General features: G+C 34.1%; 40 protein-coding genes and 1 tRNA gene. 20 read left to right on the top strand and 21 right to left on the bottom strand.

All coding sequences use genetic code 11. From position 1 onward, the window contains the following. Window positions 1–224 precede the first annotated feature (224 nt). Window positions 225–1,892 carry a lipopolysaccharide assembly protein LapB gene (locus B0E44_RS01690; protein WP_077370468.1) on the top strand — a complete coding sequence of 556 codons (1,668 nt, stop codon included), beginning with the start codon at window positions 225–227 and terminating at the stop codon, window positions 1,890–1,892. A gap of 126 nt (window positions 1,893–2,018) precedes the next feature. Here the strand turns inward: B0E44_RS01690 and B0E44_RS01685 are convergent, their stop codons facing one another. The 5 genes from B0E44_RS01685 to B0E44_RS01665 all read right to left on the bottom strand — a co-directional run bounded on the left by B0E44_RS01685 (window position 2,019) and on the right by B0E44_RS01665 (window position 6,309). Continuing rightward, entirely contained in the window at window positions 2,019–2,816 is a 798-nt protein-coding gene (locus tag B0E44_RS01685; RefSeq protein ID WP_077370467.1) for a hypothetical protein, read from the bottom strand. Between the two features lie 229 nt (window positions 2,817–3,045). Continuing rightward, on the bottom strand, window positions 3,046–3,798 hold the full coding sequence (gene tpiA / locus B0E44_RS01680) for a triose-phosphate isomerase (RefSeq protein WP_077370466.1): 753 nt from the start codon (window positions 3,796–3,798) through the stop codon (window positions 3,046–3,048). Window positions 3,799–3,829: 31 nt separating this feature from the next. Then, window positions 3,830–4,324 (bottom strand): TlpA disulfide reductase family protein, encoded by a 495-nt coding sequence (locus B0E44_RS01675; RefSeq protein WP_077370465.1) that lies wholly within the window; start codon window positions 4,322–4,324, stop codon window positions 3,830–3,832. A 284-nt stretch (window positions 4,325–4,608) separates the two neighbouring features. Next, the gene (locus B0E44_RS01670) at window positions 4,609–5,709 is read right to left on the bottom strand and encodes a BT_3928 family protein (RefSeq protein ID WP_077370464.1); all 1,101 of its coding nucleotides are present in this window, start codon (window positions 5,707–5,709) and stop codon (window positions 4,609–4,611) included. A gap of 60 nt (window positions 5,710–5,769) precedes the next feature. After that, window positions 5,770–6,309: a DUF1599 domain-containing protein gene (locus B0E44_RS01665; protein ID WP_077370463.1), complete on the bottom strand. Its 540-nt coding sequence runs from the start codon at window positions 6,307–6,309 to the stop codon at window positions 5,770–5,772. 158 nt (window positions 6,310–6,467) lie between these two features. On the opposite strand from B0E44_RS01665, the gene folP reads away from it, so the two are divergent. Both folP and B0E44_RS01655 read left to right on the top strand, forming a co-directional pair. Then, window positions 6,468–7,283 (top strand): dihydropteroate synthase, encoded by an 816-nt coding sequence (gene folP / locus B0E44_RS01660; protein ID WP_254423228.1) that lies wholly within the window; start codon window positions 6,468–6,470, stop codon window positions 7,281–7,283. Between the two features lie 2 nt (window positions 7,284–7,285). Beyond that, window positions 7,286–7,903: a hypothetical protein gene (locus tag B0E44_RS01655; RefSeq protein ID WP_174565120.1), complete on the top strand. Its 618-nt coding sequence runs from the start codon at window positions 7,286–7,288 to the stop codon at window positions 7,901–7,903. A gap of 15 nt (window positions 7,904–7,918) precedes the next feature. Here the strand turns inward: B0E44_RS01655 and rlmH are convergent, their stop codons facing one another. Next, a complete protein-coding gene (gene rlmH, locus B0E44_RS01650) occupies window positions 7,919–8,392 on the bottom strand; it encodes a 23S rRNA (pseudouridine(1915)-N(3))-methyltransferase RlmH (protein ID WP_077370462.1) in 474 nt (157 codons plus the stop codon). A gap of 203 nt (window positions 8,393–8,595) precedes the next feature. Between rlmH and B0E44_RS01645 the strand changes: the two genes are divergently transcribed. The 5 genes from B0E44_RS01645 (at window position 8,596) to dnaK (ending at window position 13,273) form a co-directional block, all read left to right on the top strand. Beyond that, window positions 8,596–9,375, top strand: coding sequence for a sulfite exporter TauE/SafE family protein (locus B0E44_RS01645; protein ID WP_077370461.1), 780 nt, complete (start codon window positions 8,596–8,598; stop codon window positions 9,373–9,375). Window positions 9,376–9,535: 160 nt separating this feature from the next. After that, entirely contained in the window at window positions 9,536–9,871 is a 336-nt protein-coding gene (locus tag B0E44_RS01640; protein ID WP_077370460.1) for a DUF6150 family protein, read from the top strand. 95 nt (window positions 9,872–9,966) lie between these two features. Further along, window positions 9,967–10,434: a helix-turn-helix domain-containing protein gene (locus B0E44_RS01635; RefSeq protein ID WP_077370459.1), complete on the top strand. Its 468-nt coding sequence runs from the start codon at window positions 9,967–9,969 to the stop codon at window positions 10,432–10,434. 2 nt (window positions 10,435–10,436) lie between these two features. Further along, a complete protein-coding gene (locus B0E44_RS01630; protein WP_077370458.1) occupies window positions 10,437–11,063 on the top strand; it encodes a nucleotidyl transferase AbiEii/AbiGii toxin family protein in 627 nt (208 codons plus the stop codon). A gap of 326 nt (window positions 11,064–11,389) precedes the next feature. Beyond that, on the top strand, window positions 11,390–13,273 hold the full coding sequence (gene dnaK / locus B0E44_RS01625) for a molecular chaperone DnaK (RefSeq protein WP_077370457.1): 1,884 nt from the start codon (window positions 11,390–11,392) through the stop codon (window positions 13,271–13,273). 457 nt (window positions 13,274–13,730) lie between these two features. On the opposite strand, the gene B0E44_RS01620 is transcribed toward dnaK, so the two are convergent. Genes B0E44_RS01620 through B0E44_RS01605 form a run of 4 tightly spaced genes read right to left on the bottom strand, consistent with a single transcriptional unit; the run spans window position 13,731 to window position 19,581 of the window. Further along, window positions 13,731–15,521, bottom strand: a complete 1,791-nt coding sequence (locus B0E44_RS01620; RefSeq protein WP_077370456.1) for an acyl-CoA dehydrogenase family protein — start codon at window positions 15,519–15,521, stop codon at window positions 13,731–13,733. A gap of 33 nt (window positions 15,522–15,554) precedes the next feature. Further along, the gene (locus B0E44_RS01615; protein ID WP_077370455.1) at window positions 15,555–16,736 is read right to left on the bottom strand and encodes an acetyl-CoA C-acyltransferase; all 1,182 of its coding nucleotides are present in this window, start codon (window positions 16,734–16,736) and stop codon (window positions 15,555–15,557) included. Between the two features lie 3 nt (window positions 16,737–16,739). Beyond that, the gene (locus tag B0E44_RS01610; RefSeq protein ID WP_077370454.1) at window positions 16,740–19,130 is read right to left on the bottom strand and encodes a 3-hydroxyacyl-CoA dehydrogenase/enoyl-CoA hydratase family protein; all 2,391 of its coding nucleotides are present in this window, start codon (window positions 19,128–19,130) and stop codon (window positions 16,740–16,742) included. Next, window positions 19,114–19,581 carry a MarR family winged helix-turn-helix transcriptional regulator gene (locus B0E44_RS01605; RefSeq protein ID WP_077370453.1) on the bottom strand — a complete coding sequence of 156 codons (468 nt, stop codon included), beginning with the start codon at window positions 19,579–19,581 and terminating at the stop codon, window positions 19,114–19,116. Before B0E44_RS01605 ends, B0E44_RS01610 begins: the two co-directional genes overlap by 17 nt. A gap of 592 nt (window positions 19,582–20,173) precedes the next feature. On the opposite strand from B0E44_RS01605, the gene B0E44_RS01595 reads away from it, so the two are divergent. From B0E44_RS01595 to B0E44_RS01585, 3 genes are all read left to right on the top strand, one after another. Then, window positions 20,174–20,986 carry a hypothetical protein gene (locus B0E44_RS01595; protein WP_077370451.1) on the top strand — a complete coding sequence of 271 codons (813 nt, stop codon included), beginning with the start codon at window positions 20,174–20,176 and terminating at the stop codon, window positions 20,984–20,986. Window positions 20,987–21,139: 153 nt separating this feature from the next. Continuing rightward, window positions 21,140–22,126, top strand: a complete 987-nt coding sequence (locus tag B0E44_RS01590) for an AAA family ATPase (protein WP_077370450.1) — start codon at window positions 21,140–21,142, stop codon at window positions 22,124–22,126. Then, window positions 22,116–24,572, top strand: a complete 2,457-nt coding sequence (locus B0E44_RS01585) for a S8 family peptidase (RefSeq protein ID WP_077370449.1) — start codon at window positions 22,116–22,118, stop codon at window positions 24,570–24,572. Before B0E44_RS01590 ends, B0E44_RS01585 begins: the two co-directional genes overlap by 11 nt. Before the next feature lie 128 nt (window positions 24,573–24,700). Here B0E44_RS01585 and B0E44_RS01580 read toward each other — a convergent pair whose 3' ends face one another. From B0E44_RS01580 to purL, 5 genes are all read right to left on the bottom strand, one after another. Next, window positions 24,701–25,750 (bottom strand): proline iminopeptidase-family hydrolase, encoded by a 1,050-nt coding sequence (locus tag B0E44_RS01580; protein WP_124019259.1) that lies wholly within the window; start codon window positions 25,748–25,750, stop codon window positions 24,701–24,703. A gap of 254 nt (window positions 25,751–26,004) precedes the next feature. After that, window positions 26,005–27,786, bottom strand: a complete 1,782-nt coding sequence (locus tag B0E44_RS01575; protein WP_077370448.1) for a long-chain fatty acid--CoA ligase — start codon at window positions 27,784–27,786, stop codon at window positions 26,005–26,007. Window positions 27,787–28,025: 239 nt separating this feature from the next. Continuing rightward, entirely contained in the window at window positions 28,026–28,469 is a 444-nt protein-coding gene (locus tag B0E44_RS01570) for a hypothetical protein (protein ID WP_077370447.1), read from the bottom strand. A gap of 108 nt (window positions 28,470–28,577) precedes the next feature. Next, the gene (locus tag B0E44_RS01565; protein WP_077370446.1) at window positions 28,578–29,459 is read right to left on the bottom strand and encodes a hypothetical protein; all 882 of its coding nucleotides are present in this window, start codon (window positions 29,457–29,459) and stop codon (window positions 28,578–28,580) included. 115 nt (window positions 29,460–29,574) lie between these two features. After that, window positions 29,575–33,234, bottom strand: coding sequence for a phosphoribosylformylglycinamidine synthase (gene purL, locus B0E44_RS01560; RefSeq protein WP_077370445.1), 3,660 nt, complete (start codon window positions 33,232–33,234; stop codon window positions 29,575–29,577). Between the two features lie 299 nt (window positions 33,235–33,533). On the opposite strand from purL, the gene B0E44_RS01555 reads away from it, so the two are divergent. Further along, entirely contained in the window at window positions 33,534–34,382 is an 849-nt protein-coding gene (locus tag B0E44_RS01555) for an AraC family transcriptional regulator (protein ID WP_077370444.1), read from the top strand. Window positions 34,383–34,442: 60 nt separating this feature from the next. Next, entirely contained in the window at window positions 34,443–35,057 is a 615-nt protein-coding gene (locus B0E44_RS01550) for a DUF417 family protein (RefSeq protein ID WP_077370443.1), read from the top strand. 18 nt (window positions 35,058–35,075) lie between these two features. Here B0E44_RS01550 and B0E44_RS01545 read toward each other — a convergent pair whose 3' ends face one another. Beyond that, window positions 35,076–36,587 (bottom strand): hypothetical protein, encoded by a 1,512-nt coding sequence (locus B0E44_RS01545; protein WP_077370442.1) that lies wholly within the window; start codon window positions 36,585–36,587, stop codon window positions 35,076–35,078. Window positions 36,588–36,731: 144 nt separating this feature from the next. On the opposite strand from B0E44_RS01545, the gene B0E44_RS01540 reads away from it, so the two are divergent. The 4 genes from B0E44_RS01540 (at window position 36,732) to B0E44_RS01525 (ending at window position 39,212) form a co-directional block, all read left to right on the top strand. Further along, complete coding sequence (locus tag B0E44_RS01540; RefSeq protein WP_077370441.1) at window positions 36,732–37,160, top strand: PaaI family thioesterase; 429 nt, start codon at window positions 36,732–36,734, stop codon at window positions 37,158–37,160. A 1-nt stretch (window position 37,161) separates the two neighbouring features. Next, a complete protein-coding gene (locus B0E44_RS01535; protein ID WP_077370440.1) occupies window positions 37,162–38,241 on the top strand; it encodes a chorismate-binding protein in 1,080 nt (359 codons plus the stop codon). A 103-nt stretch (window positions 38,242–38,344) separates the two neighbouring features. After that, window positions 38,345–39,061, top strand: a complete 717-nt coding sequence (gene bshB1 / locus B0E44_RS01530; RefSeq protein ID WP_077370439.1) for a bacillithiol biosynthesis deacetylase BshB1 — start codon at window positions 38,345–38,347, stop codon at window positions 39,059–39,061. Window positions 39,062–39,138: 77 nt separating this feature from the next. Then, window positions 39,139–39,212, top strand: a tRNA-His gene (locus B0E44_RS01525). 87 nt (window positions 39,213–39,299) lie between these two features. Here B0E44_RS01525 and B0E44_RS01520 read toward each other — a convergent pair. Next, a complete protein-coding gene (locus B0E44_RS01520; protein WP_077370438.1) occupies window positions 39,300–40,412 on the bottom strand; it encodes a PAS domain-containing sensor histidine kinase in 1,113 nt (370 codons plus the stop codon). A gap of 488 nt (window positions 40,413–40,900) precedes the next feature. Here B0E44_RS01520 and B0E44_RS01515 point away from each other — a divergent pair, with 488 nt between their 5' ends. From B0E44_RS01515 to B0E44_RS01505, 3 genes are all read left to right on the top strand, one after another. Next, entirely contained in the window at window positions 40,901–41,230 is a 330-nt protein-coding gene (locus tag B0E44_RS01515) for a YegP family protein (protein WP_077370437.1), read from the top strand. 308 nt (window positions 41,231–41,538) lie between these two features. Continuing rightward, complete coding sequence (locus B0E44_RS01510) at window positions 41,539–41,844, top strand: hypothetical protein (protein ID WP_077370436.1); 306 nt, start codon at window positions 41,539–41,541, stop codon at window positions 41,842–41,844. Window positions 41,845–41,939: 95 nt separating this feature from the next. Further along, entirely contained in the window at window positions 41,940–42,419 is a 480-nt protein-coding gene (locus B0E44_RS01505) for a hypothetical protein (RefSeq protein WP_077370435.1), read from the top strand. 305 nt (window positions 42,420–42,724) lie between these two features. Here B0E44_RS01505 and B0E44_RS01500 read toward each other — a convergent pair whose 3' ends face one another. The 4 genes from B0E44_RS01500 to B0E44_RS01485 all read right to left on the bottom strand — a co-directional run bounded on the left by B0E44_RS01500 (window position 42,725) and on the right by B0E44_RS01485 (window position 47,489). After that, complete coding sequence (locus B0E44_RS01500; RefSeq protein ID WP_077370434.1) at window positions 42,725–43,741, bottom strand: M28 family metallopeptidase; 1,017 nt, start codon at window positions 43,739–43,741, stop codon at window positions 42,725–42,727. Between the two features lie 25 nt (window positions 43,742–43,766). Next, a complete protein-coding gene (locus B0E44_RS01495; RefSeq protein WP_077370433.1) occupies window positions 43,767–44,540 on the bottom strand; it encodes a dienelactone hydrolase family protein in 774 nt (257 codons plus the stop codon). 211 nt (window positions 44,541–44,751) lie between these two features. Then, window positions 44,752–46,914, bottom strand: a complete 2,163-nt coding sequence (locus B0E44_RS01490; protein ID WP_124019260.1) for a penicillin acylase family protein — start codon at window positions 46,912–46,914, stop codon at window positions 44,752–44,754. A 122-nt stretch (window positions 46,915–47,036) separates the two neighbouring features. Beyond that, entirely contained in the window at window positions 47,037–47,489 is a 453-nt protein-coding gene (locus B0E44_RS01485) for an Lrp/AsnC family transcriptional regulator (RefSeq protein ID WP_077370431.1), read from the bottom strand. Between the last annotated feature and the right edge of the window lie 106 nt (window positions 47,490–47,595).

The raw sequence follows: 47,595 nt of genomic DNA, 5'->3' as shown, positions 1-47,595 counted from the left end.
CGAAGGTTTTCAATTTTTATTACTGATTTTATGTAATAGTATATTTTTTTTAAGGATATAAAAAATGATTTTTATCATGTTTATTAAAATATAACTAACTGATTTGTAGTTATTTAATGGTCAAAATGTGCTGTTTTTGTTTAATAATATTTTATATTTGTAGTGTTGTTTTATTCTAGTTTAATAGAACACTATTTTTAATCTTATAATTAATTATAACTACCATGAAAAAAGTTTTTATTTATACCGTTGCAACACTATTTTTTTGCTTTTGGGGACAGGCGCAGGATATAAAACAAGCAAAAAGTGCTATTGATGCCGAAAAATATGAAAAAGCAAAAGAAATTTTAGAAGCCATTACTGCCTCAAAGCCAACAGATGGTTATGCTAAATTTTTATTGGGTAATGTTAGTCTGTTGAAAGGGGATTACCCAGCTGCCAAAAGTCATTTTGATGCCGGTATTTTGTGTTCGACCAAAGGGAATTTTAATTATATTGGATTAGGTTATATTGCTTTGGATAAAGGAGATGTAGCTGAAGCCGAAAAATATTTTGCGTTAGCAACTCAAAATAGCAGTAAAAAAGATTTGGAAGAGATGGTATATATTGGCAAAGCCTATACATACTCAGAAAATCCGAATTACAAAAAGGCAGTTGAGATTTTGAGTAATTCTAGGTTAATTGATCCGTCGAACACAGCAGTTTTATTGGCTTTGGCAGATGCTTATAAATTCAATAAAAAACAAAATGAGTCTTATGAGTGTTACCGAACAGCTTTTAGATTAGATAACACGCTGCTGAGAGCCAAAATGGGATTGGGTTCATTAATTAAAAATGCTCATAACTTTCCTACTGCACTAATTTCTTTTAACGAAGTAATTGCCTTGGATGCCAATTATGGTCCCGTGTATCGTGAACTTGCCGAAACCCAATACCTTTGGGCATTAAATGATGCTAGGAATTACAACGATCACATTGCAAAAGGATTGGCTTATTATGAGAAATACATGTCTTTGACGGATTATTCACTGGAATCACGTATGCGTCATGCCGATTTTTTAATTCTTGCAAAAGATTACAAAGCACTTGAAGCAGAAGCTAATGAAATGAGTAAACTGGATAAAGTAAATCCAAGGATTTATCGTTATTTAGGATATTCAGCTTACCATAATGATAATTTTGAGACAGCTATAAACTCGTTAACTTCCTATGTATCGAATTCTTCGAATAGGGTGATTGGTAGGGATTATTATTATTTAGGGGCTTCAAAATTATCAAAAGCATTGACTTTGACACCTATTGATACCTTACTTATTGATAATGGAGTTTTAGATTTTAAAAAATCATTTGAATTAACTCCCGCTATTGCTGGAGAGCTTTCGGATTTGGCTAAGAAATTGTTTGAGAAAAAATTGTATTCACGAGCTGCTTCCGTTTATGAAATTGCAATTGTAAACACTGAAACTAAATCATTCTTGTTGGATAATTTCTATTTTGCGTCATCTGTGTATTGGTCTTGTAGTGGTCATGAAAATTTGAACCCACAACAAATCGAACAGTTGAAAAAAGCAGATCTCTCATTGGATACAATTATCAAAGCTTCCCCATCTACTCAGGATGCATATCTTTTTAAGGCCAGAATTCAAGTATTGCTTAAAAACGATTCTTCGGTAGCCAAAAATTATGAGGATTTCATAACAGCTGCCAATAAGAAAGATCCTGCTGAGCTTACCTCCAAAGCGATGAAATCTAAATTAGTGGAAGCTTATAACAATTTAGGGGTTATTTATGAAGTTACAGATAAGGTAAAAGCAAAAGAGGTTTTTAATAAAACATTGAGTATAGATCCTACGAATCAATATGCTATTGACCAATTAAAAGCATTGAAATGATAGTTTCATGTATTATTGGATAGTTTAAAATTGTTCTTTTTATTGAAGCTGGATCTTTGGTAAAAAAATGCTAAAAAAGCGGTACAAATGATTTTGTATCGCTTTTTTAGTGTTTTTTAATATGTGTTATAGCTTCTTGAAAACCTTTATAAGGTCGTGAATGGGTTTCAGTGAAATTTCGGTACCACTTTCTCCGTTTTCGGCATAATCAAAAGGATTATCAAGATCTTTGATTAATAAAAACATATAAGAAATCAAAAAAGTTACAAGTAGTGTGAAAAATAGGGCTACGAAAAAAGGTTCTATTTTAATGATAATCAGCGACAGCGCAATCAAAAATCCCATAGCTTCCAAAATTGCATAAGCCGAACCGATAAAGTTGGTTTCCCTAATAGTATCAATTCGCAATACCATTTTACGAATATTGTTTTGCTCATTCTTAATTCTGAGGAGATATCCCACTTGTATGCCTTCGTTGTCTAATTCGATAATGTAATCATTCATTTGGCTTATTTTTTCCACCATGAATGCGGTTGTTTCTTTTTTGTAAAACCAGTCCATCAAAAAGTTTGTGAATGTTTTTTGGAAGACTATAAATTCAAATGCTTTTTGTGAATTCTTGCCTTTGTAAATGGTATAAGCATCATCATACAATGATTTTATGGATGCCGAGAGTTCGCTTGGCAATTTTTCACTTTCCTTATAATCCGAAAGAACTCCACTAATAAGAAAACCGATAAGGAAAATGGTTCCTGCTATTAAACTGGTAAAAAGAGCGTTCAATTCGAGTACTTCCAATTCAAAATGATGGGATAAAAACTTAAGCAATGCTACAAAAAGTATTACGGGAATAATTCTAAAGGCAATAGACCATTTTTGCCATATTTTATTGGATTTTGTTTTAATTTTTTTCTTTATTTCCATTTAATTTTCTAGGTTATTGTAAGTATTTGAGGGTGGCAAATTTCGGTGATTTTTGCAAAATTTTCAAATTTTATGTTCTCTTTATTTAGAGATTTGAGACATGATTTTTAGAATCAAAATGCGTAAAAATTATAATAAAAAAAACCTGCTCGATACTTTGAACAGGTTTTTAGAATATTTAAAAAAAGTAAATTAACTTTAAGAAAGTTTAAATTCACTTATATCATTTTTAGATAGATGTCACAATGGTAATGAAATCTTTTGCATTTAATGCAGCACCACCAATAAGACCTCCATCTACATCTGGTTTAGAAAAGATTTCTTTTGCATTGTCCGGTTTTACACTTCCACCGTAAAGGATGGAAACGTCTTCAGCTACATCGCTTCCGAAAGCTTTGCGAACTGTTTCTCTAATGAATTCATGCATATCTTGTGCTTGTTCTGGAGAAGCAGTTTCACCTGTTCCAATAGCCCAAACTGGCTCATAAGCCAATACAATTTTTTCCCAATTTTTGGCTTCAATGTGGAATAAACCATCTCTCAATTGGTTTTCAACAATATTGAAGTGGTTTCCAGATTGACGATCTTTTAATTCTTCACCAAAACAGAAAATTACAGTCATATCGTGTTTTAAGGCTGTATCTACTTTGCTTGCAATTAAAGCATCAGTTTCATGAAAAATAGCTCTACGCTCTGAGTGACCTAAAATTACGGTATTCACGCCTACACTTTTTAGCATATCAGCAGATATTTCACCTGTAAAAGCACCACTTTCTGCTTGGTGTAAGTTTTGTGCGGCAACAGATATATTGGAGTGTGTTAAGTTTTCTACAGCCGAAGCCAAGTTCACAAATGTTGGGGCAACAATTACTTGTGCAGCAGTTTCAGCTGGAATTTGCGTCAATAGTTCATTCAATAATTCTTTTGTTTGTGCTGCATTTTTATGCATTTTCCAGTTTCCTGCAACAATCTTCTTTCTCATTTTTGTAGTATTTATGTTTTTTAATTAATTCTTATTGTAACTGTTTTAAAGTTGCGTTTATTTTATCAAAGTCAGTTTCTATGGCGCGATAAACAACAATTTTTCCGGTTTTGTCAATAATGATGTATCTCGGAATCCAATCCAAATCAATTGCCGTTCCAAAAACACCTTTCATACCGTCGTTTGCCATAAAATGCAATCCGTTTAGTTGGTGTTTTTCAATACCTGCTTTCCATTTTTCGGGAGTTTTGTCCATTGACATAAACACATACGATACGTTTGGATTGTTAGCTTGAAGTTCTTTTAGTTTTGGCATTGCTTTTACACAATCACCACACCAAGATGCCCAAAATTCTATTACGGTTGTTTTACCTTTTTGGTTTTTCAGGATATCTTTAAATTTAATTTGGCTTCCGTCTGTAGCTAATAAAGTTTCGGAAAGTGCTTTTTTGGAAAATTCAGTTTTCTGAGCTTGAGTGCAGGAAAAAGATGCAAAAGCAATAAGTAATAAGGCAATTTTTTTCATATGAAGTTAATACTTGTTTTTATTGGAATATGGAATCACTATTCTTCATTCCTTTTGGTATTATAGCGATTCCATTTAAATTAAGTTTTCACAAAGTTAACCAAAGAATTGTATATTAAGTAAGCTGATTTTATAATTTTATGATAAAAAACTACCAAATTATCTACAATATCGTTATAGTTGATGTTTTTTTAGTTCTTGATTTCAACTCATAACGGCAAGCAAAAAAAAACCTTGCATGAGAATGATATTCCTGCAAGGTTTATGTTATAGAAAAAAGGAAATTAGAAAACTAAATCTTCCGTATCGTTGTAATGTACTTTTTGTTTTACAGTTCCTTTTTCAAGAATCACAAAACTTGGATTGGCTCTTTCAATGGTTTTTAATGGAATGGCATCACAGAAATAAAAATCAAAAGTGATTCCATATTGTTTTTTTATTTTTTCAATTTGTTCGGGTGTCGAAGCTGTCATACCAATTACTTTATATCCTTTTGCGGAAGCTTTTTTGTTGATTTGTTCGATCTTGGCAAGACCATCGGTATTGGCAAGAGCCAAATCATAGGCAACAACCATCAATAATTTTGGTTCCTGCAATAGCTCTTCTTTATAATCGGATCCATCTTTTTCCATTACAAAATCATGAATAGGAGGAACGTAACCTTCGCTAATTATTTTGTCTTTTCTGTCGACAAAAGTGGCGCCAGCTGGAATGTTGGCCAAATCTTTCTCGGTAAATTCTTTGTCCACACCATTTACTTTGTAGATGAAAATCATTTCCACTACCGATTTTGGTGCGCCTTCTGGAATTTCCATTCCTTTCTGGATATTATTACCTACTTTGAAAGCTCGGAAATCTTTTAAAGGCAAGTGATTGATGACCCAATATCCCATAAAACAGCATAGAAGAACTGTTAATATTGAAAGACTATTCTGTGCTTTATTTGAAAAAAGAGGTTTTACCAATTTCATATTGATAAACAGAATCAAAATGAAAAATAATAAAACAACATCTTTAGTAAACGATTGCCAAGGAGTAAGATGCAAAGCATCACCAAAACATCCGCAGTCTTTTACCACATCAAAATAAGCAGAATAGAAGGTCAGGAAAGTGAATTTTACTATCAAAAGCAATAAAAGCCAAATCGTCCATTTTGATTTGTAACCAATGAGCAACATAACACCTAAAACTACTTCCAAGATTACTATAAATAGGGCTATTGCCAAGGAAAAAGGAACGAAAAACGGCATATTGAAAACCGGTTCGCTAAAATATTCCGCTAGTTTATAGGAGAAACCTACAGGATCGTTCAGCTTGATTAATCCTGAAATTATAAATAGGATTCCAACGAAAATTCGAGAGAATTGTGTGATGATGTTTTTCATTTTTGGGGATTTGTTTTTTAATAATACTCTTTTAGAAACTTTATTTGAAGCTCAGAAATTTTATTTTTTGTTCATCAAAATCAAAGCAAAAATGGAATAATTAATCATGTCCTGATAATTAGCATCAATTCCTTCAGAGACGATAGTTTTTCCTTTGTTGTCTTCAATTTGTTTTACACGAAGTAGTTTTTGCAAAATCAAATCTGTAAGTGAACTTACACGCATATCACGCCAGGCTTCTCCATAATCGTGATTTTTGTTTTCCATCAATTCCTTGGTCAAAGCTACTTTGGCATCGTATAATTGAGTTGCTCTTTCGGTTTCTAAATCGGGTTGATCAACTACACCCAATTCCAATTGAATTAAAGCCATAATCGAATAATTGATGATACCGATGAATTCTCCAGTTTCGTCTTCATCGACTTTACGGACATCATTTTCTTGCAAGCTTCTTATTCTTTGGGCTTTTATGAAAATTTGATCGGTTAGGGAAGGAAGTCTCAAAATGCGCCAGGCACTACCATAATCTTTCATTTTATTGATAAAAAGTGTGCGGCAAATGGCAATCACCTTGTCATATTCTTGTGAAGTATTCTTCATTATTGATGTATATTTGTATAAAATTGCACCAAAAATAAGAAAAATAAAGTTTAAATGTTTAAATGTTTTATAGGTTTAAGAGTTGCTGGGGAGTCTAGTTCAATTTTAAACAATTTTAAACAACTTTAAACTGTCTTAAACTTTTAAACTAAAAATAAATGAACTGTAAAGGGCAACTTATTGACTTGTCGACGCCAAAAGTGATGGGGATTTTGAATATAACTCCCAACTCTTTTTTTGACGGTGGAAAGTATAAAAATGAAAACGAACTTCTGGAAAGGGTTGAAAAAATGCTCTACGAAGGAGCTGATTTTATTGATGTTGGAGCGTATTCTAGTAAACCTAATGCTGAGTTTGTTTCTGAGGAAGAAGAGATTTCGAGGATAATTCCTGTTGTAAATTTGCTTCAAAAACAATTTCCGGAGATTATATTGTCAATTGATACTTTTCGGGCTGGAGTAGCAAAGATTTGCATTGAAAATGGCGCTGCAATCATCAATGATATTTCGGCCGGTAAATTGGATGACAAAATGCTGCAAACCATTGCTAAATTCCAAGTTCCATATATTATGATGCATATGAAGGGAACGCCACAAACAATGCAGGAACATACGCAATACGAGGATATAATTAAGGAAATGCTCTTCTATTTTTCGGAACGAATTGCTGCAGCGAGAGCACTTGGAATAAATGATTTAATCGTGGATCCCGGTTTTGGTTTTGCTAAAACATTGGAGCAAAATTATGGCGTTATGCAAAAACTGGAATTGTTTCAAATGCTGGAGTTGCCTTTGTTAGTTGGGATTTCTAGAAAATCTATGATTTATAAAACATTGGAGACAAACGCCGAAATGGCACTAAACGGCACCACGGTTTTGAATACGATTTCGTTAACCAAAGGAGCAAAAATACTTCGGGTTCATGATGTGAAAGAAGCGGTTGAATGTATTCGTTTATTTAGTAAATTGAGTTAATAATGATAAAATATTTATTTGGAATTGTACTATTGCTGTGTATTTCTTGTGGAAACAAAGAAGATATTTTGTTGCCAAAAGCAGATCGAACTGTAGTTAAAGATGTTGTGGATTTATCGCCTATTTATATTTTTTTTAGAATAAAAGGGAAAGATACTTTGGCAGAAGTGAACAGGAAAAATAGCATTGGTACAACCAATTGGGTTTTGAATATTGACAAGCGTTTACCGTTGCGGCTGGTAATTCCAGAAGTGATGAAAATGCAGGAAAAAAAACGGGGAGACAGCGCTCATAAAAATGAAACTGCCGAAAACTATTATTCGTATGCAGATTCGATTGGCAAGAATCTGGCGTTTATTCCTTTTACGAAAGTGTATTATAAAATGGAAAAGCCTAAAAATGGAGTGATTGTTTTTTTTGATAAGAACAATAAAATATTAGTTAATAGCAAAGAGATTGCTAAAAATGATTTGGAAAATCATATTAAAAATAACTCTTCAAATAATGATGTTTACTACTGCTTTGACAAAAACATGAATTTTGGCACGTATGTCAATCTGAAAATTTTTGTAAAAAGTATCGAGTGGAAATTTATCTCGAACCATGAATTTGCTTACTAACATCTGTAACTGTAACTACTGATGATGATACGGTTCGTTTCTTAAAATGGTAAATCCGCGATACAATTGCTCGATAAAAAACAAACGCACCATCTGATGTGAAAATGTCATTAGTGAAAGTGATATTTTACCATTTGCCTTGGCATAAACTGTGTCTGAAAAACCGTAAGGACCACCAATGACAAAAACCAATGTTTTTACACCCGAGTTCATCTTCTTCTGCAATTCGGTTGAAAAGTCAACACTGGAAAAAGTTTTTCCATTCTCATCCAATAAAATGAGCTGGTCAGTTGGAGTGATTTTAGATAAAATAAGTTCACCTTCCTTTTCTTTTTGCTGGCTTTCCGATAAGTTTTTTACGTTTTTGATATCTGGAATAATTTCCAAATCAAACTTGATATAAAAAGACAATCGTTTAGTATAATCGTCAATTAAGGTTTGTAATGATTTATTGTCGGTTTTGCCTATGGCGATAAGTTTGATGTTCATCTTTATTCTATTTCAAAGATGCAAAGTTACAAAAGGACTTTCTTTTTCTTGGTGTAAAATAAAGGTTTATGGTATAATTCCTGAGCAAGTTTACATCAAAGGCCTTGTTGAATCCTATGGTATTTAATTTTTTTTATTTTTTGGTTAAATGACTTGGATATCATAATGTTTTATCTATTTTTGTCAAAAATAACATAATATCTATGGATTTAGTGGGATTAATAATTGCAGGATTAGTGGTTGGTTTTATTGTTGGGATGACAGGCGTGGGAGGAGGGTCTTTAATGACTCCCATATTATTGTGGTTTGGGATACCTCCTTCGACTGCGGTTGGTACCGATTTGTTATATGCCGCTATTACAAAATCAGGTGGTGTTTTTGTTCATAACAAGAAAAAAAATATTAATTGGACAATAACAGGGTGGTTAACTTTGGGTAGTGTTCCGGCTGCTTTATTGACTTTATGGATTCTTCATAGTTTGAAAACAGATCTTGAAGTTTTGAATAAGGTTATAAAGTATAGTTTGGGATGGGCATTGCTGTTTACTTCGGTAGCGATTATATTCAAAAAGAAATTGTTGGTTTTTTCGCAAAAACATGCTGGAGATAAATTCCATAGTGAGAGTAGAACTCAAAATTTATTGACGGTTGCTATAGGTGTGATGTTGGGTGCGACAGTTACACTTACTTCTATTGGTGCTGGAGCCTTGGGGACAGTAACTTTATTTTTTCTATATCCGCTTTTGCCAACCCCAAAGTTGGTGGGAACGGAGATTGCACACGCAGTACCTCTGACGCTTGTTGCCGGATTAGGACATGCTTCGATGGGAAATTTAGATTTAAATATATTGGGATATTTATTATTGGGATCGTTGCCTGGTATATATTTAGGTAGTATGTTGAGTGGAAAACTTCCTGATTTATTGCTTAGAAATGCAATTGCTATGATGCTATTTTATGTTGGTTTTAAATTGGTTGCCTAATTACTTTTTGACTTTATCGACAACAGAAAGATTAAAACAAACATTGGTTTATAAAAATACCGCAGATATGCAGATTATAGAAAATATTGTTTTTCATAATCTGCGTATCTGCGGTTTGTTTTTTATTATTTTTAGGGTATAAAATTTAGAACTATATAAAATGAAAAAGCTATTGATTTTTACAGTGATGTTGTTAGCTTTTGGAAACAGTAAAGCTCAAAAAGTATTTTCGGTGGATTATGAAAATCAGGCCGATGTGAAAATTTATGTTGTTAAATATGAAAACCAGGCAGATCTGAAAGTATTCAAAGTAAAGTATGAAAATCAGGCAGGCGATAATGATGGAAAATGGTTTTTTACCGAATATGCCAATCAGTCAAAAAAGAAAGTGTTTTTTGTGGATTATGAAAATCAAGCTGATTTAAAAATTTTCTTTGTTGACTATGAAAATCAAGCAGGTTGGAATACAGCATCTAAGAAATGGTTGTTGTATTGATCAGCCACATTTTTTAGCACGAGTGTAAACAATTTTGTTTATATTTGTATTGTGAAATCGTAGTTTTATTTAATAGAAACAAATAGGAATTTCAGATGAAAACGCTAGATATTATAAAAGGAGTTCATCCCGGTAAAATTGTAGAAAGGGAATTGAAAAAAAGAGGCATTAACAAAAGACAATTTGCGCTTTTGGTTGATGAGCATCCTCAAACTTTGGGTGCCATTATAAAAGGGACTAGGAGAATGAATGTTGATTTGTCACTTAAAATAGAAAAGGAATTGGAAATGGAAGAGGGTTTCTTGATGACTCTTCAGGTTTTCTATGATATTAAGGAAGCGAAGAGAGACCGAAATTACAAACCTGACTTGTCAAAATTGAGAAAAGGTGTGTTTTGGGATACTACTTTTGATAAAATTGATTGGAAATTGATGAAAATCGCAGTTGTAAGAAGAGTTTTTGCATATGGCACTAAAACCGAACAGGACGAAATTATTCGGTTTTACGGAAAAGAAGAAGTTGATAGAATTAATTTGAAATATCCTGAAAAGTTAACACGTTAATTATGTATTGGAATACAGTTTCTCCATTGCTAGAAAGAGTTTTAATTGATTTGATGACAGAAGAATTATTTTCTCCTTTCCGATTAGTTGGAGGAACGGCTTTAAGTTTGCAAATTGGTCATAGAGAATCAGTAGATATTGATTTGTTTACAGATGCTGATTATGGTTCGATTGATTTTAAGGAGATAAGAAGTTTTCTTGAAAGCAAATATCCTTATTGTAGTTCTAGAAATCTTGAGAATGTTTCGTTTGGAACTTTTTTTGAAGTAGGAAATTCAAAAGATGATTTTGTAAAAGTGGATTTGTATTATACCGATGAATTTATTTTTGATGAGCTTATTGTTGGAAATATAAGAATAGCTACTGAATACGAAATTATTGCAATGAAATTGGATGTTGTTTTGAATGGCGGAAGGAAAAAAGATTTTTGGGATTTGCATTATTATTTGGAAAAAGTAAGCATTGATGAAATGATTAGTCTCTATGAAAAGCGCTATCCTTATATTGATTGTTCGAATATGAAAAGTCAGTTTGTGAATTTTGAATTGGCTGACGCTGATTTTGATCCGTTATGTTTATTGGGTAAATCTTGGGATATTATAAAATTGGATTTTCTGGAGAAAATATAATTTCTTGTCATATATTAATGATCTTAGGACTGCAAGAGGGATAGCGCCAAATTACCGAAGTAATGGCAATAGCCCGACCGCATTGGGGAAAGGGGACGAATAAGCATGTGCTGAATTTGGCCCCTTTTCCTAATGTGGTCTTGCCCACACGAGCCATAGCGAACTGACTCGATAAATGATTTTTAAAATGTCAGTTTGTCATATTCTTTTATGCCAATTGTAATGAAAACTGACAATTTACTCGGTTTTTTATATTGGCATAAAGATTGCCTTAGAGTCTTCGAGCCGTTAAAATAAGTATACAATAAAAATTAAATATATTAAAAATGGGTAAAATAATCGGAATTGATTTAGGTACAACAAACTCTTGTGTTTCTGTAATGGAAGGTAATGAAGCAGTAGTAATCCCTAATGCTGAAGGAAAAAGAACAACACCATCTATCATCGCTTTTGTTGAAGGTGGAGAAATTAAAGTGGGTGATCCTGCGAAAAGACAAGCAGTAACTAACCCAACTAAGACTATTGCTTCTATCAAACGTTTTATGGGACATTCTTTTGCTGAAATCACTGAAGAAGCAAAAAGAGTTCCTTATTCTGTAGTTAAAGGTGACAACAATACTCCACGTGTGGATATTGACGGTCGTTTGTACACTGCACAAGAATTGTCAGCTATGACACTTCAAAAAATGAAAAAAACTGCTGAAGACTATTTAGGTCAAACAGTTACTGAAGCAGTTATTACTGTTCCTGCTTACTTTAATGATGCACAACGTCAAGCTACAAAAGAAGCTGGTGAGATTGCAGGTCTTAAAGTTATGCGTATCATCAACGAACCAACTGCAGCTGCTTTGGCTTACGGTTTGGATAAAAAAGGAACTGATCAAAAAATTGCTGTTTACGATTTAGGTGGAGGTACTTTTGATATCTCTGTTCTTGAATTAGGAGACGGAGTTTTCGAAGTATTGTCTACTGATGGAGACACTCACTTAGGAGGAGATGATTTTGACCACGAAATTATTGACTGGTTAGCTGACGAATTTAAAGCTGAAGAAGGTATTGATTTGCGTTTGGATCCAATGTCATTACAACGTATCAAAGAAGCTGCTGAGAAAGCTAAAATTGAATTGTCATCTTCTGCTGAAACTGAAATTAACTTACCATACGTAACTGCTACAGCTTCAGGACCAAAACACTTAGTTAAAAAATTAACTAGAGCTCAATTTGAAAAATTGACTGACTCTTTGGTAAAACGTTCTATGGCACCAGTTGCTAAAGCGTTGAAAAATGCAAATTTAACAGTAAACGATATTGACGAAGTTATCTTGGTAGGAGGTTCTACTCGTATCCCAAGAATCGTTGAAGAGGTTGAAAAATTCTTTGGTAAAAAAGCGTCTAAAGGAGTTAACCCTGATGAAGTTGTTGCAATTGGAGCAGCTATTCAAGGTGGAGTTCTTTCTGGAGATGTAAAAGATGTATTGTTACTTGACGTTACACCTTTATCTTTAGGTATCGAAACTATGGGTGGTGTTATGACTACATTAATCGAAGCTAACACAACTATCCCAACTAAAAAATCTCAAGTATTCTCTACTGCTTCTGATTCTCAACCATCTGTTGAGCTTCACGTATTGCAAGGAGCTAGAGCAATGGCTGCTGATAACAAAACTATAGGTCGTTTCCACTTAGATGGTATTCCACCAGCACCAAGAGGAGTTCCTCAAATCGAAGTTGCTTTTGACATCGATGCTAATGGTATCATCAAAGTAACTGCTACTGACAAAGGAACAGGTAAATCTCACGACATTCGTATCGAAGCCTCTTCTGGATTGACTTCTGAAGAAATCGAAAGAATGAAACAAGATGCTGAAGCTAACGCTGAGTCTGACAAAATCGCAAGAGAAAGAGCTGAAAAATTGAACGAAGCAGACGGAATGATCTTCCAAACTGAGTCTCAATTGAAAGAACTTGGAGCTAAATTGTCTGATGATAATAAAGTAGCTATCGAGTATGCATTGACTGAATTGAGAATGGCTCACCAATCTCAAGACATTCCTGCAATTCAAACTGCTCTTGACAACATCAATGCAGCTTGGAAAACAGCTACTGAAGCAATGTACGCTCAAGGAGAACAAGGTCAAGCTGCTGCTGAGCCACAAGCTCAAGCACAAGGAGACAATGTTGAAGACGTTGAATTCGAAGAAGTAAAATAATTATTTCGTAAAGATGGACAACAGTGCATCTTTATAGTATAATAAATGAAAGAGAGGCTGTCCAGAAGGGCAGCCTTTTTTTTGTTTATAAATCAAGTGGCAATTTTGATATCAAATTGAAGAATTGAAATTATCGTTTTTAGGGATATCTCGATAATAGTAAAAAGGATATAATTATAGCTGAATTGTTGTTATAAATTGATAATTCAGAATGTAATACTGAGAAATTGTATTAAGGAGTTTTCTTCTTAGTTCGGAACAAAATATTATAGAAAATAGGATTGCAGGGATGAGATTTCTTTGCGTATTCGGATAAAATCTTCATGTCCTTGTTACATTTGAAGTACAATCAGGTTTCAATGAAAAACCAAACTATTAATACATAAAAAAGCCGCTTTGTCATTCAGGGACAATAGCGGCTTTTTAAACAAATAAAAACTAAAAAGGTTATAAATATTTAGAAGCAGTAAGCATTTTCAGCAACCAATTTTGAGGTAATTGTTTCCCTCAAACCAACCACATTTGGCATATTCGTATATTTAGTGTAACGACGTAATCCCATTAACATCATACGTTGTTCGTCACCTTCAGCGAAAGAAATAATGCTTTCTTTTCCTTTTTGGGTAATGATATCAACTGCTTGGTACAAGTACAATTGTGCCATTGCGATTTGTTCTTTGATTTTGTCAGCACCGTTTGTTTTGGCTAATTTTTCGGTTCTTAAGATCGTACTTTCAGCCATATAGATTTCGATTAAGATATCTGAGGCAGCCATCAATAATTGTTGGTGAGCATCTAAGTCTGGACCGTATTTTTGAACGGCTCCACCAGCAACCATTAAGAACGCTTTTTTCAATTTACCGATCATTTCTTTTTCCTCAGCAAACAATTCAGAATAGTCAGGAGTTTCAAAAGATGGAATTCCCATTAATTCTTCTTGTACTTTAGAAGCAGGTCCTAGTAAATCAACGTGCCCTTTCATCGCTTTTTTGATTAACATACCAACAGATAACATTCTGTTGATTTCGTTTGTTCCCTCGTAGATACGAGCAATACGAGCATCTCTCCAAGCACTTTCCATAGGAGTGTCTTCTGAGAATCCCATACCTCCAAAGATTTGAATTCCTTCGTCTGCACAGTTCTGAACGTCTTCAGAAACAGCTACTTTCAAGATAGAACACTCGATAGCATATTCTTCAACACCTTTCAATTCTGACTCTTGGTGAGAAGCACCAGCAGCTTCACGCTCGGTAATACGATCTTCAATATCTTTTGCAGCACGGTAAGAAGCACTTTCTCCAGCGTAGCAAGAAGTCGCCATTTCGGCCAATTTAGAACGGATAGCTCCAAACTGCGAAATTGCAGTGTTAAACTGGATTCTTTCATTAGAATAGTTAACCGCTCCAGTGATTACTCTACGTTGAGCGTCCAAACAAGCTGCTGCCAATTTGATACGACCTACGTTCAAGGCATTCATTGCGATTTTGAAACCATTTCCTCTTTCAGACAACATATTTTCAACAGGAACTTTAGTCTCGTTGAAGAAAACCTGACGAGTAGAAGATGCACGAATACCTAATTTATGCTCTTCTTCATTCATTGAGATTCCATTGTCAGGAGTGTTCTCTACGATAAATCCAGTGATGTTTTTGTCGTCACCAATTCTTGCGAATACGATGAAAACTGAACAGAAACCTGCATTCGAAATCCACATTTTTTGTCCAGTGATTGAATATGTTTTTCCGTCTTCTGATAAAACAGCTTTAGTTTTTCCAGAGTTAGCATCAGAACCAGCACCCGGTTCAGTTAAGCAATACGCTCCAAACCATTCTCCCGAAGCTAATTTAGGTACGTATTTTTGTTTTTGCTCCTCAGTTCCGTATAATGTGATTGGCATTGTTCCAATTCCAGTGTGCGCTCCAAAAGCAGTTGAGAATGAACCCGTTGCTCCCGAAATATAATCACATACCAAAACAGTATTTACAAATCCCATTCCCATTCCGCCATAAGCTTCAGGTACAGCTACGCTTAAGAAACCAAGATCTCCTGCTTTTTTCATACACTCTTGCGTATAGCCATAATCTTTTTTCTCAAAACGATCTTTGTGTGCCCACAATTCTTTATCAACGAACTCTTTTACAGAGTCACGCATCATTAATTGCTCTTCATTGAAATCTTCTGGTGTGAAGATATCTTCACATTTTGTTTCTTTTACGATGAATTGACCACCTCTTGTTTTATCGCTCATTTTTTTATTTTTTTTAGTAATAGACTTTTTAAATTACATTAATTCGTAGATCCCTGCTGAACCTTGTCCAGTTCCCACACACATAGAAACAATTCCGTATTTGCTTCCTCTGCGTTTCATCTCGTCGAATAATTGAACAGATAATTTGGCTCCGGTACAACCTAGAGGGTGACCCAAGGCAATAGCTCCACCATTCACATTGATGATATCAGGATTTAAGTTTAGCTCGCGAGTAACTGCTAATGCTTGTGAAGCAAAAGCTTCGTTCAATTCAATTAAATCGATATCATTTAGAGTCAATCCCGCTTGTTTCAACGCTTTTGGAATCGCTTTTACAGGTCCAATTCCCATAATTCTTGGTTCTACACCTGCAGAGGCGAAGTTTACCAAACGAGCGATAGGTTGAAGGTTTAATTCTTTTACCATTTCTTCACTCATAACCAGTACAAAAGCAGCACCATCACTCATTTGTGAAGAGTTACCAGCTGTTACACTTCCATCAGCAGCAAAAACAGCTCTAAGACCTGCCAATGCTTCTAAAGAAGTTCCAGCTCTTGGACCTTCGTCTTTGTTTACCACATATGATTTGGTTTCTTTTTTACCATTTTCATTGATAAAAGTCTGTTCAACTGTGATAGGCACAATTTGTTTGTCAAATTTACCTTCAGCTTGAGCTTTCAAAGCTTTATTGTGCGATTGAAATGCAAATTCATCTTGATCAGCGCGAGATATGTTGAATTGTTTTGCTACCGCTTCCGATGTCAATCCCATTCCCCAGTAGTAATCCTCGTGTCCCGCTTTTGCAACAGCATAATCCGGAGTAGGTTTGTAACCTCCCATTGGAATAAAACTCATACTTTCAGCTCCACCGGCAATGATGCAATGTGCCATTCCAGATTGGATTTTAGCAGTTGCCATTCCAATTGTTTCCAATCCCGAAGCGCAATATCTGTTTACGGTAACTCCGGGTACGTCATCTACTTTTAATCCCATCAAAGAGATTAAACGTCCTACGTTCAAACCTTGTTCTGCTTCCGGCATGGCGTTTCCTACCATAACGTCATCAATACGTGTTTTGTCAAAATCAGGCAACTCATTCATCATGTATTGAATGGTTTCTGCAGCCAACTCATCAGGTCTTTTAAATCTAAAAACTCCTTTTGGTGCTTTTCCTACCGCAGTACGATAAGCTTTAACTATATATGCTGTTTTCATTTCTTAGTTTCTTAGAGGTTTCCCTTTGGTTAACATAAATTGAATTCTCTCCAATGTTTTTCTTTCGGTACAAAGTGACAAGAAAGCTTCGCGCTCGATGTCTAATAAATATTGCTCAGATACCAAAGTGTGCTCAGATAAATCACCACCAGCCATAACATAAGCCAGTTTGTTTGCAATTTTCAAATCGTGCTCTGAGATGTATTTGCCGGCAACCATTTGATTAGTTCCTACTAAGAACATTCCCAATGCTTGTTTACCCAAAACTTTTACATCTGTTCTGCGGATAGGTTGAGTATAACCGGCTTCTGCCATTAATAAAGCGTGTTTCTTGGCTTCGGCAATTTGACGGTCTTTGTTCACCACCACAATATCTTTTCCGTGTTGTAGAAGTCCAGTGTCAAAAGCTTCGTAAGCCGAAGTAGATACTTTTGCCATAGCGATAGTCATGAAATATTCTTGTAAAACGTTCAATTCCACATCGTTTTTACGGAATAGATCGGATGCACGCATGGCCAATTCTTTGGAACCTCCACCGCCAGGAATTACCCCAACACCAAATTCAACTAATCCCATATAGGTTTCAGCAGCAGCAACCACTTTGTCAGCATGTAAGCTCATTTCGCAACCACCACCAAAAGTCATTCCGTGAGGAGCAACTACTACTGGGATTCCAGAATAACGCACACGCATCATGGTGTCTTGGAACATTTTGATAGCCATATTCAATTCGTCATATTCTTGCTCCACCGCCATCATGAATATCATTCCGATATTGGCACCAACAGAGAAATTCGCTGCTTGGTTTCCTATAACTAAACCTTGGTATTCTTTTTCGGATAAATCTATCGCTTTATTGATCGCAGCTAAAACATCACCACCAATTGTATTCATTTTGGATTGGAATTCTAAGTTCAAGATTCCGTCTCCTAAATCTTGGATGATAGCACCACTATTGCTCCAAACTTTTTTGCTTTCGCGAATGTTGTTTAGGATGATGAATGCATCTTGTCCTGGAACTTTAGTTTGCGATTTTGTTGGAATATTATAGAAATAAGTTGCTCCTTCTTTAATAGTATAAAAACTAGTGCTTCCTGAAGCTAACATTTCAGTAACCCAAGCTGCAGGCTCAAGACCTTCGGCTTTCATTATTTCGATTCCATTTTGAACACCAATGGCATCCCAAATTTCGAATGGACCATTTTCCCATCCAAAACCAGCTTTCATGGCGTCGTCTATTTTGTATAATTCATCAGAGATTTCAGGAATACGGTTAGAAACGTAAGCAAACATTCCAGAGAAACTTTTTCTGTAGAATTCACCCGCTTTATCTTTTCCTTTAACTAAAACCTTAAATCTGTTGATTGGTTTGTCAATTGTTTTTGTTAATTCCAAAGTAGCAAAAGAAGCTCTTTTGGCAGGACGGTATTCAAGAGTATCCAAGTCCAAAGAAAGAATGTCTTTGTCTACTTTTTTGTAGAAACCTTGACCTGTTTTACTTCCGTACCATTTGTTTTCCATCATTTTATTTACAAATTCTGGAAGTTTGAACAATTCGTGTTGTTCGTCTGTAGGACAGTTTTCGTAGATTCCGTTGGCAACATGTACCAAAGTATCCAATCCAACAACATCTACAGTTCTGAAAGTAGCCGATTTTGGACGACCAATAACGGGTCCTGTCAATTTATCTACCTCTTCAATAGTCAATCCCAATTCTTTTACCAAGTGGAATAAACTTTGGATTCCGTAAATACCGATACGGTTTCCGATAAATGCTGGAGTGTCTTTGGCAACAACCGAAGTTTTACCCAAGTATTTCTCTCCGTATATTGTTAAGAAATCCAAAACCTCAGAAGAAGTTTGCGGACCAGGAATAATTTCGAATAATTTTAAGTAACGCGCAGGGTTAAAAAAGTGAGTACCGCAGAAATGCTTTTGGAAATCTTCACTACGTCCTTCGCTCATAAAATGAATTGGAATACCAGAAGTGTTCGAAGTAACTAAAGTTCCCGGTTTTCTGAATTTTTCAATTTGCTCAAAAACCATTTTCTTGATATCCAAACGCTCCACAACCACTTCGATGATCCAATCTACATTGGCAATCTTAGCCATATCGTCCGTTGTGTTTCCAGTTGTGATTCGGCTTGCGAATTTTTGGCTGTAAATAGGAGAGGGCTTCGATTTTAGGGAGTTAGCCAAATGTTCGTTTACCACACGGTTGCGAACAATTTTACTCTCAAGTGTAAGCCCTTTTTTGGCTTCGGCATCCGTCAATTCTCTTGGCACAATGTCCAAAAGCAAGACTTCGACTCCAATGTTGGCAAAATGACAAGCAATTCCTGAACCCATAATCCCGGATCCAATTACTGCAACTTTTTTAATGGTTCGATTCATCGTTACTGTTTTCTTGTTGATTAAATATGTTTTTATTCTGAATTAGTTCGTTGATAATTTCTGCGACTTCTATGAAATTGTTTATCTTCTCTTCTGAGACATGTTGTCTTACAGATTCATTAAATTTCAAAACAGTATTCTTAGAAAGCTCTCTTTTTTCTTTCCCAAAATCGGTTAGGTAAATCAAAACCCCTCTTCCGTCTTCTGGATTTTTCTTTCGGGTGATTAGCCCTTTTTCTTCCATCGATTTTAGGGTTCTGGTCAAGCTCGTAGCTTCCATTCCCATTCTTGGCCCTAATGCCGTTGACGGTGTTCCTGTTTCTCTGTCAATACTTAATAGTGCAAATCCAGTGGCCATTGTAGCGTCATATTTATGAGCTTCTTCGTTGTACATTCTGGATACGGCTTGCCAAGTTGCTCTTAGGATATAATCTATTGTTTTGTTTTTCATATTTTACTATATCGATTTCAAATGTAATAAAAAAAATACTATGCATGCATAATAAAATTCGTTTTTTTTAATTTTTTTATAAATATAGATAAAAAACTCCTTTGAAATAAGGACTTTAGAAAATATTATGCATGCGCAGTATATTCTTATTTTAACAAGAATGATGTTTTTTTTATTTTTAAAAAGAACACTATCCGAAGTTCATTTTATCTGTTTTTATTATAATTTTTTGGAGCAGAAAGATTTGGGTTTTTCAGGAAACATTGTCCCGCTTTCCGTTTCAATATTATGTGCCGAACCCCGGCACATAATGATTTTCACTGTAATCGGGGCTAAAGGGGAAATTTTTGCTTTTAAAGCTTTAATATTTTAAAAATCTTCAATGCATAAAAAAAATGGCACACGGATGGCACGGAAAAAGCGGATTTTACACAGATTTCAAATCAACTTTTATCGCGCTAAATAAAAAATCCGTACTAATCTGTTGTATCTGTATAATCCGTGGCCAATTAGAATGTTTGGAAAAATAGGCAAGGGTACTAGCTTCGGATAGTCATATTATTTTCTTACTTTTCAAAAAAAAATACAGATCATGAAGTTTATATCAAACCGAACTATAATCCTAAAGTCTCTTATTGCCGCATTAGTGATTTTGGGAATCAAAAATTTTATTTTCAAAAACCTATCTCTGTATGGGCAGGATTTTCATGACTTGATAGAACTGTCCGATATTACAATAATTTTCACTGGGGCGTTTTTTGTATTTGGGTTATTATTGGCAGCTACGATGACCGATTTTAAAGAAAGCGAAAAGATTCCTGGGGAAGTAGCTTCAAATTTGGAAGCCATCAAAGATTGGATTTACTTGGCTTTTAGAGCGCCAAGAACCGGAGCTTCCGATTTGTGCAAAGAAGAATTGAACAGCGCTTTTTTGCGACAAGAAATGATTACGATAACCGATGGTATTATTTCATGGATTTATTCCAGTGGTAAAGATTCTACCGTTATTTTTCCATTAATTCGGAAATCAAATGAAATTGCCTATTATTTTGCCGAAAGAGGAGTTGATAAAGAAGCCATAAAAGGCATACAGGAAAATACCAATGCGATGCGAAAGCAGCTCACGCGTGCCTATTCGATTTCGAGAAATAATTTTATCAAACCAGCATATACCTTGCTCCAAAGCATTTTGTTTATAGTGATGTCGCTTTTACTGATTACCAAATTCAAAAGCCCATCTGCTGATTATTTGGTTACCTCTGCCATTACGTTTTTATTTTGCTATTTGTATTTATTGATTAGCGGTCTGGACGATCCTTTTGATATTTTTAATGGAGATACCAATGTCGATTTAAAACCTATCGATCGATTTAAGCAACGATTGGTTTCGGATTTTTTGGTTTGAAAATGTAAAATTTTTATCAGATAAAAGTAGATAGATTGGTTAGGATTATGAATATTAATTTTGAATTATAGATTTTTAAAGAAAAATGATTGTGAGAAGATTTATATTATTTAATAGATTTAGTATATTTTTGTTCAGTAAATAAAAAATAAGATGGCAGCAGCAGACCAAATAAAATCCTTGATTAAGTCTTTTGGAGATGACGATGAAAGTCGATTCTTTTCAATTGCTTTGCAAATTGCTGCTACTGAAGCCAAGCAAGGGCATACTACATTTGCTCAAGAATTAAAGAAATTAATAGACCAAGCAAAAAAAGAAAGGTCTGTAAATGTAATTCAGCAAAAAGCTCTTCCATTAAATTTACCAAAAAGAGAATTACAAGAATTAATTGAAGTTTTTCAACCTAAAATTAATTTAAGTAACATGGTATTAGATGAAAATATAAAGAAAACACTTTACAAAGTTATTAAAGAGCAAGAAAAGTGGCAGATTTTAAAATCTCATAATTTAGAACCAAAGCGTAAATTATTATTGACGGGTGCTCCTGGAACAGGAAAGACGATGACTGCTCAAGCAATTGCTGGTGAATTAGGGATTACTGTTTTCATAATAAGATTAGATGGATTAATGTCTAAATATTTAGGAGAATCTATAGCTAAACTTAGATTGATTTTTGATGCTATGAATGACCAAAGAGCAGTTTATCTTTTTGATGAATTTGATTCTATAGGTTCACATAGGAGTCAAAATCAAGATGTTGGGGAAATAAAAAGAGTTTTGAATTCATTCTTAATAAATATTGAAAAGGATCAAAGTAATAGCATTATAATTGCTGCAACTAATTTGCCTGAATCATTAGATAAAGCCCTTTTTAGAAGATTTGACGAAATCTTAGAATATCCTTTACCAGACGAAAACCACATAATTGAAATAATCAAAAAACATACAAAAGCATATTCTTTTTCTACAAAAGTTGATTATAAAATCCTTTCAAAATTAGCTTTAGGTCTAAATTATTCTGAAATTGTTAGAATATGCAATGATACTATTAAAGAAATGATTTTGAATGATTTAAATAAATTAGAATTGGCAACATTGAAAAATTTATTAAAGTTGAGAAATGTTGTAAATGAAAAATAAATCACATATTAAATTTGAAGGAAACACTACTACAGATATTTTTAAAACAACCGTACTAGGAAGAGGTAGCAAATATATTGAAAAGCCCAATGACAGGTATATTCATGGGAATAATTTGCTTCAAAAAATAAATGAAATCAAAAACTTTTTTGATAATTCAGAAACCAACCCTTCTCTAATAAAAGATGATTCTGTTTATATTGAATTTACTTCAGATTGGGGTTATAAATTGTCTTTTGATTCTTTCGATAAAAGTGGTTTTCAATTATTAAACATTAATGAAGAGACAAGATTAATTGAAAGTATAGAAGAGTATAAATATTCTTTAGTTGTTTTAGCTAATGAAGGTGACGTTTCTAATTTTATAAAAAAAATTGAAGTTTATTTAAATGAAAATTTCATTAAAACAGATAAACTAACAAAAGAAAAAATTGATACAGGTGAGCCTAAAAATAAAAAGTTACTTAACAATATTAACGATTTAAAAATTGCTACGCTAAAATCTTTTTGGGTTGATGGTTTATATTATCCATTTCCAAACGAGAATGAAAATATTTGGTGGGAAGTATGGTTTCGTAAGTCGGACGATTACATTGCAAAATTAAAGAGTGTTTATAATAATTTAGAGATTATTGGTTGTCAAATTGGTCAATCACAAATTGAATTAGCAGAGTATATTGTTAAGGTTATAAAAGGGACTTCAGAGCAACTTTCGAATTCATTATTACTACTTGATAATTTAGCAGAGTTAAGACATCCACAAGAAGTTGCAAACTTTATAGAATCTTTTGAAGATAAAAGAGAATGGTTAAACGATTTAAAAGAAAGAACTGAAAATAATTTTGATGACAATAGCGTATTAATCTGCTTATTAGATACTGGAATAAATAATAAGCATCCATTATTAGAAAACTTTGTTTTTGATAATAATTTACATTCATATAATGAATCTTGGGGGTTTCAAGATAGTTATCCTAATGGAGGTCATGGAACTGGGGTCGCAGGTTTAGCATTATATGGGGATTTAACAGATGTATTAAGTTCTTCAGAAAATATTCAAATTTATCATGGTTTAGAGTCGTTTAAAATATTTAATAATATTCAAGAAGATGAAAAATTTGATGCTCCAAAATTTGAAAATGCAGTTAGTATTCCATCAATCAATAAACCAAATAATTTAAGAGTTTATTGTTTAACTATTTTGAGAAATAATGTTTTTAAAGGGAGACCTTCTTCGAGTTCAGCTATTATTGATAAAATTTGTTTTGGTAAAGAATTAGGACAGCAATTATTTATTGTAAGTGGAGGTAATGTTGAGATAAATAAGCATGAAGAATATCCGTTTTTAAATGAAACAGAATGTATTAATGATCCAGCGCAAGCCTATAATGCACTTACGATAGGTACTTATACAAGAAAAGATAAAATAGACATTTCAACTGGCTATAAACCATTAGCTGAAAATGGCGCTATGTCTCCAAGTAATTCAACCTCACTTTTATTTGATAATAGTTGGCCAAATAAACCTGATTTAGTTTTTGAAGGAGGAAATAGATCTACAGATGGAATTCTAACTTCAGACCATTCGGAATTAAGACTTTTGACAACTGATGCAGATTTTGCAAATGATATTTTTATATCTTTTGGAGACACTAGTGGAGCTGCTGCTTTAGCATCAAAAATGGCGGCTGAATTAAGAACAATGTATCCACATTATTGGGTAGAGACCATACGAGGTTTAATGGTTCATTCTGCTGATTGGACTGATGCAATGAAAAGAAATGCAAAGGATAAAAGAAATCTTTTGAGAACTGTTGGTTATGGTGTACCAAGTATTCAAAAAGCAAAGTTTAGTGTTGAAAATTCACTGACTTTAATTGCGGAAAGAGAAATTCAGCCTTATAAAAATGAAAAATCAAAAGGACAATATAATAAATACCATTTGTTTAATCTTCCTTGGCCTAAAGAAGCTTTAAAAAGCTTAGAGGATAAATCCGTAAAATTGATAGTTACATTATCATATTATGTTGAACCCAATCCGGGTAGTAGGAGATTAGCAACTCATTATTCTTATCATTCTCATCAATTAGATTTTGAATTAATAAAAAGATATGAAACTCTGGCAGAGTTTCAAAAAAGAATATCAAAACCTGAAGATGAAACAGATGATACCAAACCAAAAAGAGATGGTGTAAAATGGGATCTAGGAACTAAAGTTGGTTCGAAAGGATCAATTAGAAAAGATTTTATTACAATAACTGGGATTGAAATGTCTGAAAGAAATATTCTAGCTGTTTTTCCTAAAAATGGTTGGTACAAGAATTTAAAAAGACAAAATAAATTTAACGAAGTAGTTCGTTATAGTTTAATTGTTAGTTTAGAGACTGAAGAAAATGATATTGATTTATATACCCCAGTAATGAATCAATTGGCTATCCCTTTATAATGTAAATGACTATCCGAAATCTCAATACCTAATATTTCTTTCGATAAAAAAGAGAATTTAAAGTTTATAAAAAATCAAAAGCGTCCCAATTCAGGACGCTTTTATATTTCTACCATCTTTCAAATCATTCACCCTTTCTTAAATTCCCCGCTATCCACATCTCTCAAAAACTGAATCACGCCTTTAAAATAATTTTTCTGGTCGTCGTATTGTGAAAGGTGGCTTCCGTTCGGGCAAAACAAAAAGCGTCCGTTTTGTACTTCGTGGGACATCCATTCCATGTGTTTGGGATCCATAGTATCGTATTTGGCACCAATAACCAAAGTTGGAACGGTAATCGTTTTAAGTCGGGCAGTTACATCCCAATCTTTTAAAGTGGCATCTCCCGTAATTCCAAATTCACTTGGGCCTTGCATGTACACATACACATTCGGGTTCATGTGCTTGAAAGCTCTGTTTATGGATTCCGGCCATTGGTCAACAGGCATTCTCAGAATGTGTTCGGTATAATAATATTTAAACAGCAGTTCGGTGTATTTTGGATTGGTGTAATCCTTGTTTTTTTCAAATGTTTTGATTTGGTCAAAAACGGCTTTTGGGAGTTTTGGTCCAAGAACTTCTTCGGCATATTTGTTGTAAGCAGGTGCACTGGCCATCATATTGGAAATAATCAGTCCTTTGAGATTCTTTTGGTATTTCAAGGCGTATTCCATAGCCAGGATTCCACCCCAGGATTGTCCCAAAACATAAAAATTGGTATTGTCACAACCGAGTGCTTTTCGAACCTGTTCCACTTCTTCCACAAATCGTTCATTTGTCCACAGACTATTGTCGTTCGGCTGATCGCTGTAATAGGAACCCAATTGATCATAGTAGATGTATTCAATGCTTTCGTTCGGGAAATAGCCGTCAAATGACTCATACAGTTCATGGGTGAGACCTGGGCCTCCGTGAAGTAATAATACTTTGATAGTTGGATTGTTTCCCACGGTTTTTGTCCAAACTTTGAAAGTCCCTTTTGGAGTGGTGATAGGAATCATTTTGATACCGCCCGTAAATTGGTCATCCCTTTTGGAAAAATCAAGGTAATTGGCTTTAACACTATCTTCGGTTTTTTCTTTACAGCCCACAATAAAAAATAGGCTGATGAAAAGCATGGTGTAGATTTTGATTCTCATAAGTTTATATTATTTGTTTTTAATAGATTATGGCAGTTATCACGCAATGTTTTTTTCTCGCAAAGACGCAAAGGCGCAAAGTTTAAAACCTTTCTCTTTGCGTCTTAGCGTCTTTGTGAGAGTTTGATTCAAATACATTCACTGCATGAAACCGTATCTGTTATTTTTAATTAATTGTGAAGATAAGAAGTTTTTAAATACAAAAAGTCCCGATAGTAACTATCAGGACTTTGAGGTTTTTTAAATATAAAAGTCTACAGCGGATGACCGTATATTTTTTCATATTGTTTTTTGTAAATTTCCAATATGATTTTTCTTTTCAATTTTAGAGTAGGAGTAAGGTGTCCACCATCAATAGACCAAACATCTGGAGTTAATTCGAAACGTTTTACTTGTTCCCAATTTCCAAATTTCGGATTGATATGGTCAATTTCTTCCTGAATTCGGGCAATTACTTTTGGGTTCGAAATTATTTCTTGGTTTGTTTTCCCTACTTCAATACCGTGTAATTTTTCCCATTCTTTGATAAAATCAAAATTTGGTTGTATAAAAGCTCCAGGCATTTTTTCTCCATCGCCGATAACCATAATCTGCTCGATAAAACGAGATTGTTTCATGGTGTTTTCGATAATTTGAGGTGCAATGTATTTTCCTCCAGAAGTTTTAAACATTTCTTTCTTGCGATCAGTTATGGTTAAAAATCCATTTTGATCAACATTACCGATATCTCCCGTATGGAAATAGCCATCGATGATAGCTTCAGCTGTTTTTTCGGGATCTTTGTAATAACCCATCATGACATTTGGACCTTTGCAAAGAATTTCACCATCTTCGGCAATTTTCACTTCTACATTGTCAATAGCTTTTCCAACGGTTCCAACTTTGAAACCTCTGTTTCTCATGTCATTTACAGTAATTACAGGAGAAGTTTCGGTTAATCCGTAACCTTCCATTACTGGAATTTCGGCAGCTGCAAATACGCGTGACAATCTTTTTTGTAAAGCGGCACTTCCGGAAACCATTAAATCTAAGTTACCTCCCAAACCTTCTTTCCATTTGCTGAAAATTAGTTTACGGGCAATTTTTAATTGGAATTCATACCAAAAACCATTGGCTCCATAAGGTTCGTAACGCAGTCCTAAATTGATAGCCCAAAAGAAAAGCATTTTTTTAATTCCTTTCAATTCGGTTCCTTTTGCGAGAATACTATCGTATACTTTTTCCAGAAGTCTTGGTACAGCAGTGATAACGGTTGGTCTTACTTCTTTTAAATTACTGCTGATTTTGTCTATGGATTCTCCAAAATATACTGAAACACCATAATATTGGTACAGATATAAAATCATTCTTTCGAAAATATGGCAGATAGGAAGGAAGCTCAATGCCACACTTTTTCCTGCTTCAAAAGGAATTCTGGACGCACTGTTAAGTACATTTGAAACAATATTTCTATGAGATAACATAACTCCTTTTGGACGTCCTGTTGTTCCCGATGTATAAATGATAGTCGCTAAGTCGTCTGGTTTTACATTGTTTTTTCTGTCCTCAACAACATCCTGATTACTTTTGTCTTCACCAAGATTTAATAATTCAGTCCAGTTTCTGCATCCCCCAATTTCATTGAATGAAAAAACCTCTTTTAGGGAAGGTACATTCGCCTTTATATTATTTACTTTATTGTATACTTCAATATCCGAAACAAATACATACATAGCTTCAGAATGATTTAGAATATATTCATAATCTTCTTGAGCAATAGTTGGATAAATCGGTACGTTTTGGGCACCGGTTTGTAAAATACCAATGTCCATGATATGCCACTCCGTTCTATTGTTGCTTGAAATGATAGCTATTTTGTCATCTTTTTGGACGCCCATCCTTAGCAATGCCCTAGAAATTGCATTGGCTTTATCAAGATATTCCTGGGTTGAGGTTTTTACCCAAACATCATTTTGCTTGGTAACCAAAGCATCTAATTTGTTGTAATTTTCTAGCTGATAGTAATGGAAATCAAAAAGACGGGTAATCGTTCTCATTGTATGATTGTTAAATTTTTTCGCAAATTAAATAAAAATTAATAATAATTTTTATTTTCCAATGATTAATTACGATTAATATAATTACATTATTGGTAATCAACGAAATCGATTTCTTAAAATTGTATAAATTAGATGAATTGGGTTAAGAAAAACGCTTTTTTAAATTGGTTTTGAAGTAAAATAACTTGCGAAACAGGAGATATACAAGTATTTACGGTTTTTGATACAGAATATTGTTATTCGATATATTCTTTTACTCTCTCTCCAGAAATAAACATTTTCATTTTGTCATGATGAATTGAAAAAGACTGTAAAATCCATTCGTTTTCATCCTCTGATTTGGATTTGGCCGTATCACTTTTTTTATACCAAAAAGAGTAAGAAGCGCTATTGAATCCTTCTTTGAAAACAGGAACTCCAGATTCAGTACATTCTATTCCCCAAATGATATTTTCTTTTACGAGATCTTCATTTTGCATAATTCCTGTACCATCGGGATTGAGGATTGTTATTGGTTCAATTTGATTTACATAAGAATAAACACCCGTAACTGGATAACCAATAACCGTAGCGATATAGTGGTCTTTGTCTTTGTTTTTGATTTTGGTAACTTTAATTTGGGCATAGGAATGAGTTGCACTTAATACAAGCGCAGCAAGCAGCAAAGTAATTTTTTTCATGAATGTAGGTTAATTTTAAAAGTCTAAAAAGCAAGGGGCGTTGCTTTTTAGGTAAGGTTAAATGTTTAATCTTTTGGCTAAGATACAAACGGAATTTTAGATAAAAAACTACAAATAGGTATAATTATATAAATTTAAAAAGCCTTCAAGAAACTCCTTGACACCTTTAGTGTTATAAAGATAGGTTACCATTTTTTTCTCGATTGCGTTTCCGGTTTCGTCGAGTTTATATGTTATAACTATTTCAAGATTTGGGTATTTTGTATTGTTGTCAGAATTAATTGTCGCTATGTTGATTAGCCTATTATTACGATCGTATTTATAAATGTTTTTATGGGATAAAACACCCGATTTGAAAGTATGCAATTCTTTTACCAGTGCATTATAGTCGTAGATGTATTTTGTTGTTAAATCTGCAGATTGGTAATCAATCTGGAAAATTTGATTGTCATCATTGAAATGATAAAAGTACTCATTTCGGATTGTTGTCTTTTTTGGGGAACCCTCGGTAACTTCTTCTCCTTTGTACAAAATGTTTTTCTTTTGCACATATTTATAATCAGCTATAGAAAAATCTGGAGTTTGAGTTTCATTTTCCATATTGGTTTCGGTTGTGTCTTTATCCTTGACAACATTGACAGTCTCTATATCTACATGTGAAATATAACCTTTGTTGGTGTAGCTGAAAAAGTTCTTTTTGGACAGCAGATACTTATAATTTTGTTCAAATTCTTTTGTTGAACCTTCGGGGTAAAATTTATAAAAATTATTGATCAATTCAGAATCACCTGTTACGTTCCCTTTTGCGTTTATCGAAAATTGCTGCTCATGCATTTGGACTACATTTCCTTTTAGACCCAGAGTTTTTGCATTGGAACCATACAATTCTAACACGGGATTGATTTTTAAGGATTCATCTGAAATTTGTGCAAATACAGGATTTATTAAAAGTAGTAGGCTTATAATAAAAAGGTTTTTGATGGTATTCATTGGTGGTTTTTTAGGTTAATTCAGATTTTAGGGCAAAAATCTTCATGAAAAACCCGTCTCTGAAAATAACTAGAGACGGGCTTTATATGTAAATAAAATTTAAATTATTAAAATCTTATTTGTTTGTATTGTCTATCCATTTTTTTGCATTTACAAAAGCTTCGTGCCAAGGAGTAACCTCGTCATTTCGGTCTTTTGGATAATTTGCCCAGTTCCATTGGAAAGTTGAACGTTCAATATGCGGCATCATTACCAAGTGACGGCCTGTTGTATCACATAACATTGCGGTATTGAAAGCTGATCCATTTGGATTCGCTGGATATCCTTCGTAACCGTATTTTCCAACAATATTGTATTGGTCTTCTGCGTATGGTAAATTGAATTTTCCTTCACCATGAGAAACCCAAACTCCAAGAGTACTTCCAGCCAAAGTCGATAACATCACCGATTTGTTTTCCTGAATAGTTACCGATGTAAAAATACTTTCGTGTTTGTGGCTGTCGTTATGAAGCATTTTTCCGTGAATTTCATGCTCAGGATTAACCAATTCTAATTCCATAAACAATTGGCATCCGTTACAGATTCCGACAGATAAAGTATCTTCTCTTTTAAAGAAGTTTTTCAATGCGGTGTTTGCTTTTTCGTTGTATTTGAAAGCTCCTGCCCAACCTTTGGCAGAACCCAAAACATCTGAATTTGAGAATCCTCCAACAGCTCCAATGAATTGAATGTCTTCAAGATTTTCACGTCCCGTAATCAAATCAGTCATGTGAACGTCTTTTACGTCAAATCCTGCTAAGTACATTGCATTCGCCATTTCACGCTCGGAATTACTTCCTTTTTCGCGGATAATTGCTGCTTTTGGTCTCTCGACTGCGCTCGAGATGACAGGTGCTTTACCAGTAAAGTGTGCAGGGAAAGTATAGTTTAATACTTGGTTTTTATAATTATCGAAACGTGCTTGAGCTGTTCCGTTTTTAGCTTGTTTTTGGTCTAATAAGAATGAAGTTTTAAACCAAATGTCTCTGTATTTTGCAATGTCCAATTTACAAGGGCCAAAGTCTAAAGTAGCTTCAGTTGTTGCGCTTCCTAATTTGAAGAAAGATACATTGTTGGCACTCAATTTAGCTTCGACCGCTTCATCTGAATTGGCTTGGAATACCACAGCAATGTTTTCGGCAAAAAGATATTTGATGATGTCTTTTTCTTCAAAAACAGAGAAGTCAATTTTCGCTCCCAAATTCACATCAGCGAAACACATTTCCAATAAAGTAGTAATCAAACCGCCGCTTCCGATATCGTGTCCAGCCAAAATCTGATTGTCTAAAATCAATTCTTGAATAGTGTTGAATGCATTTTTAAAGAAAGCTGCGTCTTTAATTGTCGGAGCATCGTTTCCGATAACATTCAGTGTTTGTGCCAATGAAGAACCTCCTAGTTTGAAGTCGTCTTGGGACAAATTGATATAATAAATAGAACCACCGTCTTTTTGTAAAACAGGCTCCACTACTTTTCTAATGTCAATACAGTTTCCACCAGCAGAAATAATTACCGTTCCCGGTGCAATCACTTCGTCGTTTGGATATTTTTGTTTCATCGAAAGTGAATCTTTTCCAGTTGGAATGTTGATCCCTAATTCGATGGCAAAATCAGAACAAGCTTCTACAGCAGCATATAAACGAGCGTCTTCACCTTCATTTTTACAAGCCCACATCCAGTTGGCCGACAATGAAATTCCTTTCAATCCGTCTTTAATCGGAGCCCAAACAATGTTTGATAACGATTCGGCGATAGCTGTTCTTGTTCCTGCAACAGGGTCAATCAAAGAGGCGATAGGAGAGTGTCCGATTGAGGTTGCAACTCCTTCTTTTCCTTGGTAATCCAAAGCCATAACACCACAATTGTTCAATGGCAATTGCAATGGTCCAGCACATTGTTGTTTGGCTACTTTTCCGCCAACGCAACGATCCACTTTGTTTGTCAACCAGTCTTTACAGGCAACCGCTTCCAATTGCAATACTTGCTCTAAATAAGTGGCTATGTTTTTTACGTTATATTCTAAACCTGCGTAGTTATAATTGATGGTATTGTCCGTCATTACCGTTTTTGGTGAACTTCCGAAGAAATCTTCCAAAGCATAATCCATTGGTTTCAAACCAGTAGTTTTTGATTCGAAAGTAAAACGGTGGTCAGCAGTTACATCACCTACTTGGTACATAGGAGAGCGCTCTCTGTCTGCAATTCGTTGTAAAATGTCGATGTCTTTTTTACCAATAACCAATCCCATTCTTTCTTGCGATTCGTTACCAATGATTTCTTTTGCGGATAGGGTAGGGTCACCAACTGGCAATTTGTCCAAATCGATTAATCCACCTGTTTCTTCCACCAATTCCGAAAGACAGTTTAAGTGTCCACCTGCTCCGTGATCGTGAATAGAAACGATTGGGTTATTATCACTTTCTACCAAACCACGAATGGCGTTGGCAGCACGTTTTTGCATTTCTGGGTTCGAACGTTGGATAGCGTTTAATTCGATTCCTGAACCAAAAGCTCCTGTATCTGCTGATGAAACCGCAGCTCCACCCATTCCAATTCTATAATTTTCTCCACCAAGGATAACGATTTTGTCTCCTTCTTGTGGTTTGTGTTTAATGGCTTGGTCTAATTTTCCGTAACCAATTCCACCGGCTTGCATAATTACTTTATCGTAACCAATTTTGCGGTTGTTTTCTTCATGTTCAAAAGTTAAAACTGAACCTGTTATAAGCGGCTGTCCAAATTTATTTCCAAAATCAGACGCTCCGTTCGAAGCTTTTATCAAGATGTCCATTGGAGTTTGATATAACCATTTTCTTTCGGTCACGGCATCTTCCCAAGGTCTGTTTTCCTCTAGACGAGAATAAGAAGTCATGTAAACTGCTGTTCCTGCCATTGGTAACGAACCTTGTCCTCCAGCCAAACGGTCACGAATTTCTCCCCCTGATCCTGTTGCAGCTCCGTTAAAAGGCTCTACAGTGGTTGGGAAATTATGTGTTTCTGCTTTTAAAGAGATAACCGAATCAAATTCTTTTATTTCATAAAAATCAGGTTTGTCGGCAGTTTTTGGAGCAAATTGCTGTACTCTTGGTCCTTTTACAAAAGCTACGTTGTCTTTGTAAGCCGAAACAATATCGTTAGGGTTTTCCTGAGATGTTTTTTTGATTAATTTAAAAAGAGAAGTTTCTTTTTCTACACCATCAATAACGAAAGTTCCGTTGAAAATTTTGTGACGACAGTGCTCTGAATTGGCTTGAGAGAAAGCGAAAATCTCTGAATCTGTTAATTTTCTACCTAATTTGGTTGATAAATTATCCAAATATTCTACTTCTTCCTGACTTAAAGCCAAACCTTCCGATTTGTTATAAGCAGCAATATCATCAATATCCAAAATAGCTTCTGGTTGAATATGAATCGTGAAAATATCTTGATTCAACTCGGTATATTTTTGCGAAAGCATAGGATCGAAATCATTGAAATCGGCTGCTACTTTGTGAAATTCTTCGATACGAATGATTCCGGTAATCCCCATGTTCTGGGTAATTTCCACCGCATTGGTACTCCAAGGCGTAATCATTGTGGCGCGAGGTCCAACAAAAAAATCCGACAAAGCGGATTTCTCTATTTTATTTGCGTCGGCAAAAAGCCAATTAAGTTTTGAAATGTCTTGAGCCGAAATTTCGTTTTGCGTTTGTACTGCAAAAACAGTTTTGCTTTGGTTTTCAAAGAAATGGATCATTGTTGTGTAGTTTGTTGTATTTAACGGTGCAAATTTAGGTTAAATATATAGTAAGAGCAAATGTGAAAAGCAAAGTATTCTGAAAATTTAAAAAGGTGAAAAATCAGCCTGAATCGGCTTCCTTTAGTTCGCCGTATTTAGCCTTGCTGTGATAAAAAAGCGCAAATAGGAAATAATTTATAACTTTACAAAAAGAGAAAAATAAACAAGTAAAAAATAGACTTTTACATATATCCAAACTTTGTGAGTTTTGTATGTTTTGAGTTAGCAGTAATTTTAAGAATAACACAAAATTTAGTATGTTCGATTCACGAATTAAAATCAACCAATTTCAATCATTTACTACGGCAACCGAAATTAAAACCCCCTATTATAACATTATTATGGTTGACGGGGCTTCCTCTTTTTCTGTAGATTTTACACAATATGAATCAACAGGTAGGCATTTGCTTTTTTTAGCTCCCTATCAGTGTTTGAGTTGGCATGATTCTTCGACAGTATTTGCAAATATTATTCAATTTCATGGAGATTTCTACTGTATTGAGTACCACAAAAAAGAGGTTGCATGCAATGGGATTTTGTTTAATAATATATATCAACAGCCTTTTGTGGCGGTTTCTGATCTGGTTTACGATGAGATTAGTACGATTATTCAGAAAATGCAGATTTTGGGCCTGTCCGAGTTGAATTCGGATATATCAATTGTTAAATCGTATCTCCAGCTTATTTTGGCTCTGTGCAGTAAAGAGAAACTGCTAAATGAGACTTATTTTGTAAAAGAACCAGCTAAACATGACGATATTTTAAATTTCCAATTTTTATTAGACAAGCACTTTCTAGAATCAAAAGAAGTGGAGTTCTATGCTTCCAAATTATGTTTGTCGAAAGATGCGTTCAGTAAAAAAATCAAAAAAAATTTTGGAAAATCTCCGTCAAAACTAATTCAGGAGCGTATTGTGCTGGAAGCTAAAAAGCTGTTGCATCTAACGTATAAGCCCATCAAGATAATTGCAAGTGAACTCAATTTTGAAGATGAATTTTATTTTAGCAGATACTTTAAAAAAGGAGTTGGTGTTTCGCCAAAAAAGTTCAGAGAAGATGTTGGAATTTCTATTGTGGCTAAACAGTCCATGCAAAACCCCATTTAGTCCATTCTTGTATTTTAAATTGTTATATACCTTTGTACTCTAATCAAAAATAATTAAGAAATGAAAAGTATTATTAAATTTTTTGCTTCAGGACAAAGTTATTTTATCGATTTTATTAGGGTTGCAATATTTGTTGTAATGGTTTGGATTGGAGGCTTGAAAGCTTTCAACTATGAGGCCGATGGAATAGTGCCATTCGTTATAAACAGTCCTTTTATGAAATTTTTTTATCATAACACGGGTAATACGGCCAAAAAAGATAAAGGAGAAATTGTAGCAGAATATAATTTGTATAAAAATCTAGAAGGCAAAACAGTAAAAAATAATATAGATTGGCATGAAAGTAATGGGACCTATGCTTTTTCTTATGGTTTGGGATTGGTTATCGTAATTATTGGGCTATCTGTATTGCTGGGTATTTGGTTTCCTAAAATAGGATTTTGGGGAGGAATTTTAACTGCTGGGATGTCAATTACCACGTTAACATTTTTAATAACAACTCCAGAAGTTTACGTTCCGAATTTAGGTGGAGATTTTCAGACTCCTCAACATGGTTTTCCATATTTGTCTGGAGCTGGACGATTGGTAATAAAAGATATAATTATGCTCGCTGGAGGGTTAATTATTGCATCTAATAGTGCTCAAAAAATCATAAGCTCTTCTATTAAATCATAAAAACTACCATTTTCGATTTTATTTAGGAAACGGTTTATTCTGATATGCACCTAAATCTGGTGGCACCGTTCTGGTAATTCCTAGTATATCAAACGGAATTAAATAAGCCGAATTCCCTTTTGCGAAAGCAGAAGAAGTTTCGTCGATATTGAAGTTGTTGATGTTTGGATTAAAGAATTTTGGGTCTTTGTTGAGAATAATGGAATTGTAATGAACAGGATCAGTTTCAAATAGATAATCAGGATCATTGTTTTTGTTGGACTTAATTAGACAATTATTAAATTGATAGACAAATGCAGCTCCTGATTTTTTGTCCAAAAGCAGTTCGTTCGAATACGAACCATAAATGATGCAATTGTTGAAGGTTGCTCCAGTAAGATCTTTGGTTTCAGGAGTGCCACCATCGATGTAATTGCTAATGTACACCGCTACTTGTTCAGGACTTGACCAGTCGTTGTTGAAAGTTGAGTGCGTGAACTTGTAATTTCCTCCGTAAGTGCAAGCTAAACTGGCTTTTCCGGTGTAGTTAATAACGATGTTTTCTCCTTCAATCAAAGCACTTTTGGCTTGAATTCCGTAATGTGTGCAATTGTAAATCTGGGTGTTTTTTATAGGCATAGTTGTTCCGTCATTGCCTTCGATGAATAGCCCAACTGTAGCGTTTTTGAGTGTGAGATTTTGAATTGTATTATTGGTACTTCCATTTTGTAACCAAACAGTTCCCCATTGTCCTGGGATATATCCAAAATTCGGTTGTTGACGATCACCACCGAAAATCACTTCGTTTTCTAGTTTATCTGTTGTGGACTTACTACCGTTAATATGTATCGAAGCAGTTTTGGGTACGATAATCCCAGAATCAGAATGGAAATAAACTCTTGCTCCTGGATCAAAAGTCACTGTTTCACCTTCGGGAACGGCGGCGTATCCGTAAATTACATAGGCCTTTTTATTGGTAAAAATAAGTTCGTTTCCATGAATAGGATCGTTTTTGTCCAAATAAAAGCCACTTATTTTTTCATTTCCAATTGGAAGCGTTTCTGTGGTACCATCTGCATTGCGGTTTGGGTATAATAAAATGGCATCTTGCACCAAAGTTACTAATTCCACTTTCTGAAGATTTGCACCACTGTCAAATTCAATTTGGTCTGTATATAGGAATTCGGTTGGGGTGGTGTTATCGCTTTCTACGGTTGTTTCTATGAAAATATACAGACTGTCTTTGGCTAATAACGTAACATTCTCGAACATTTTTCCTTGATTTCCCTGTGCGCCATCAACACTCATTCGGTATTTTGAGTTTGCTCCATTGGCAAATTTTATGAGCGGTATGTTGATGTCATCTTTGGAATGGTTATACACTTTTAAAGCGTATGTACTCGAACTCAAATTGGTGAAAACAGTATCTAAATAAACCGTGTCTTTTGAAAAAGTTAAATTACCTGTACTGGCCACGGTTTCAAAATCACTACGACAGGAGCAAAATGAAAGTATAATTCCAGTTAAAATCAGTAAGGTGATTCGACGCATTTCGTTTTATTTTTTGTAAAAATAACAATAAATTAGATTCTTGGCTTTGTTGTGAGGATTAGATTTTTAGTTTCTGTAGCATTTCATTTATTTCTTTTTTGAATTATCAAATTAGCGTATTTTTACAATCTTTAAAATCAAGATATGACAATAGATAAAGATAAAATGCTCGAATATTGCAATGAGTTTTCCAAAAATACTTTGATGGAAACACTAAATATCGAGTTTATAGATGCTGGCGAAGGTTTTCTTGTTGCCAAAATGCCAGTGAATTCATCAGTACATCAGCCAATGGGTTTGTTGCACGGAGGAGCTTCGGTGGCTTTGGCAGAAAGTGTTGGGAGTGCCGCTTCTCATTTTTTTATTAATGATAAAAACCAGGAAGTACGTGGTATCGAAATTTCGGCCAATCATCTAAAAAGTATTCGTGAAGGCTTTGTTATTGGTACTGCCCGCATTATTCATAAAGGCAGAAGTTTGCATCTCTGGGAAATTAAAATCACGGATGAAGCTGGGAATTTAGTTTCGCTTTGCAAATTGACGAATATGGTTTTGACGAAAGAGAAACAATAATATGGATGATTTTTTTGAAATAGTGATACAGCAACAACAGCATAACTTGCCTTTTGTTTTGTATTGTAAACCCAATTCAGATGCTGTAATTGGAATGTTTCAGCAAAATGATACTTTGTATGAAGTAGTTGATTTTACCGAAAGAGGTTTTGTTTTTTCTTCTTTCGATGGAAATAAAAATTATATAATTCCTGAAGAGAATTCCGAAATCAAGCGTTTTGCATTTGATAAAAAAGAGATTTCTGAAAATGAAAAAGAGTTTGTTTCTCCCAATGAAATTGTCAAGACAAATTTTGAAAGATTAGTTGCCAAAGGAATCGAAGCGATACAAGAGAATGAATTTCAGAAAGTAGTTTTGTCTCGAAAAGAAACTATTGATTTGCTTGATTTTGACTTGGTTACCACTTTTGAAAACCTAGTTCAATTATATCCTGCGACTTTTGTGTATTGTTTTTTTCATCCGAAAATTGGAATTTGGATGGGAGCAACGCCAGAGCAATTATTGAAAGTTGAAGGAAATATTTTTGAAACTATGGCTTTAGCTGGGACACAAAAAAACACTGGTTATGAGGAGATTGTATGGCAAGATAAAGAAAAACAAGAACAGCAATTCGTTACCGATTATATTGTCTCTGAGTTGAATAAAGTTTCAAATTCAATTTTAGTTTCTGAACCGTACAGTATAAAAGCGGGAAGTATTTGGCATATCAAAACGGATATTTCAGGTCAATTGAATTCGACTAAGAATTTAAAAGAAGTTGTTGGTTTATTGCATCCCACACCTGCGGTTTGTGGTTTGCCAAAATTGGAATCCAAGCAGTTTATTTTGGATAATGAAAATTATGATAGGACTTTTTACACCGGTTATTTAGGAGAATTGAACAGCAGTTCAGCATCAGATAAAACCAGTTCTGATTTGTTTGTTAATTTGCGTTGTATGGAAATTGAAATGGATTTAAATCTAAAAACTGCAAAAGCCAATTTATTTATGGGTTGCGGAATTACGAAAGACAGTATTCCAGAAAAAGAGTGGGAGGAAAGTGTAAATAAGTCAATGACGATGAAGAGGGGTTTCAATTAAGAATGCAGGTTGCAGAAAAGAGAATGCAGAATTCGTTTTTTAGAAAATAGAAAATATAAAGAGCAAAATTTAAATTTTCTCTTTTAACATTAAAATAAGATAGATGAAATTAGATATACTAGCTTTTGGAGCACATCCCGATGATGTAGAATTAGGATGTTCCGGAACAATTTTAAAAGAGGTTTCTTTGGGTAAAAAGGTTGGGATTGTTGATTTGACCCGTGGTGAACTGGGAACTCGAGGTTCCGCTGAAATTCGCGATCAGGAAGCGAATGATGCAGCAAAGATATTAGGGGTTATAGTTCGCGAAAATTTGAATATGAGGGACGGTTTTTTTGTTAATGATGAAAAGCACCAGTTGGAAATCATAAAGATGATCCGAAAGTACCAACCTGAGATTGTATTGTGCAATGCAATAGACGATAGACATATTGACCACGAAAAAGGGAGTAAATTAGTTTCGGACGCTTGTTTTTTATCTGGTTTGATGAAAATTGAAACGGTTGTTGATGGTGAAATTCAAAAGCCATGGAGACCGAAAGTGGTTTATCATTATATACAATGGAAAAATATAGAACCTGATTTTGTTGTAGATATTACAGGGTTTACTGATAAGAAAATTGAATCTATTTTGGCTTACCGCTCCCAATTTTATGATCCAAATTCGAAAGAACCAGAATCGCCAATATCGAGTAAAAACTTCTTGGAAAGCCTAAATTACCGTTCTAGGGATTTAGGAAGGCTAACAGGTGTAGAACATGCCGAAGGTTTTACTGTTGAAAGGTATTTGGCAGTCAATAGTTTAGGAGATTTGAAGTAAATTTGCTGAATTTTTTTTAATTTTTTGTTTGTAGAAGTAAACATTTGTTCTATATTTGCAACCGCTAAGCACAAATGGTGGTTGTAGCTCAGCTGGTTAGAGCATCGGTTTGTGGTGCCGAGGGTCGCCGGTTCGAACCCGGTCATCCACCCAAAAGGCAAAAGCCTCGAAGTAATTCGGGGCTTTTTTTGTACAGTTAAGTTTCGCGTGAAATTTCACCAAAACAGGGATCAGTAGATCAAGTTTGAATCGCCGATTCTTTTTTAAAGGATATAGTGAATTTTGTTCCCTCATTGATTTTGCTGTCAACTTCAATTTTACCTCCTAAACTGGTAATGTGATTGTTGATTAAATAGAGTCCAATTCCTTTGCTATCAATGTGGTTATGGAATTTTTGATGCAAACCAAATACTTTGTCTTTTACAAGTTCCATATCGAAGCCTATTCCGTCGTCTGAAAAAAACAATTGATCTATTTCATTATTTTTTTTAGAATAAACAGAAATAATTGGAGGGCAACCTGGTTTCGCATATTTAATGGAATTCGTTATTAAATTCAGGAATATACTTTCTAAGTATGCTTTATTGAAATTAACTTTTTCAAGTTCGCTAAAGTTAATTTTAAAGGTGACTTTTGAATTTTGGATTAAAGAACTTATAGAATCCATGACTGTATTTAGCGATTCATTCAGGTCCAATTCTTCAACCAGAGTGGTTATATTGTCTTCGTGAATTAAAATGTCTACATAATCGTTTAAGGTTTGTTTTAAATTTTCACTGGTTGATTTTAGCATTTCGATAAATTGAAGTGTTTCGGGGTCTTCAATTTTTGAGATATCTAAAAGACTGAAAATTGAAAGAAGATTATTTACGGGCGATCTCAAGTCATGAGAATTGGTATAGCTTAATTTCTTGAGATCTTTATTGATTTTTGTAATTTTCGAGAGAAGTAAATTTCGTTCTTCTTCTATTTTTTTGTTGTGAGTGATGTTTTTGGCAACTGCATAAACTAATTTTTCTTCTGTGATTGGCATAGATGTCCATGATAGCCATACAATTTCGCCATTCTTTGTTACATATCGATTTTCAAAATTCAACAGGGGGTTATTATTGAGAAGTTCTTTTCGAACCTTTGCCGTATGCACCCTGTCATCTTTATGGACAAATTCGTTAATTGGTTTTGAAAATAATTCTTCATTGGTATAACCCAATAATTTAGAGACAGCAGGATTTATTTTTACAAAAAAACCGTCAAATCCAGCTATACATAACAAATCAGCTGATAGTTCGAAGAAATGTTCAAATATATAATTACTGTTTGGAGTTGGATTTGAATTTTGCTTTTCTGTCATTATTTTTGATTGAAAGTATTTCTATATTTTATTGTCAATTTAAAAGAACTATTTAGATATTCTCTCTTTGTTTATTAAAACTCGAATTTTATTCACCTTGTTTTACAAAGTATGTTGGATGTATATGAGTTTGTAATTTAATAAAAAAAGAGCTTTGAATTGCTTCAAAACTCTTTTTTTAACTTAATTATGAGACAGAATGCAAATTACGGCCTACTAAAAACTACTATTTAAGAGGTTTGTCAACTATAATTCTTTCTAGTCTGTCAGCCAATTCCCCAGTAATTTGGTATGTTCAACATCACGACAGTCAATATAAATGTTCAGTAATTTCCTTCAAATCACTTTTTGATGAATAAGAGCTGTCAATAAGAGCCTCGAAGTAATTTTTGGTTTTAAGTTTTGTGACAGAATAATTATTATTTTCTTAATTTAAAATAGATTAATTTTTATTAAATTGCTTATAATAAACAATTTAAATAATAGCTATGGGAACATTTTTAGTTAGTAAAAGAAAAAATGATGAATTTCAATTTGTGTTAAAAGCAGGAAATGGGCAAGTTATTCTTGCAAGTGAAGGATATGCATCCAAAGCAGCTTGTGAAAATGGAATAGAATCGGTCAGGAAAAATTCTCAAGACGATGCACGATTTGATAAATTGGAAGCCAAAAACGGAAAACTTTATTTTAATCTTAAATCAACCAACGGTCAAATTATTGGTAGCAGTGAAATGTATGAATCGGTTTCGGCGCGCGATAACGGAATTGAATCCGTAAAGAAAAATGCTCCAGATGCGGATGTAAAAGAAGATTTGTAGTCAACTATAATTATTTTATTAAAACGAAATCTTGTCAATTTTTGAGAAGGTTTCGTTTTTTTTATGATTTTATAGATGTGATTTTATTTTCACATAAAGTGGAATTAAATTGATTTTAGATTCCAGGCAAAAGAATAGTTGTGATACCCCCTAAAAAAAATAGGGGTTAAAATTTAAAGCGGATCTATTTTTGTGAGCTTACTACCAAAAATGAGACAGTGTTTATGTAAAGGAGAATAGTTGTGATTAAAAGGTGCTTTGTTTTGAAAAAGCTTGTAAATACAAGGCTTTATCTATAAATTTGCAATATGAAAAATAATGTTTTTAATATTTTCCTTTCACTCATAATCGTCACTTTTTCCTTAATCTGGATAAGTGATAAATTGTCTGTGCTAGTAGAAAATGAAAAATACAGTTATTTTGAAACAACCGAAAAAGGAGATTCTGAAAATCAAACAGAAAATAAATTAAAGACTTTGTTTGTAAGTCAAATTGATTATTCAAATTTTGGGTTATACTTATTACCCAATTCAAAAGACATCAATTCTTTATATTCATTTACCGTTAAAGAATTTTGTTTTAAAAATCTAACACCTCCTCCCGAAAAAGTATAATTATGTTTCAATAGTTTGATTATCTGGAAAACTATTATAAAATAATTATTAAAATCTGCTACGATAATATCGTGGTTAAACAACACATATCAAAAATGAAAAATATCATAACTGCAATAGCTGTATTGTTTACAGTTCAATTTTTTGCACAAACGCACGAAATCATTAAACACAATGGTGAAAAATTAGATGTAAATTTTATAAAAGCTGAAAACAATTTAGTTTACTATGCCTATCCTGGTAGTATGGAAGAGCATAAAATTAGCCGATTCGCTGTGTCTCAGTTGATTGAAAAATCCAAAAGCAATTCTAAGATTATATCTGAAAAGATAAATTTTGCCGAGAAACCCGACTATAAGAAAGTGATTGTATTGAAAGAATCTGAAACAATTGGGTTGACAAAATCTGATAATTTGATTAGTTATTTGGGTATTGCCAAAGGAGAAACAAGATGGTCTTTGTCTGAGATGGGTGAAAATAAATTGAAGCAAAATGCGGCATCAAAAGGACATCAATTTATTGTGATTACTTCAAATAAAACGGATAAACTAACGGCGACAGCTTACACGTATTAATTTTTTAGGAATTTAATTTAATCGAACCGTCTTAAAGTAATTTTTAGGGCGGTTTTTTTTTCTTGGTACTATTGTTGTCGATTCCAATTGGTCTGCGTGAGGGACAGCAGCAAGCTACCGAATTAGCGCATATGGCCCGACAGCATAAAGAAAAGTGGCCGAATTAAAGGTTAAGTATTGTTGGCCACTTTTCTTTATGGTGGCACGCTCTAATCTTTTGAATTTTGAAATCATATTAAGGAAAAAAAGAGCTTTGAAATACTTCTAAGCTCTTTTTTTAATTCTATTTTGAATGGATTCGATTGTTACTTAATAGGCTTGTCAACCACAATTCTATCAGGTCTGTTAGCCAATTCCCAGGCAATTACAAAAGCCAATTTTGTTCTTTTTGCTAAGGCATCATATTCTATTTTATTTGGCTCATCTGATTTTTTATGGTAATCCTCATGTACACCATTGAAAAGAAATACAGCAGGGATACCAAATTTTGCAAAATTATAATGATCAGAGCGCTCGTAAAAATGGTTTGGGTCTTTTGGATCGTTGAATTTAAAATCCAAGTCCAAATTGGTGTATTTGTTATTCTGCGCAACTGTAATATTGTGTAAATCGCTTGATAATCTATCTGCGCCTATTACATATACGTAATTATTGGTGTTGGCGTGTTCTATGTCGCGGCGGCCTATCATATCAATGTTAATGTTAGCAATTGTATTGGCGATAGGGAACAATGGGTTTTCAGAGTAGAAACGGGAGCCATGCAGACCGTGTTCTTCGCCAGTAACGTGTAGAAATAATATGGAACGTTTTGGCCCATGTCCATCCTTTTTTGCTTTTTGAAAAGCTTCAGCAATTTGAAGAATCGCTACCGTTCCTGAACCATCGTCGTCGGCACCGTTGTAGATTTCTCCATTTTTTACACCTACGTGGTCATAGTGCGCCGAAATAACCAAAACTTCATCTGGTTTTTCAGAACCTTCAATGTAGGCCCAAATGTTTTCAGAATCAGGTAAGTTTTCGTTACGTTTGGCATTCAAGAAAGAAGCTGGTATTGATTGGTAATAACTTTGAGCTCCTTTTGGATATGCAATTTTGCTTTTTTTGTATTGGCTGATAAGATATTTTCCAGCTTTTTTTTGTCCTTTAGATCCAGTTTCGCGTCCTTCCATTTCATCAGAAGCAACAATATAGAGTGTGTTTTTTAGTTTTTCAGCTGTTATGGTATTCATGAACTTGGTAGGGTCGTCGTTGTTAACCGATTTTGTTTGGGCAAAAACAGAAATAGTTGTGATAAACAACAAGAGAGATAGGGCTTTTTTCATTTAGTGATTGTGATATTTAGGGTTATTATTTTTTTAAAACTTCGTTTAAGAATAATTTGAAATGTTCAAAAGATCGTTTAGCTGCTTTTTCATTGTAGGCAGCGCCTTTTGAATTGTCATTTCCCGATTCTGGATTGGTAAAGGAATGGACAGCATTAGCATAATATATCATTTGCCAATCGGCTTTTGAGTCTTTCATTTCTTTTTGGAAAGTCAAAATCTCTTCAGTTGGTACATAAGGATCATCGGCTCCATGGCATACTAAAACTTTTGCTGTAATAGGTTCTGTAGATCTTAAATCGTCTTTGCCTAATCCTCCATGAAAAGATACAACTCCTTTTATATTTAGATGACCTCGAGCAGCTTCAATTGCTCCGGTTCCCCCAAAACAATAACCAATTACGACAATGTTTTCCGGATTGGCACCAGAAATAATTAATTGTTGTAAGGCCAAAGAAATTCTTTTTTGATAGGCTTCAAAATTCTTTTTATAAAAACCTGCATTATTTCCAGCTTCATTATTGTCTTTTGGGTAATTTCCTTCACCATAAATATCGGCTATGAAGGCATAATACCCCATTTTTGAAAGTTTATCGGCCGTGTCTTTAGAGAGTTTATCAATGCCTCTCCAAGCGGGTAAGATTAATATACCTGGTTTTTGAATGCTCTTCTTTATTGGCGTAATTTTAAAACCATTTAAAATCTGATTTCCATCTTTGTATTGTACCGGTTTTAATTGAGCAAATGTTTGACCACCTAACAATAGCATTCCTAAAACTATAAATTTTAAATTTTTCATATTGTAGATATTTATTATTTTTTATCGGTCATATGTAATTGCTTCGCCTGTTCGCTATCACTCGCGCCGCATACTTTCATTAGTGCTTGCGACCAATTTAGAGTCATGCTCATTTCATAGCTTTACTTTTTTACAAATATCTGAATAAAAACGGTATAAAAAAACCTTGAAAGTTTCTTCTTTCAAGGTTTTGATTGGGTTGTAAAAAGGATTATTCACCCGGATGATAGGTTCGTTCTGCATTTTTTTCGATGTCTTCTTTATAAAAGAAAACGTCTTTGAATTGCCCTTTTTGATACATTACGGCTTGATCCATAAAATGTTTTGATTTTGAATCACCGCTGTTTCCGCCCGCTAAAAGGGATTTAGCTTTAATTTTAGGTCCAAATTCGACAGCACAAACAAAGCTGTTTCCGTTGTAGCCGTATCTTTTATGAGTACCTTTTTGATAGTTACTTTTATATGCGGGTAAGCTGCCCCAAAGCGCCGATCCAAAACCAATCGGCAAGCTTTCGAGATTGTCATTAAATGTCAAATCAATTTCTCCTGAAGTACGTTGAAACCTGTTGAGTTCGCCCCATGGTATTTGCCATGATCCAAATTTTACTTTTAATTCGTTTACTACTGTTTGTAGTTGCGGAATAAGCTGCTCGGGTGTGGCAGTTTTTGCAAATTGGATTGTGTTTTCGACTTGATCCATTTCGCCTTCGTCAATATATACTTTTTGAATAATCGGGTTTATTTTGTAGCCCCATTCATTAGCTAGAGTAGTTGCTACCGATTTTTCATTGGCATAAAAATCCCATTTTTTTAATTCTGTAATGGGTTCTATAAGTTCACTATATATTGGATTTTCAGGTTTTATATTTTTTTCAAAACTGGAAATTAATGCAGGAATCAAAACTTCAAAAATAGAGAGTTTTGAGTCGTAACCATCTGCAATTATTTTGTCCAGAGTATATTCTTTTCCCTTATCTAGTATGCGAACGGCATTTACTCCTCTGAAGTTTTCTCCATCGGGCGCCATATATGGCAAAAAATCAGCTTCTTTTGGACTATTGATTCCTGCAACGGTGTATGGAGTCGAATTACAATTTTGCAACCATCCATTTGAAGGATTAAATAGATGGACAGTTTCTGATGGATCGTGCAATCCTCTCCATTGTGTATTGGATGTTGTGCCATCCATAACTTTAGACCAATTTAAATTTTTATCTCTAATTGGAATAAAATTTCCATGCCAATAAGCAATATTCCCTTTGCTATCGGCATAAACGGTATTGTTTGAAGTATTGGCTTTCAATTCCATTGCTTTTTTATAGTCTTCAAAGTTTTTTGATTTTGTGCGTAGCCAGCTTTGCTCTAAGCTTTTCATAGAACGGTTGTTGGATTTTAGACTAATCCATTTTCCATCTCTTTTAGCCATAATTGGTCCTTTATTGGTAAAGTATGTAGTAAAAGTTTTTGGAATTAATTTACCGTTTTCCAGATAGCTGATGGTTATTTTTTTTTCTAATATAGGTAATAATTTAGAATCGTATTCGTAAAAAAGCTTTTTGTTTCTGGTCGTGATTTTTTCAGCATAGACATCAGCTACATCGACATTCGATGATGTATGCATCCATCCGCAATTTTCATTAAACCCCTGATAAATGAAAAATTGCCCCCAAGTTACAGCTCCATAGGCATTCAGTCCTTCTTGGCTATTGATTTGTATTTCAGGTCTAAAATAAAAAGTGGTATGCGGATTGATATATAAAATAGCATTTCCGCTGGCTGTTTTGGACGGAGCAATAGCAAATCCGTTGGAGCCTGTTTGCATGTCTTTCACTTTTTCGACATAAGCATATTTGTCATCATTACCATAAAAGGATTTTAACTCTTCATTGGTTAAATCGGCTGTACTTATTGCGCCAATACTTCCATCTGTCCAAAGCAAAGGAAACCAAGGTTCAAAATGAGTTAACATCAATGGTTTTACTTCTGGATGTTTGTGTAAATAAAAATTGATTCCATCAGCATAACTGTTTAATAATTTTTTTAGCCAAGGAGCTGCATTTTTATAATCTGCTTTGGCTTCATTAGCATCAATTAGTAAACGGGTTTCTAAATCATTGTATAAAAAACTTCGGCCTTTTACCTCTGCTAAACGGCCCAGTTTGTCAATGTAGTTCATTTCTACTCTCTTGAAATCATCTTCGCATTGTGCGTATAACATCCCAAATACGGCATCGGAATCAGTTTTTCCGTATATATGTGCGATTCCCCATGTGTCTCTTATAATTGTAACTTGTTGGGCAATTTTATTCAGTCTATTAATTTCTTTGCTATCTAGCTTTTGGGCTGTAGCGGTGTTGTTGAAGCTGAATATCATCAACCATAATAGGGAAATTATGTATCTGCAGTTTTGCATATGTAACAGAGAAAAAGTGTCGTGAATTTTAAGCTTAAACTTGAAAATGGAGAACTAATTCTTGTTTTTTTAATGGACATTATTTACAAACTTACGTTTCTCTTAAAAGCACAACCCAACTCTATTAATGAATCGGTTTTTGCAATTCCGGGTATATTGTCAATTTGCTCATAAAGTAGTTTTCTCATGTGTTCATGGTCTTTGGCAATCATTTTTACATAAAGAGTATATGAACCAGTTATGAAATAACACTCTGTGATTTCGGGTATTTTTTTTAATTCTTCGATAACTCTTGCTGAGTCATGGTCTTTTTTTAATGTAATTCCTGTGAAAGCTCCCCAATCATAGCCTATTTTTTTTTCGTCTAGAGTTGGTTTGATTCCTGTTATAATTCCATTTTCCAATAAACGGTTGATACGTTGATGAACCATCGTATTTGATATTTTTAAATTGGTAGCAATTGCCGAGAATGCCATCCTTCCGTCTTTTTCTAATTCTTTTATAATATTGATGTCAAATTCATCTAATATATCCATTTTTTTGTTTTTTAAAGTTAAAATCACTTTTTTTTGGTTTATAAAAGTAATTATTTTTTTATTTATATTTTTTGATGAAAACCTGCTTAAATGTTAAATTAAAAAT

This window comes from Flavobacterium sp. A45 (genome assembly GCF_002001005.1).
In the GTDB taxonomy this organism is placed as follows: Bacteria; Bacteroidota; Bacteroidia; order Flavobacteriales; family Flavobacteriaceae; genus Flavobacterium.
Note: the sequence above shows the minus strand (reverse complement) of the source record. Positions and strands in the feature narration are given on the sequence as shown.

What these genes read in the sequence shown, in the direction of transcription:
- B0E44_RS01535 (WP_077370440.1), top strand. Translation starts at nt 37,162, where the DNA reads ATGGATGATTTTTTTGAAATAGTGATACAGCAACAACAGCATAACTTG.
- B0E44_RS01605 (WP_077370453.1), bottom strand. Translation starts at nt 19,581, where the DNA reads ATGAAAAACAAAACAATAGATTATATCCTAAGAGCAACTTGGCAAGCC.
- B0E44_RS01550 (WP_077370443.1), top strand. Translation starts at nt 34,443, where the DNA reads ATGAAAAGTATTATTAAATTTTTTGCTTCAGGACAAAGTTATTTTATC.
- rlmH (WP_077370462.1), bottom strand. Translation starts at nt 8,392, where the DNA reads ATGAACATCAAACTTATCGCCATAGGCAAAACCGACAATAAATCATTA.
- B0E44_RS01595 (WP_077370451.1), top strand. Translation starts at nt 20,174, where the DNA reads ATGAAGTTTATATCAAACCGAACTATAATCCTAAAGTCTCTTATTGCC.
- B0E44_RS01675 (WP_077370465.1), bottom strand. Translation starts at nt 4,324, where the DNA reads ATGAAAAAAATTGCCTTATTACTTATTGCTTTTGCATCTTTTTCCTGC.
- tpiA (WP_077370466.1), bottom strand. Translation starts at nt 3,798, where the DNA reads ATGAGAAAGAAGATTGTTGCAGGAAACTGGAAAATGCATAAAAATGCA.
- folP (WP_254423228.1), top strand. Translation starts at nt 6,468, where the DNA reads ATGAACTGTAAAGGGCAACTTATTGACTTGTCGACGCCAAAAGTGATG.
- B0E44_RS01500 (WP_077370434.1), bottom strand. Translation starts at nt 43,741, where the DNA reads ATGAAAAAAGCCCTATCTCTCTTGTTGTTTATCACAACTATTTCTGTT.
- B0E44_RS01655 (WP_174565120.1), top strand. Translation starts at nt 7,286, where the DNA reads ATGATAAAATATTTATTTGGAATTGTACTATTGCTGTGTATTTCTTGT.
- B0E44_RS01570 (WP_077370447.1), bottom strand. Translation starts at nt 28,469, where the DNA reads ATGAAAAAAATTACTTTGCTGCTTGCTGCGCTTGTATTAAGTGCAACT.
- B0E44_RS01555 (WP_077370444.1), top strand. Translation starts at nt 33,534, where the DNA reads ATGTTCGATTCACGAATTAAAATCAACCAATTTCAATCATTTACTACG.
- purL (WP_077370445.1), bottom strand. Translation starts at nt 33,234, where the DNA reads ATGATCCATTTCTTTGAAAACCAAAGCAAAACTGTTTTTGCAGTACAA.
- B0E44_RS01505 (WP_077370435.1), top strand. Translation starts at nt 41,940, where the DNA reads ATGAAAAATATCATAACTGCAATAGCTGTATTGTTTACAGTTCAATTT.
- B0E44_RS01615 (WP_077370455.1), bottom strand. Translation starts at nt 16,736, where the DNA reads ATGAAAACAGCATATATAGTTAAAGCTTATCGTACTGCGGTAGGAAAA.
- B0E44_RS01640 (WP_077370460.1), top strand. Translation starts at nt 9,536, where the DNA reads ATGAAAAAGCTATTGATTTTTACAGTGATGTTGTTAGCTTTTGGAAAC.
- B0E44_RS01620 (WP_077370456.1), bottom strand. Translation starts at nt 15,521, where the DNA reads ATGAGCGATAAAACAAGAGGTGGTCAATTCATCGTAAAAGAAACAAAA.
- B0E44_RS01545 (WP_077370442.1), bottom strand. Translation starts at nt 36,587, where the DNA reads ATGCGTCGAATCACCTTACTGATTTTAACTGGAATTATACTTTCATTT.
- B0E44_RS01485 (WP_077370431.1), bottom strand. Translation starts at nt 47,489, where the DNA reads ATGGATATATTAGATGAATTTGACATCAATATTATAAAAGAATTAGAA.
- dnaK (WP_077370457.1), top strand. Translation starts at nt 11,390, where the DNA reads ATGGGTAAAATAATCGGAATTGATTTAGGTACAACAAACTCTTGTGTT.
- B0E44_RS01645 (WP_077370461.1), top strand. Translation starts at nt 8,596, where the DNA reads ATGGATTTAGTGGGATTAATAATTGCAGGATTAGTGGTTGGTTTTATT.
- B0E44_RS01580 (WP_124019259.1), bottom strand. Translation starts at nt 25,750, where the DNA reads ATGAGAATCAAAATCTACACCATGCTTTTCATCAGCCTATTTTTTATT.
- bshB1 (WP_077370439.1), top strand. Translation starts at nt 38,345, where the DNA reads ATGAAATTAGATATACTAGCTTTTGGAGCACATCCCGATGATGTAGAA.
- B0E44_RS01590 (WP_077370450.1), top strand. Translation starts at nt 21,140, where the DNA reads ATGGCAGCAGCAGACCAAATAAAATCCTTGATTAAGTCTTTTGGAGAT.
- B0E44_RS01635 (WP_077370459.1), top strand. Translation starts at nt 9,967, where the DNA reads ATGAAAACGCTAGATATTATAAAAGGAGTTCATCCCGGTAAAATTGTA.
- B0E44_RS01690 (WP_077370468.1), top strand. Translation starts at nt 225, where the DNA reads ATGAAAAAAGTTTTTATTTATACCGTTGCAACACTATTTTTTTGCTTT.
- B0E44_RS01685 (WP_077370467.1), bottom strand. Translation starts at nt 2,816, where the DNA reads ATGGAAATAAAGAAAAAAATTAAAACAAAATCCAATAAAATATGGCAA.
- B0E44_RS01510 (WP_077370436.1), top strand. Translation starts at nt 41,539, where the DNA reads ATGAAAAATAATGTTTTTAATATTTTCCTTTCACTCATAATCGTCACT.
- B0E44_RS01630 (WP_077370458.1), top strand. Translation starts at nt 10,437, where the DNA reads ATGTATTGGAATACAGTTTCTCCATTGCTAGAAAGAGTTTTAATTGAT.
- B0E44_RS01490 (WP_124019260.1), bottom strand. Translation starts at nt 46,914, where the DNA reads ATGATATTCAGCTTCAACAACACCGCTACAGCCCAAAAGCTAGATAGC.
- B0E44_RS01670 (WP_077370464.1), bottom strand. Translation starts at nt 5,709, where the DNA reads ATGAAAAACATCATCACACAATTCTCTCGAATTTTCGTTGGAATCCTA.
- B0E44_RS01575 (WP_077370448.1), bottom strand. Translation starts at nt 27,786, where the DNA reads ATGAGAACGATTACCCGTCTTTTTGATTTCCATTACTATCAGCTAGAA.
- B0E44_RS01585 (WP_077370449.1), top strand. Translation starts at nt 22,116, where the DNA reads ATGAAAAATAAATCACATATTAAATTTGAAGGAAACACTACTACAGAT.
- B0E44_RS01610 (WP_077370454.1), bottom strand. Translation starts at nt 19,130, where the DNA reads ATGAATCGAACCATTAAAAAAGTTGCAGTAATTGGATCCGGGATTATG.
- B0E44_RS01515 (WP_077370437.1), top strand. Translation starts at nt 40,901, where the DNA reads ATGGGAACATTTTTAGTTAGTAAAAGAAAAAATGATGAATTTCAATTT.
- B0E44_RS01520 (WP_077370438.1), bottom strand. Translation starts at nt 40,412, where the DNA reads ATGACAGAAAAGCAAAATTCAAATCCAACTCCAAACAGTAATTATATA.
- B0E44_RS01540 (WP_077370441.1), top strand. Translation starts at nt 36,732, where the DNA reads ATGACAATAGATAAAGATAAAATGCTCGAATATTGCAATGAGTTTTCC.
- B0E44_RS01565 (WP_077370446.1), bottom strand. Translation starts at nt 29,459, where the DNA reads ATGAATACCATCAAAAACCTTTTTATTATAAGCCTACTACTTTTAATA.
- B0E44_RS01495 (WP_077370433.1), bottom strand. Translation starts at nt 44,540, where the DNA reads ATGAAAAATTTAAAATTTATAGTTTTAGGAATGCTATTGTTAGGTGGT.
- B0E44_RS01665 (WP_077370463.1), bottom strand. Translation starts at nt 6,309, where the DNA reads ATGAAGAATACTTCACAAGAATATGACAAGGTGATTGCCATTTGCCGC.